Source organism: Halosimplex marinum (assembly GCF_051414075.1).
Lineage (GTDB): Archaea > Halobacteriota > Halobacteria > Halobacteriales > Haloarculaceae > Halosimplex > Halosimplex marinum.
In genome coordinates, this window is sequence record NZ_JBLKNY010000004.1 from 507,672 (window position 1) to 561,654 (window position 53,983).

At 69.8% G+C, this 53,983-nt stretch carries 58 protein-coding genes and 1 pseudogene (2 of these 59 only partly in view); 36 read left to right on the forward strand and 23 right to left on the reverse strand.

The features are described from left to right. The 6 genes from ACMGFI_RS10580 to ACMGFI_RS10605 form a co-directional block, all read left to right on the forward strand. Nucleotides 1-407, forward strand: the end of a protein-coding gene (locus ACMGFI_RS10580; protein ID WP_436909500.1) for a glycosyltransferase family 39 protein. 769 nt of this gene lie to the left of the window's left edge; the window shows 407 of its 1,176 coding nt (coding positions 770-1,176); its start codon lies off the left edge, out of view; its stop codon occupies nt 405-407. An 86-nt stretch (nt 408-493) separates the two neighbouring features. Further along, nucleotides 494-1,081: a dCTP deaminase gene (gene dcd / locus ACMGFI_RS10585; protein WP_436909502.1), complete on the forward strand. Its 588-nt coding sequence runs from the start codon at nt 494-496 to the stop codon at nt 1,079-1,081. Between the two features lie 30 nt (nt 1,082-1,111). Continuing rightward, complete coding sequence (locus ACMGFI_RS10590) at nt 1,112-2,008, forward strand: thiamine-phosphate synthase family protein (protein ID WP_436909504.1); 897 nt, start codon at nt 1,112-1,114, stop codon at nt 2,006-2,008. Further along, nucleotides 2,008-2,670 (forward strand): class I SAM-dependent methyltransferase, encoded by a 663-nt coding sequence (locus ACMGFI_RS10595; RefSeq protein ID WP_436909506.1) that lies wholly within the window; start codon nt 2,008-2,010, stop codon nt 2,668-2,670. Before ACMGFI_RS10590 ends, ACMGFI_RS10595 begins: the two co-directional genes overlap by 1 nt. An 87-nt stretch (nt 2,671-2,757) precedes the next feature. Beyond that, the gene (locus ACMGFI_RS10600) at nt 2,758-4,503 is read left to right on the forward strand and encodes a glycoside hydrolase 5 family protein (protein ID WP_436909508.1); all 1,746 of its coding nucleotides are present in this window, start codon (nt 2,758-2,760) and stop codon (nt 4,501-4,503) included. A 490-nt stretch (nt 4,504-4,993) separates the two neighbouring features. Further along, nucleotides 4,994-5,275, forward strand: coding sequence for a hypothetical protein (locus ACMGFI_RS10605; protein ID WP_436909510.1), 282 nt, complete (start codon nt 4,994-4,996; stop codon nt 5,273-5,275). Nucleotides 5,276-5,356: 81 nt separating this feature from the next. On the opposite strand, the gene ACMGFI_RS10610 is transcribed toward ACMGFI_RS10605, so the two are convergent. Both ACMGFI_RS10610 and ACMGFI_RS10615 read right to left on the reverse strand, forming a co-directional pair. After that, nucleotides 5,357-5,947: a hypothetical protein gene (locus ACMGFI_RS10610; RefSeq protein ID WP_436909511.1), complete on the reverse strand. Its 591-nt coding sequence runs from the start codon at nt 5,945-5,947 to the stop codon at nt 5,357-5,359. A gap of 156 nt (nt 5,948-6,103) precedes the next feature. Beyond that, entirely contained in the window at nt 6,104-6,745 is a 642-nt protein-coding gene (locus ACMGFI_RS10615; protein ID WP_436909512.1) for a helix-turn-helix transcriptional regulator, read from the reverse strand. Between the two features lie 147 nt (nt 6,746-6,892). Between ACMGFI_RS10615 and ACMGFI_RS10620 the strand changes: the two genes are divergently transcribed. Further along, on the forward strand, nt 6,893-7,582 hold the full coding sequence (locus tag ACMGFI_RS10620; RefSeq protein ID WP_436909514.1) for a hypothetical protein: 690 nt from the start codon (nt 6,893-6,895) through the stop codon (nt 7,580-7,582). Between the two features lie 70 nt (nt 7,583-7,652). On the opposite strand, the gene ACMGFI_RS10625 is transcribed toward ACMGFI_RS10620, so the two are convergent. Both ACMGFI_RS10625 and ACMGFI_RS10630 read right to left on the reverse strand, forming a co-directional pair. Beyond that, nucleotides 7,653-8,435: a DUF7001 family protein gene (locus ACMGFI_RS10625; RefSeq protein WP_436909516.1), complete on the reverse strand. Its 783-nt coding sequence runs from the start codon at nt 8,433-8,435 to the stop codon at nt 7,653-7,655. Between the two features lie 50 nt (nt 8,436-8,485). Further along, nucleotides 8,486-8,632 (reverse strand): hypothetical protein, encoded by a 147-nt coding sequence (locus tag ACMGFI_RS10630; RefSeq protein WP_167837336.1) that lies wholly within the window; start codon nt 8,630-8,632, stop codon nt 8,486-8,488. Between the two features lie 121 nt (nt 8,633-8,753). On the opposite strand from ACMGFI_RS10630, the gene ACMGFI_RS10635 reads away from it, so the two are divergent. Beyond that, nucleotides 8,754-9,467, forward strand: coding sequence for a class I SAM-dependent methyltransferase (locus ACMGFI_RS10635; protein ID WP_436909517.1), 714 nt, complete (start codon nt 8,754-8,756; stop codon nt 9,465-9,467). Nucleotides 9,468-9,490: 23 nt separating this feature from the next. Further along, a complete protein-coding gene (locus tag ACMGFI_RS10640) occupies nt 9,491-11,047 on the forward strand; it encodes a SagB/ThcOx family dehydrogenase (protein WP_436909518.1) in 1,557 nt (518 codons plus the stop codon). 3 nt (nt 11,048-11,050) lie between these two features. On the opposite strand, the gene ACMGFI_RS10645 is transcribed toward ACMGFI_RS10640, so the two are convergent. Continuing rightward, on the reverse strand, nt 11,051-11,227 hold the full coding sequence (locus ACMGFI_RS10645; protein ID WP_436909520.1) for a hypothetical protein: 177 nt from the start codon (nt 11,225-11,227) through the stop codon (nt 11,051-11,053). Between the two features lie 75 nt (nt 11,228-11,302). Here ACMGFI_RS10645 and ACMGFI_RS10650 point away from each other — a divergent pair, with 75 nt between their 5' ends. Continuing rightward, nucleotides 11,303-11,461 carry a hypothetical protein gene (locus ACMGFI_RS10650; RefSeq protein WP_436909521.1) on the forward strand — a complete coding sequence of 53 codons (159 nt, stop codon included), beginning with the start codon at nt 11,303-11,305 and terminating at the stop codon, nt 11,459-11,461. A 461-nt stretch (nt 11,462-11,922) separates the two neighbouring features. On the opposite strand, the gene ACMGFI_RS10655 is transcribed toward ACMGFI_RS10650, so the two are convergent. Continuing rightward, nucleotides 11,923-12,855, reverse strand: a complete 933-nt coding sequence (locus tag ACMGFI_RS10655) for a sulfide-dependent adenosine diphosphate thiazole synthase (RefSeq protein WP_436909522.1) — start codon at nt 12,853-12,855, stop codon at nt 11,923-11,925. 152 nt (nt 12,856-13,007) lie between these two features. Here ACMGFI_RS10655 and ACMGFI_RS10660 point away from each other — a divergent pair, with 152 nt between their 5' ends. The 7 genes from ACMGFI_RS10660 to hutH all read left to right on the forward strand — a co-directional run bounded on the left by ACMGFI_RS10660 (nt 13,008) and on the right by hutH (nt 22,582). Beyond that, the gene (locus ACMGFI_RS10660; protein ID WP_436909525.1) at nt 13,008-13,934 is read left to right on the forward strand and encodes a thiamine-phosphate synthase family protein; all 927 of its coding nucleotides are present in this window, start codon (nt 13,008-13,010) and stop codon (nt 13,932-13,934) included. A gap of 60 nt (nt 13,935-13,994) precedes the next feature. Continuing rightward, nucleotides 13,995-15,395 (forward strand): hypothetical protein, encoded by a 1,401-nt coding sequence (locus ACMGFI_RS10665; RefSeq protein ID WP_436909528.1) that lies wholly within the window; start codon nt 13,995-13,997, stop codon nt 15,393-15,395. A gap of 50 nt (nt 15,396-15,445) precedes the next feature. After that, on the forward strand, nt 15,446-16,705 hold the full coding sequence (locus ACMGFI_RS10670; protein WP_436909530.1) for a hypothetical protein: 1,260 nt from the start codon (nt 15,446-15,448) through the stop codon (nt 16,703-16,705). A 75-nt stretch (nt 16,706-16,780) separates the two neighbouring features. After that, entirely contained in the window at nt 16,781-18,571 is a 1,791-nt protein-coding gene (gene hutU, locus ACMGFI_RS10675; RefSeq protein WP_436909532.1) for a urocanate hydratase, read from the forward strand. After that, nucleotides 18,564-19,634, forward strand: coding sequence for a formimidoylglutamase (hutG, locus tag ACMGFI_RS10680; RefSeq protein ID WP_436909534.1), 1,071 nt, complete (start codon nt 18,564-18,566; stop codon nt 19,632-19,634). Before hutU ends, hutG begins: the two co-directional genes overlap by 8 nt. Then, nucleotides 19,627-20,979 (forward strand): imidazolonepropionase, encoded by a 1,353-nt coding sequence (hutI, locus tag ACMGFI_RS10685; protein WP_436909536.1) that lies wholly within the window; start codon nt 19,627-19,629, stop codon nt 20,977-20,979. The genes hutG and hutI overlap by 8 nt, the downstream gene beginning before the upstream one ends. Next, nucleotides 20,972-22,582, forward strand: a complete 1,611-nt coding sequence (hutH, locus tag ACMGFI_RS10690; protein WP_436909539.1) for a histidine ammonia-lyase — start codon at nt 20,972-20,974, stop codon at nt 22,580-22,582. The genes hutI and hutH overlap by 8 nt, the downstream gene beginning before the upstream one ends. 39 nt (nt 22,583-22,621) lie before the next feature. Here hutH and ACMGFI_RS10695 read toward each other — a convergent pair whose 3' ends face one another. The 5 genes from ACMGFI_RS10695 to ACMGFI_RS10715 form a co-directional block, all read right to left on the reverse strand. Continuing rightward, nucleotides 22,622-23,413 (reverse strand): 4-phosphopantoate--beta-alanine ligase, encoded by a 792-nt coding sequence (locus ACMGFI_RS10695; protein ID WP_436909542.1) that lies wholly within the window; start codon nt 23,411-23,413, stop codon nt 22,622-22,624. Between the two features lie 86 nt (nt 23,414-23,499). Beyond that, nucleotides 23,500-24,216 carry a helix-turn-helix domain-containing protein gene (locus tag ACMGFI_RS10700; RefSeq protein ID WP_436909545.1) on the reverse strand — a complete coding sequence of 239 codons (717 nt, stop codon included), beginning with the start codon at nt 24,214-24,216 and terminating at the stop codon, nt 23,500-23,502. A gap of 89 nt (nt 24,217-24,305) precedes the next feature. Continuing rightward, nucleotides 24,306-24,572: a UPF0058 family protein gene (locus tag ACMGFI_RS10705; RefSeq protein ID WP_436909548.1), complete on the reverse strand. Its 267-nt coding sequence runs from the start codon at nt 24,570-24,572 to the stop codon at nt 24,306-24,308. A gap of 190 nt (nt 24,573-24,762) precedes the next feature. Further along, a complete protein-coding gene (locus ACMGFI_RS10710) occupies nt 24,763-25,620 on the reverse strand; it encodes a pantoate kinase (RefSeq protein ID WP_436909550.1) in 858 nt (285 codons plus the stop codon). A gap of 64 nt (nt 25,621-25,684) precedes the next feature. Then, nucleotides 25,685-26,197, reverse strand: coding sequence for an SHOCT domain-containing protein (locus ACMGFI_RS10715; RefSeq protein WP_436909552.1), 513 nt, complete (start codon nt 26,195-26,197; stop codon nt 25,685-25,687). A gap of 157 nt (nt 26,198-26,354) precedes the next feature. Between ACMGFI_RS10715 and ACMGFI_RS10720 the strand changes: the two genes are divergently transcribed. Beyond that, nucleotides 26,355-26,657, forward strand: a complete 303-nt coding sequence (locus tag ACMGFI_RS10720) for a UPF0175 family protein (protein WP_436909554.1) — start codon at nt 26,355-26,357, stop codon at nt 26,655-26,657. Further along, nucleotides 26,654-27,169 carry a PIN domain-containing protein gene (locus ACMGFI_RS10725; RefSeq protein ID WP_436909556.1) on the forward strand — a complete coding sequence of 172 codons (516 nt, stop codon included), beginning with the start codon at nt 26,654-26,656 and terminating at the stop codon, nt 27,167-27,169. The genes ACMGFI_RS10720 and ACMGFI_RS10725 overlap by 4 nt, the downstream gene beginning before the upstream one ends. Before the next feature lie 518 nt (nt 27,170-27,687). Here ACMGFI_RS10725 and ACMGFI_RS10730 read toward each other — a convergent pair. Continuing rightward, nucleotides 27,688-28,029, reverse strand: a pseudogene (locus tag ACMGFI_RS10730) (restriction endonuclease); the annotation flags it as partial. A gap of 191 nt (nt 28,030-28,220) precedes the next feature. On the opposite strand from ACMGFI_RS10730, the gene ACMGFI_RS10735 reads away from it, so the two are divergent. From ACMGFI_RS10735 to ACMGFI_RS10755, 5 genes are all read left to right on the forward strand, one after another. Then, the gene (locus ACMGFI_RS10735; protein WP_436909559.1) at nt 28,221-29,786 is read left to right on the forward strand and encodes an AAA family ATPase; all 1,566 of its coding nucleotides are present in this window, start codon (nt 28,221-28,223) and stop codon (nt 29,784-29,786) included. Continuing rightward, nucleotides 29,779-31,134 (forward strand): hypothetical protein, encoded by a 1,356-nt coding sequence (locus ACMGFI_RS10740; RefSeq protein ID WP_436909561.1) that lies wholly within the window; start codon nt 29,779-29,781, stop codon nt 31,132-31,134. The genes ACMGFI_RS10735 and ACMGFI_RS10740 overlap by 8 nt, the downstream gene beginning before the upstream one ends. 101 nt (nt 31,135-31,235) lie before the next feature. Beyond that, complete coding sequence (locus ACMGFI_RS10745) at nt 31,236-31,958, forward strand: phosphoglycerol geranylgeranyltransferase (RefSeq protein WP_436909563.1); 723 nt, start codon at nt 31,236-31,238, stop codon at nt 31,956-31,958. Between the two features lie 151 nt (nt 31,959-32,109). Further along, nucleotides 32,110-32,502: a hypothetical protein gene (locus ACMGFI_RS10750; RefSeq protein WP_436909565.1), complete on the forward strand. Its 393-nt coding sequence runs from the start codon at nt 32,110-32,112 to the stop codon at nt 32,500-32,502. Nucleotides 32,503-32,557: 55 nt separating this feature from the next. Further along, nucleotides 32,558-32,707 carry a hypothetical protein gene (locus tag ACMGFI_RS10755; protein ID WP_436909567.1) on the forward strand — a complete coding sequence of 50 codons (150 nt, stop codon included), beginning with the start codon at nt 32,558-32,560 and terminating at the stop codon, nt 32,705-32,707. A 48-nt stretch (nt 32,708-32,755) separates the two neighbouring features. On the opposite strand, the gene ACMGFI_RS10760 is transcribed toward ACMGFI_RS10755, so the two are convergent. The 3 genes from ACMGFI_RS10760 to ACMGFI_RS10770 all read right to left on the reverse strand — a co-directional run bounded on the left by ACMGFI_RS10760 (nt 32,756) and on the right by ACMGFI_RS10770 (nt 36,028). After that, the gene (locus ACMGFI_RS10760) at nt 32,756-34,924 is read right to left on the reverse strand and encodes an amino acid permease (RefSeq protein ID WP_436909569.1); all 2,169 of its coding nucleotides are present in this window, start codon (nt 34,922-34,924) and stop codon (nt 32,756-32,758) included. Nucleotide 34,925: 1 nt separating this feature from the next. Continuing rightward, a complete protein-coding gene (locus tag ACMGFI_RS10765) occupies nt 34,926-35,342 on the reverse strand; it encodes an NAD-binding protein (RefSeq protein WP_436909572.1) in 417 nt (138 codons plus the stop codon). 218 nt (nt 35,343-35,560) lie between these two features. Beyond that, nucleotides 35,561-36,028: an Lrp/AsnC family transcriptional regulator gene (locus ACMGFI_RS10770; RefSeq protein ID WP_436909575.1), complete on the reverse strand. Its 468-nt coding sequence runs from the start codon at nt 36,026-36,028 to the stop codon at nt 35,561-35,563. Between the two features lie 119 nt (nt 36,029-36,147). Here ACMGFI_RS10770 and aspS point away from each other — a divergent pair, with 119 nt between their 5' ends. The 3 genes from aspS to ACMGFI_RS10785 all read left to right on the forward strand — a co-directional run bounded on the left by aspS (nt 36,148) and on the right by ACMGFI_RS10785 (nt 39,252). Then, a complete protein-coding gene (gene aspS / locus ACMGFI_RS10775) occupies nt 36,148-37,452 on the forward strand; it encodes an aspartate--tRNA(Asn) ligase (protein ID WP_436909577.1) in 1,305 nt (434 codons plus the stop codon). Nucleotides 37,453-37,648: 196 nt separating this feature from the next. Further along, nucleotides 37,649-38,272 carry a hypothetical protein gene (locus tag ACMGFI_RS10780; protein WP_436909579.1) on the forward strand — a complete coding sequence of 208 codons (624 nt, stop codon included), beginning with the start codon at nt 37,649-37,651 and terminating at the stop codon, nt 38,270-38,272. Between the two features lie 8 nt (nt 38,273-38,280). Continuing rightward, entirely contained in the window at nt 38,281-39,252 is a 972-nt protein-coding gene (locus tag ACMGFI_RS10785) for an NAD-dependent epimerase/dehydratase family protein (RefSeq protein WP_436909582.1), read from the forward strand. Nucleotides 39,253-39,329: 77 nt separating this feature from the next. On the opposite strand, the gene dgoD is transcribed toward ACMGFI_RS10785, so the two are convergent. Together dgoD and ACMGFI_RS10795 are read right to left on the reverse strand one after the other, a co-directional pair. Then, nucleotides 39,330-40,469: a galactonate dehydratase gene (gene dgoD, locus ACMGFI_RS10790; RefSeq protein ID WP_436909584.1), complete on the reverse strand. Its 1,140-nt coding sequence runs from the start codon at nt 40,467-40,469 to the stop codon at nt 39,330-39,332. 220 nt (nt 40,470-40,689) lie between these two features. After that, the gene (locus tag ACMGFI_RS10795) at nt 40,690-41,679 is read right to left on the reverse strand and encodes an endo-1,4-beta-xylanase (RefSeq protein ID WP_436909586.1); all 990 of its coding nucleotides are present in this window, start codon (nt 41,677-41,679) and stop codon (nt 40,690-40,692) included. Nucleotides 41,680-42,065: 386 nt separating this feature from the next. On the opposite strand from ACMGFI_RS10795, the gene trpC reads away from it, so the two are divergent. Genes trpC through ACMGFI_RS10815 form a run of 4 tightly spaced genes read left to right on the forward strand, consistent with a single transcriptional unit; the run spans nt 42,066 to nt 45,927 of the window. Continuing rightward, on the forward strand, nt 42,066-42,959 hold the full coding sequence (gene trpC, locus ACMGFI_RS10800) for an indole-3-glycerol phosphate synthase (RefSeq protein WP_436909588.1): 894 nt from the start codon (nt 42,066-42,068) through the stop codon (nt 42,957-42,959). Continuing rightward, nucleotides 42,956-44,212 carry a tryptophan synthase subunit beta gene (gene trpB / locus ACMGFI_RS10805; RefSeq protein WP_436909591.1) on the forward strand — a complete coding sequence of 419 codons (1,257 nt, stop codon included), beginning with the start codon at nt 42,956-42,958 and terminating at the stop codon, nt 44,210-44,212. The genes trpC and trpB overlap by 4 nt, the downstream gene beginning before the upstream one ends. Beyond that, nucleotides 44,212-45,060 (forward strand): tryptophan synthase subunit alpha, encoded by an 849-nt coding sequence (trpA, locus tag ACMGFI_RS10810; protein WP_436909593.1) that lies wholly within the window; start codon nt 44,212-44,214, stop codon nt 45,058-45,060. The genes trpB and trpA overlap by 1 nt, the downstream gene beginning before the upstream one ends. Before the next feature lie 60 nt (nt 45,061-45,120). Beyond that, entirely contained in the window at nt 45,121-45,927 is an 807-nt protein-coding gene (locus tag ACMGFI_RS10815) for a 2-amino-3,7-dideoxy-D-threo-hept-6-ulosonate synthase (protein ID WP_436909595.1), read from the forward strand. A 43-nt stretch (nt 45,928-45,970) separates the two neighbouring features. On the opposite strand, the gene ACMGFI_RS10820 is transcribed toward ACMGFI_RS10815, so the two are convergent. Next, the gene (locus ACMGFI_RS10820) at nt 45,971-46,528 is read right to left on the reverse strand and encodes an ArsR/SmtB family transcription factor (protein ID WP_436909596.1); all 558 of its coding nucleotides are present in this window, start codon (nt 46,526-46,528) and stop codon (nt 45,971-45,973) included. A 162-nt stretch (nt 46,529-46,690) separates the two neighbouring features. On the opposite strand from ACMGFI_RS10820, the gene ACMGFI_RS10825 reads away from it, so the two are divergent. Then, nucleotides 46,691-47,314 carry a hypothetical protein gene (locus ACMGFI_RS10825; protein ID WP_436909597.1) on the forward strand — a complete coding sequence of 208 codons (624 nt, stop codon included), beginning with the start codon at nt 46,691-46,693 and terminating at the stop codon, nt 47,312-47,314. Between the two features lie 6 nt (nt 47,315-47,320). Here ACMGFI_RS10825 and ACMGFI_RS10830 read toward each other — a convergent pair whose 3' ends face one another. Both ACMGFI_RS10830 and ACMGFI_RS10835 read right to left on the reverse strand, forming a co-directional pair. Beyond that, nucleotides 47,321-48,010, reverse strand: a complete 690-nt coding sequence (locus tag ACMGFI_RS10830; protein ID WP_436909598.1) for an HAD family hydrolase — start codon at nt 48,008-48,010, stop codon at nt 47,321-47,323. Between the two features lie 82 nt (nt 48,011-48,092). Next, complete coding sequence (locus ACMGFI_RS10835; RefSeq protein WP_436909599.1) at nt 48,093-48,278, reverse strand: DUF7836 family putative zinc-binding protein; 186 nt, start codon at nt 48,276-48,278, stop codon at nt 48,093-48,095. Between the two features lie 161 nt (nt 48,279-48,439). Here ACMGFI_RS10835 and ACMGFI_RS10840 point away from each other — a divergent pair, with 161 nt between their 5' ends. Continuing rightward, the gene (locus ACMGFI_RS10840) at nt 48,440-49,237 is read left to right on the forward strand and encodes an SDR family NAD(P)-dependent oxidoreductase (protein ID WP_436909600.1); all 798 of its coding nucleotides are present in this window, start codon (nt 48,440-48,442) and stop codon (nt 49,235-49,237) included. Between the two features lie 87 nt (nt 49,238-49,324). Here ACMGFI_RS10840 and ACMGFI_RS10845 read toward each other — a convergent pair whose 3' ends face one another. After that, on the reverse strand, nt 49,325-50,005 hold the full coding sequence (locus ACMGFI_RS10845; protein ID WP_436909601.1) for a DUF7546 family protein: 681 nt from the start codon (nt 50,003-50,005) through the stop codon (nt 49,325-49,327). Between the two features lie 3 nt (nt 50,006-50,008). Next, a complete protein-coding gene (locus ACMGFI_RS10850) occupies nt 50,009-51,454 on the reverse strand; it encodes a heme o synthase (protein WP_436909603.1) in 1,446 nt (481 codons plus the stop codon). Between the two features lie 213 nt (nt 51,455-51,667). Between ACMGFI_RS10850 and coxB the strand changes: the two genes are divergently transcribed. Both coxB and ACMGFI_RS10860 read left to right on the forward strand, forming a co-directional pair. Further along, on the forward strand, nt 51,668-52,441 hold the full coding sequence (gene coxB / locus ACMGFI_RS10855) for a cytochrome c oxidase subunit II (RefSeq protein ID WP_436909604.1): 774 nt from the start codon (nt 51,668-51,670) through the stop codon (nt 52,439-52,441). Nucleotides 52,442-52,622: 181 nt separating this feature from the next. Next, nucleotides 52,623-53,060 carry a MaoC family dehydratase gene (locus ACMGFI_RS10860; RefSeq protein ID WP_436909605.1) on the forward strand — a complete coding sequence of 146 codons (438 nt, stop codon included), beginning with the start codon at nt 52,623-52,625 and terminating at the stop codon, nt 53,058-53,060. Nucleotides 53,061-53,115: 55 nt separating this feature from the next. On the opposite strand, the gene ACMGFI_RS10865 is transcribed toward ACMGFI_RS10860, so the two are convergent. Then, nucleotides 53,116-53,391, reverse strand: a complete 276-nt coding sequence (locus tag ACMGFI_RS10865) for a hypothetical protein (protein WP_436909606.1) — start codon at nt 53,389-53,391, stop codon at nt 53,116-53,118. Between the two features lie 158 nt (nt 53,392-53,549). Here ACMGFI_RS10865 and ACMGFI_RS10870 point away from each other — a divergent pair, with 158 nt between their 5' ends. Continuing rightward, nucleotides 53,550-53,983, forward strand: partial view of a response regulator transcription factor gene (locus ACMGFI_RS10870; RefSeq protein WP_436909607.1) — the 5' portion only. 145 nt of this gene lie beyond the right edge of the window; the window shows 434 of its 579 coding nt (coding positions 1-434); its start codon is at nt 53,550-53,552; its stop codon lies off the right edge, out of view.

Genomic DNA, 53,983 nt, shown 5'->3' on the forward strand with positions numbered 1-53,983 from the left:
GGGTCGTCTACAGCTACGAGCCCGCCGCCGCGAGCGGCGTCGTCGACTTCTTCGTCGCCAACGCCGCGCACGTCGTCGCCATCGCGGTCCTGCGCGGGCTGTGGTTCTTCTCGCCGGTGATGCCCGGCTGGTCGTCGAGTCACGCGCTGAAGGGAAGTCTGACTCTGGTACCCCTGATGGTCCTCGCCGCGCTGGGGGTCCGGGCGGCGGTCCACCGCGAGGAGTGGGACCTGCTCGCGCTGTGGGGGACGCCGCTGGTCGCGGTCGTCGTCACCGCGATGGGCATCTGGGTGGCCGGCTGGCGCAACTTCCTCGGCCCCGCCGCCGTCGTCTACGCGCTGTTCGCCGGCTACTACGTCTCGCTGACCGACTGGCCGGAGCGGATCGGCGCGCTGAGTCCGGTGTGACGGCGTCTCCTGGTTGGCGACCCACGCGCCGACCGCCCACCGCCGACAACCGTGAGATTTTCACGCCAGCGGGGAGAGACACCTGTATGATACTGTCGGACGCCGATATTCTGCGGCGCCTGGAGGCGGGCGAGTTGGTCGTCGAGCCGCTCGACGACCCAGACATCCAGATCCAGCCCGCCAGCGTCGACCTGCGGCTCGGCCGGGAGTTCCTGGAGTTCCAGCACGCCAACATCCCCTGTATCCACCCCAACAGCGAACAGGAGACGGAGGACTACACCGACCGCGTCGAAGTCCCCGAGGACGGCGAGTACATCCTCCACCCCGGCGACTTCGTGCTCGGCACGACCCACGAGCGCGTCGAGATCCCCGACGACCTCATCGCCCACGTCGAAGGGCGGTCCTCGCTGGGCCGGCTCGCCATCGTCGTCCACGCGACCGCGGGCCTGTGCGACCCCGGGTACAAGGGCCAGATCACGCTCGAACTCTCGAATCTCGGGACTGCTCCGGTGGCGCTGACCCCCGGGATGCGCATCTCCCAGCTGACCTTCACGGAGCTGAAGACGCCTGCCGACCGGCCCTACGGCGAGGAACGGGGATCGAAGTACCAGGACCAGTCCGGGCCGCAGGCCTCGAAGATCCAGGGCGATAGGGAGTTCGGCGGGGATCAGTGAGATGCTGTCGAGAACGGCGGTGACCGGCCGATGAAATTCGTCGAGGAGGTCGTCGTCGACGAGTTCCTGCCGACGTTCAGGTCGATGCTGGCGGAGGCGCTGCGCGAGCGGGACCTGACCCAGAGCGAAGTCGCGGAGCTGCTGGGGATCAGTCAGAGCGCCGTCTCGAAGTACGTCCACGGCGAGGTCGAGCGCAACGAGCGCCTGCTGGCCGACCGGCGGATGCGCGAACTGGTCGAGCGCCTCGCCGAGGGGCTGGCCAGCGGCGAGATGAGCCCGGTCCAGGCGCTCGTCGAGGCGGAGGTGTTCGTCCGCCGGCTCGAACAGGGGGACATGCTCGCCCAGCTCCACGAGGAGGAGATGCCCGGCCTCGCCGAGTACGGTGACGACCGCTTCGCCATCCACGACCCCGACAGCACCGTCCGCGCGGCCGAGCAGGTGCTCGCGTCGCTCCGGCGGGGCGTCCGCATCCTGGAGAACACCGACGACTTCCCCGAACTGGTGCCGGCGGTCGGCTCCAACCTCGTCGAGTGCCTGCCCGACGCCGACGGCATCGAGGACGTGGCCGCGGTGCCGGGGCGGATCCTCGATCTGGAGGGGACGACGGCGATCCCCGCGGACCCGGAGTTCGGCGTCAGCGAGCACGTCGCGAGCGTACTGCTCGCGGCGCGGGCCGGCGGCAGCGACGCCCGCGCGGCCCTGAACGTCCGCTACGACCCCGAACTCGTCGAGGCGCTGGAGGCGGCGGGGTACACCGCCGTCGAGTTCGACGCCGACCGCGACCCGACCGAGGCCGTCGCCGACGCGCTGGCGGAGTCGCCGGAGGCGGACGTGCTCTACCAGACCGGTGGGTTCGGCGTCGAACCGATCGTCTACGTGCTGGCCGCGGAGGCGCCGGCCGCTGCCCGGGCCGTCAGGGAACTCTAATGGCCAACGACACCCGGGCGACCCAGGCGTTCTACGGCCGCTGGGCGAACGCCTACGACTGGCTGGCGACCGCGCCGGGCGTCGACTCCTGGCGCGACCGCGCGGCCGACCGGCTCGACCTCGACCCGGGGGATACGGTCGTCGAGATGGGGTGTGGTACCGGCGCGAACTTCGCCCAGTTGCGCGAGCGCGTCGGCCCCGAGGGACGGGTCGTGGGCGTCGACGTGACTCGGGGAATGTTGCGGCGGGCCGGCGAGCGGATCGACCGCGCCGGCTGGGAGAACGTCCATCTCGTGCAGGCCGACGCGCGCCGGCCGCCCGTCGACGGTCCCGTCGACGCCGTCCTCGCGATGTTCGTCGTCGGGATGTTCGCGGACCCGCGCCCGGCGGTCGAGCGGTGGATCGGGACGCTGGATTCGGGCGGGCGGATCGCACTGTTGAACGCCGGCCGCTCCGAGCGGCGGGTGGCGACGCCGCTCAACCTGGGCTTCCGCGCGTTCGTGCGGCTGGCCGCCCCCGGCGACGGCCGCGTCTCGCCGACGGAGAGCCTGGAACGCCGGGTCGCGACCGCGCGCGATGCCGTCTACTCGAACTGTGCGGACCACGGCTTCGAGGAGTTCGGCCTGGGCTACCTGGGACTGGCGTGGGGCGAACGGGCGTGAGGTGCGCGATTGCCGTTCCGGCGCGCGGCCGGAGCGTCCGGCGACCCATCGGTGTGCTTTTGTAACATAGCCCGTACCGATCGCGGTATGCCGGACCGGAGACAGGTTCTCAGGACGACACTCGCGGCCGCGACCGTCGGGCTCGCGGGCTGTCCGGGCGGCGGTGGCGACAGCGACGGTGGCGGTGACGGGGGCACGCCGACCGAGCGGACGTTCACGGATCCCTGCGACAGCGTCGGCGACCTGGCGCCGTCCTCGGACACCGACCTGCTGGGTATCGACGACACGAACACCGAGCACTTCGTCCACCCCGACGGCAGCACCGACGAGGTGCGGTTCGTCCGGACGGGCACGACCGACAACGCCGCTATCGCCTACGCCTTCGGCGGCGAACTCCGCGAGGCGTCGGCGCAGTTCCACTGGCACGAGGCCGAGGGCGGCGACGTGCGCCTGGAGGCGTCGACCGACGGCGGCGACTCGTGGTCGGCGGTCGACGCCGCCCGCGAGGAGTACGGCGAGGTCAGCGCCTCGTGGCACCACGCGACTCTCTCCGCGGAGTTCCCCGACGGCGCCGACCGCTGTCGGTTCGTCCTCACCGGCGGGAACAAGGCCTGGAGCGGCCAGCTCGGCCACGTCGAGATCACCTACCTCGACGACGGCTCGACGGTCGAACCGGGTCCGACCGCCACGGCGACCCCGCAGTCGACGCCCGTGCCGACGCTGACGCCCATCGAGGGGTCGGCCGAGGACGTGGTCTTCGAGGAGTTCGTCGAAACGGATGGAACGGAGTTCGTCGTCGACGGCGAGCCCGCCTACTACAGCGGCGGCAACCACCCGCAGGTGTCACGCCACGACGGCGGCCTGTCCGCCAAAGAGTTGCTCTCGACGTGGACGGATCTGGTTCCCGGTCTCAACGTCATGCGCGTCCCCGCCTTCGGCGAGGGCCAGGACAACTACCTCCAGCCCGCGCCCGGTTTGTTCAGCGAGGAGGCGTTCCGCCTGCTCGACCGGGTCGTCTACCAGTTCGGCCGGATGGGCGTCCGGCTGGTGATGCCCCTGTCGAACTACTGGGACTGGCGCGGCGGGATCCCCCAGTACGTCGAGTGGGTCGGCGCCTCCGACAAGTCGGCGTTCTACACGAGCGACGAGATCCGGTCGTACTTCCGCGGGTTCGTCGAGACACTGCTCGAACGCGAGAACACGGTGACCGGGGTCAAGTACAGGAACGACCCCACGATCATGCTGTGGGAACTCGGGAACGAACCGCGCGTCGGGTCGGCCGACTACGAGACCTACAAGGAGTGGGTGAAGTCGACCGCGGAGTTCATCAAGGGCATCGACGACAACCACCTCGTCTCCACGGGAATGGAGGGGTTCTACGGCCCCGACGGCCCCGTCGGCGCCGACCCGACGCGCTACGTCGAGACCCACCGGATCGACGCCATCGACGCCGCGACCTACCACCTCTACCCCAACGCCTGGGGCCTCTCGAAGGACGAATCGGTGGAGTGGATCCGCGACCACGCCACCCAGGCCCACGAGGAGATCGGCAAGCCCGTCTACTGCGGGGAGTTCGGCTGGGAGGTCGACCGGAGCGACGACACGCCCGACAGCGAGGAACTCGCCGAGCGCAACGCGATGTACGAGCGGTGGTACGAGGCGATGGTCGACACCCGGACCAACGGCGCGATGGTGTGGGACCTCCGCAACGAGTCCGAGTACGAGTGGACCAGCCCGTGGAACCGCCACGCCATCTACCCGCGCGACGAAGGGACCGTGGCGTTGCTGGAGAACTACACCCAGCAGATCCGTGACCTGGCGGACGAGAGTTGAGGATTCGGTCGCTCGGCCATTCTCGCCGCGACGATGGCGCGAATCATCCACCATGGCGCGCGCTGGAGCGCGCGTTCATGCGCGCGACCGTAGCCGCGCGAGGGATGAGCATCGCAGGCTGTAGGCCGAGAAGCGCAAGAGGTTGGGGAGGCGTGAGGCTCACGGCATTCTGACCAGCCGCCGTTTCTAGACCACCACGACGGACCCCTCCTGGTGGACTGAAAGGGCGGGGCGCGCTCGCGTTCATGTAGTCGTCTGAGCGACCCCTACCCGAAGCGGCCTTCGGCCGCGAGGGTATGTCGCTCAGCGACCGCGAGCGCGCCGAGGGCTTTCATCGCCTGCTGTCGAGTGCGGTCGATCCAACCCCTGGCGAGCGCGCCGAGGACTTTCAACACTCACTGTCGACTGCGGTCGAGTCGACTGCTAGCGCACAGGCCGAGGACGCTCCTGCGCCGCCGGACTTTTCAGAACGGCGCGGAGATCCTAGACGATGCCCTCCAACAAGACAACAGGTGCGGCCCCGATAGCGACCGGCGTGCTACTCGCCGGTTCGGCCGCGCGAGAAGTCGCACAGCACGGACTCGAACTCTGGACGACGCTGGCGCTCGTCGGCGGTCTCTCGGCGGTCGCCGTCGGGGTCGGCGTCCTGACCGGCCGCGGCGGGTTCGACGCCGACGGTTCCGACGACCGGCGCGACCGGACGACGACGGTCGCACTCGCCGGCCTCGCGCTGGCGAGCGTCGCCGTCGGCGCCGCGGTCGCGCTGGCGTAGCGCCGTTCGCCGGTTACCCGTCCGCCAGCGGTCGGCGGGCGGAAGTGACGACAGGCGGATCGCAGTGCGCAGTCCGCCCGGTCACCGTTCGGGGGTCGACGCGTTCGCCACCGTGTACTCGCTGTCGTTCAGCGATATCCGGACGAACGCGTCGCTGTCGGTCGTGAGCCGCGTCGCGTTCGTCTCGGTCGGCGCGGCGGTGCCGTTAGTGCCGACCCAGACCGTCCCGTTGCCGACCCGTTCGATCTCGATCTCGTCCCGTTCGAACTCGTCGGCGGTCACGACGGCGGGTTCGTCGACGGCGACGACCGAGCCGTTGGACACGTCCGCGACGACGCGGGTCGGCGCCGTCTCGTTGCGCGCGATCCAGACAGACACCGCGTCGCCGTCGTCGACCGGCGCCCACACCTCGAAGCGGACGCGCTCGCCGTCGACGGCGTCGCGGACGCTCTCGTTCGCCCACGCCGTCCGCCAGGCTTGCTCGACCGTCGGGGCGTCGAGTTCGTCGTCGGGGTCGACCGTCTCGACCGTGTAGTTCTCGGGCGGTTCGACTGGTGCCGGCGTCCCCGTCGCGGGGGCCGCCGGCGAGTCCGTCGCGGTCGCGGCCACCACACTGCCCGTCCCGAGGACGAGCACCGCGGCGGCCGCGAGTGCGAATAGTTTCCGTCGCATTGTCTCACTGGGGCGGTCGCCCCGGCGACACCTTCGGAGAAAGCCCTCAAAGTCGTTGATTGGAAAAGGCCCGGAAGCGGTTCGAAACGGCCGAAAACCGGCGTTTCGTGGGTGGGATGAGCGTGACGAATCGGTCAGGTGAGCGTGACGAGCGGGTCAGGTGAGCGTGACGAGATTGCCCATGCCGCGGCGCTTGCGCTCGAGGAGGTCGCGGTGTTCGAGCGCGTCGAGCGTCCGGCTGACCGTCGCCTTCGACAGGTCGGTCTCCTCGACGATCTCCCGCTGGGGGCGCTCGCCGCCGGCGTCGAGGACGAGCCTGAAGACGGTCTCCTCGTTGCCGGTCAGCCGCTCCGCGGCCGCCTCCCACTCCTCGCGACGGGACTCCGGATCGGCCGCGGCCGCCTGCCCGGCGCGTTCGGGTGCGGCGTCCGGCACGCGGGTCGCGCCGTCAGCGACGGGCTGTGCCGCGTCGGGGTCGGCGGACGGAACCGGGTCGGCGGCGCGGTCGTCCGTCCGGTCGGAGTCGGTACCGGACTGGTGCGGGTCGGTATCGGACCGACTTGAGTCGCCCACGAGCAGGTACGTGCCGGCCGCGCCGAGGAGCGCCGCCGAGACGCCGACCACCGCCACGTCGCCGTACGTGAAGTACTGCCCGATGCGGGTGGTCTGGGTGCCGTCGGCGCCCATCGAGACGACGACCGGGGACGGCGAGATCAGCTGGACGGCGAGCACGAGCGCCGCGGCGACGACGGCGACCGCGGCGAGGAGGTGTCGCGGGTGGAGGGCGCGGGGGTCCATGGCCGACGCTAGCCGGGGACACCCCCAAATGCGTATCGCTCTCATCCCGGCGTTCGGCGCTGAAACGTCCGTGAAACGCGTTTCCAACGCGTTCGGAACGCGTTTCATCGACGGGTTGATTGGCTCTTCCGACCGACCGATCACGGGATGGCGACCGACGACCGCACCCGGACGATCGGAGACCGCACCGGGACGACCGACTATCGGGCTCGGGCGGCTCTGCTCGTCGGGCTGGTGGCGCTCGGCGTCGGGCTCGGGGCGACCGGGACCGCGCTGTTCCCGGGCGACCCCGCCGGCGCCGGCGAGCCCGGCGCGGCGTTCGTGGTCTCGGAGCGGAACGTGAGCGTCGTCGACGCCGACCGCGACCCGACCGTGGTCGCGAACGTCTCCTCGGCGAGCCGGGTCGAGATCGAGCGGGTCGACAGCAGCCGGTTCAAGGTCAGCACCGACACGCCGCTGACCGACCGCGAGCGCCGACGCGCGAAGGCGATCGCCCGGTCGAACGAGACCGTGCGACGGGCCCTCGCCGTGATGGACGGGTACGAACTGGCGGTCGAACCGATACGGAAACTCACCGTCGGGTCCGCGGCCCGGGTGAACGCGACCGCGTGGTCGGTGAACGGGTCCGACGGGGTCCGGACCTTCCGGGTCGAGAACGTCACCGGCGGGTCGGACGGGTCGGTCGTCGTCGGGCGGTCGCGCGACTACGTCGACGGCGCGGCGAGCGTCGAGATCCGCCGCTCCCCGTCCGGCGAACTCGCCTACAGGGCCCGGGTGGACCTGGCGAACGGGACGGTGACCGGCGTCACCGACTGGGCGGCGGTCCGGGACGGCTGACCGGAGAGGCGACGCGCTCGGCCGGAAATAGGGTCCGGAGTCGGCCGGTCGCCGCGCGTTCCCGACGGAACTACGCCCGGTATCGCTCAGCGTGCGCGGGACAGAACTCCGGGTCCCGCAGTTGCGCCCGGACGACGCCGGGCTGGCGGTGGGGATTCGTCAGCCGACAGTCCGCGTCGTCGCAGAAGTCCTCGCCCGTCTCCAGGTAGTGGTAGCACTGGAGGACGTAGCCTCGCAGCGCCTCGGTCGTCCGGGGGTCGTCCGCGACGAGGAACTCCCCCTCGACCTCGTTCTCCAGCACCTCCCGCGGGGGCGCGTTACCCGACAGCAGGGCGTGTTTCTGCTGTTCCTCGTAGTACTGTTCGGGCTTGGCGGGCGCCTCGTAGAGGCCCGGCACCGACACCACGCCCGGCTGGCCGAGGACGTTCACGCGCTTGTGCCAGCGGCCGTCGTGGTCGCCCCAGGTCCCCACCACGCGGTCCACCAGCGGGACGTGCAGGTGGTCGAGCCCGCGCTCCTCGTCCGGAAGCAGGCCGTTCAGGATCTCCTGGACCGCCAGGCCGTCGTAGATGACGCCGCCGCCGCGCTCGGGATTCTCGATAGCCCGCCCCTCGTAGCGGACGATGCCGACCATCGTGTTGCCGGTCTCGCGCTCGTACGGCGAGAGCACCCGCGCCTCGGCGAACGACTCCGCGAGGTCCTGGTCGTCGTCACCGTCCTCGTCCCCGAAGACGGAGAGGAACCGGTCGCGCACCCCCACGTCGGCGTCGACGCGCTCGCGGAGCCACTCGGCGACTGCGTCCGCGTCGGCCGCCGTCGTCGGCGCGCGGTAGAGCGTGACCTCGTCGACCATGTGAGTCGGTGGTACCACCGCGTAAAACGCGTTGCGGCTCGGGACGAACGCTATATCTCGCTGCCGTCGAAGCGCTCGTGGCGCTGGTCGTCCAGCTCCGCGAGGTGTTCCCTGATGACGCTGCGCCTGTCCTTCCGGTTGCACGCCGGCGCCGGGCAGCCGACGTACTCCCGCTCTCTGGTCGCCGTCTCGGGCATGGTTCGTGCTACGAACTCACACACTATATTCGGACCGGTCACTCGGTTGCCGAGTACCTGCGGGTTCCTCGTCCGAAAATACTATACACTGATGTACAGATAAAGACATCAAGCAACAACAATGGGCAACGAGAAGTTCGAAGTCGAGGCCGACTTCCTGACGATCGGTCGGACGTTCGCGGAGTACCGGCGGATGTTCGACCTGCGCGCCGGGGACATCGCGGGGCGGGAGATACTGGACTGCGGCGGGGGCGCGGGGACGTTCACGGCGACGGCGGCGGAACTGGCCGAGCGGGCGGTCGCGGTCGACCCCCTGTTCGGCCCGCCGTCCGACGCCCTCGAACCGGAACTGCGCGACGCCATCGAGTACAACGTCGCCCAGCTCCGCGAGAAGCGGGATCTCTTCGTCTGGGACTTCTACGGTGACGTGGAGGCGCGCGGCCGGTACCTCCGCGCAGCGGCCGAGCGGTTCCTCGCCGACTACGCGACCCACCCCGAGCGCTACGTCGCGGGCGCGCTCCCGGCCCTCCCCGTCGAGGACGACGCGGTCGACCTCGCGCTGGTCTCGAACCTGCTTTTCACCTACGACGACCGGCTGGACCGGTCGTTCCACGAAGCCGCGGTCAGGGACCTCGCCCGGGTCGCACGCGAGGAGGTCCGCGTCTTTCCGCTACACTCGCTGGACCGCACCCGATCGGCGTTCGTCGAGCCCGCCGCCGAGTCGCTCCGGGCGGACGGCCACGCCGTCGAGTTCAGGGCGGTGCCCTACGAGTTCCAGCCCGGCGCGACCGAGATGCTGGTCGTCGAGCCGTCCCAACCCACCCCAAACGGTTAGCCTCGGCCGGTCGAACCCGGGGCATGGTCGACGCCCGCGAGTACCACGAGCGGACGAACCACTCGCCGGAGCGGCTCCGCGAGATGTCCTTCGAACTCGACGAGTCCAACCGTCCCCGCCCGTACAAAGTCTACGAGGACCTGCCCCGCCTGTCGCCCGAGGGCGAGCAGGACCCGCCCGAGACGCCCGCGCTGGCCGCCGTCGCGACCGACGGCGCGGACCCGCCCGCGGCGGCACCCGCGCCCGAGGCCGAAGACGGAAGCGGGGACGATCCAGACATCGCGACGCTCTGTCACTACGCCGCCGGGGTCACGAAGGAACTGGAGATCGGGGGCCGGGAGATGCGGTTCCGCGCCGCCGCCTGCACGGGGAAGCTCTACCACGTCGACCTGTACGCCGTGACCGGCGACTGCGGAGAGTTCTCCCCCGGCGTCTACCACTTCGACCCCGACAGCGGCGAGTTCGACGTGCTCCGGGAGGGCGACTACCGTGGCGTCCTGGCGGCGGCCAGCGGCGACCACGCCGGGGTCGCCGACGCGCCCGTGACCGTCGTCGCCGCGTCGGAGTGGTGGCGCAACGCCTGGAAGTATCGCGAGCGCACCTACCGCCACGCCTTCTGGGACTCGGGGACGATCCTCGCGAACCTGCTCGCGGTCGCCCACGGCGGCGGCCACCGCACGGAAGTGGTTGCGGGCTTCGCGGACGACCCCGTCGTCGAGTTGCTCGGCCTCGAACCCGACGACGAGGCGCCGCTGGCGCTCGTCCCCGTTGGCTCGGGGTCGGCGGTCCCCGAGAGCGCCGAGGCGCCCGAGGTGGGCCCTATCGACCCCGCGGAACGGCCGCTTTCGGACGACCCCGTGGACTACCCGCTGGTCGCGGACGCCTGGCGGCAGAGCCGGCTGGATGACGGCGACGCCGCCCAGGCCTGGCGCGAGGCCTTCGCCCACGAGGTCGCGGACACCTCGCTGGGCGAGCGCGCGGACGACGCGGAGTGGGTCGCTCTCGACCCGGTCGACGCGGAGACCGCCTCGGCGCGACCGGTCGGGGCGACCATCGAGCGCCGTGGGTCCTGCCGCGAGTACAGCCACGAGTCGATCAGTGCCCGGAAGTTCGCGACCGTGCTGGACCGGGCGCTCGGCGGGGTCCCGGCCGACGCCTTCGCCGGCGACCTCCGCGGGCTCGTGGACTGCTACTGTCTCGTCCACGCCGTCGAGGGAGTCGACCCCGGCGTCTACGAGTACCACCCCGGCGCCGACGAACTGGAGTGGGTTCGGGAGACGGACCGCGAGACGGCCGGTCACCTCGCGCTCGGGCAGTCGGTCGTGGGCGACGCCGCGGTGAACGTCTACCTGATGGCGGACGTGGACGCTGTGGTCGAGGAGTTCGGGAATCGCGGCTATCGGCTCGCACAACTGGAGGCCGGGATCGCGCTCGGTCGGCTCTACCTGGCGACCTACGCCCACCTCGGGTTGGGCGGTCGCGGGTTCACCTTCTTCGACACCGAGGTCGCGGAGTACCTCTCGCCCCACGCCGACGGGCAGACGCCGATGACGCTCTTTGCGTTCGGAAAGCCCGCGTGAGAATCAGGACTGCGGTTCCGGCGGTTCGCCGGTCGCGTGGTGTGGCCCGACCGGGCCGTGTTCGGGGCAGGTGCCTGCGATGGGCGTCGCGTTGAGACAGCACTGCCGACTGTCCGTGGCTGCGAGGTCTTTCTGGAGTTGTCGGCCGCAGAGTCGGCAGTACTCGGTGTCGCCGGTCACCGGTCGGTGTTCGCGCTTCACCGGCAAAGCGTCGGTGGCCGCAAGCACTATCGTGTCCGCTGTCTATCAACTGCCATGGCACTGCTCGCGCTGGTGTTCTACGGGCTCGTCGCCCTCGCTGTCGTCGCCATCGGGTCGTTCGTCGGCACGATGCTCGCTCTGCAGGTCTACCACGGGGACAGGTCGGTATCGCTCGACGGCCTCGTTCGGCGCGTGAACAACGACACGCGGTGACCACTATCGTCGTGTCTACTGTACTCGACGGCGAGCGCTGAAAGCCCTCGGCGCGCTCGCGGTCGCTGAGCGACATATCCGCGCTCTCGACACCGCCCGCGCGGATAGGGGTCGCTCAGGCGACTACACTGGACGCGAGCGCGCCTCGCCCTTTCAGTCCGCCAGGACTGCGACCGCACAGCACCACAGACAGCCACGAACCTCCCCAGCCGATTCGCTCCTGGCGTCGCTCATCCCTCGCGCGGCTACCGTCGCGCGCATGAAAGCGCGCTCCAGCGCGCGCCGACCGCACCGCGACTACCGAATGTAGTTAGCATCCGGCGCCTCCGGCGCCGGTTCACCGGACGCGAGGGAGCGAAGCGACCGAGTCGTCCGGATCTTTTTCCCCAAGTTTTTGCGGCGGAGGATCCCCGCAGCGCGCCTCCGGCGCGCGAGGAGCTCTCCGCCGGAAAAAGTGGCTTCTAGTCGTCGGCGGGGGCCGCGGCGTCGCGGGAGGTCAGGTCGACGGGGTCGGCGTCGACTTCGAGTTCGTCGAGCGCGACCTGGGCGGCGCGCTTGCCGGAGACGAGCATGGCGCCGAAGGTCGGGCCCATGCGCGGGAGGCCGTACGTGGTGGCGGTGGCCATGCCGGTGACGACGAGGCCGTCGTGGGCGAGGCCGGTGTGCTCGACGACGGCGTCCTCGCTCTCGCCGACCCACATCGAGTCGTGACCGGGCGAGTCGTGGCCGGGGGCGCCGTAGGTGTCGTCGTCGGTCTGGTCCATGCCGCTGGCCTCCTCCTCCAGTCCGGGCGCGTTCAGCACGCCGCGCTCGTCGAGCTTCTTGACGGCCATCGCGTCGTGGCCGGTGGCGTCGATGACGAGGTCGGCCTCGACGGCGATGGGGTCGACGCAGGTGATCTCGCGGGGGAGCGCGTGGACCGGCGTCCAGTTCATGACGATGCCGCCGACGCGGTGGTCCTCGCGGATGACGATGTCCGTGAACTCCGTCATGTTCTGCATCTTCGCGCCCGCGTCGCAGGCCGCCTTGATGAGGCCCGAACACGCTTCGGGCCCGTTGGCGACGTAGAGCCCCTCGCTGTCCTTGGACTGCTTGTGGTCCACGTCGAGTTCGTCGAGGACCTGCTGGGCCGGGTCGCGGACGGTGACCTTGTTCATCAGGAACCCGCCGAGCCAGAACCCGCCGCCGAGGTAGTTGTTCTTCTCGACGACCATCGTCTGGACGCCCCGCTCGGAGAGCTCCTTCGCCGCCATCAGCCCCGAGGGACCGCCGCCGACGATGATCACGTCGCTGTCTGAGAAGTCCATGAACTCCTCGGTCCACTCCTGGCCGATCGCTCGGGTGACTTCCGCCTCGCCGACGTCGCTGAACTGATCGAAGCCTTCCTGGCTCATATCACTTGGTGTTACCAGCCAGTGGTAAAACACCTTTCGTTATAATCTGCTTGTACAATCGACCGAACGCGAGCGCGATGGCGGGGTCGAACCGCGATGGCAACGGGACCGTTGTACAACGCGCTTATACGGCGGCCGGGGCAAGCGGGGGTATGGCACTGCGGTTGCCCAGCGAGATCGTGGTCGAGCGGTTCCTCCCGACCGCGCGGGCGATGCTGGCGACGGAACTGCACGACCGCGGGTTCACCCAGAAAGAGATAGCCGAGCGACTCGGACTCACGCAGGCGGCGGTGAGCAAGTACCTGCGGGGCGACGTGACCGTCGAGGAGCGGTTCGCCGACGACGAGCGGATGGTCGCCACCGTCGAGGCTATCGCCGAGGGGTTCGCCGACGGCTCGATGGACGGCTACGAGGCGCTGGCGGAACTGCTCGACCTCGTCCGCGCCTTCGAGGACCGGGGCCCCATCTGCGCCGTCCACGAGGAGGAGATGCCCGCGCTGGAGGGGCTGGGCTGTGACCTGTGCGTCCGCGGGACCGACGACGCGGTCCTCGCCGAGCGGGAGGCGCTGGCGGCCGTCCGCCGGGGGGCCCGCCGGGTCGCCAACGAACCGGCGATGGCCGAGCACGTCCCGAACGTGGGGACCAACGTCGGCACCGCGGTCCCCGACGCCGCCGACGCGACCGACGTGGCCGCCGTCCCCGGGCGCCTCCAGGCGGTCAACGGCCGGATCATGGTCCCCGCGGACCCCGAGTTCGGCGCCTCCCAGCGCGTCGCCGAGACGATCCGGGCGGCGATGGCCGTCGACCCCGACGTGCGTGGGGCGCTGAACCTCGCCACCTCCGACGCGTTGCTCGACGCCGCCCGCGAGCGCGGGATCGACCCCTTCGAGTTCGACGCGGACTACGACGACCGCGGCGAGCGCCTGCGTGCGGGCTTCCGCGAGCGCGGCGGCGTCCCCCGGGTCGCCTACCACGAGGGCGCGTTCGGGATCGAACCGGTCGCCTACGTCTTCGGCGAGACGGCGACCGAGGCGGCCGCCCTCGCCGTCGAGCTCGCCGAGTCGGCGCGAACGGAGTGACCACGGGAGCCGTTTCACCGACCGGTAGTATTTATTGAGTGACAGCCCCAGGTCGGGACGATGGGTCCTCGCCGCTCGACAGCGACCGTCCTCCTCGCAGCCTTGCTCGTCCTCGCCGGGTGCTCGACGCTCCTCGGCGGCGGGTCGACGCCCGCGTCGACCGACGACGGAGCGACGCCCCCGCCGACGACCGCCGACGGGTCGACCGGACCGACCGGGACTCCCTCGGCCGCCCCGGCTCCCACGGCGACCCCGAGCCCGGTAGCGACGCCGACACCCACCCCGACGGCGACGCCATCGCCAACACCCACACCGACGACGACAGCGACACCCACGCCGACCCCGACGGCGACGCCCTCACCGACGCCCGTTCCACCGGCGCGGAACCTCTCCGACGGCGTCGGCGAGAGCGACCCCGTCGTCGTCCGCGGCGGTGAGCTTCCGGTCAACGCGACCGCCGTGTACCAGCGGGTCGAGCGGGTGATGGACGCCGACGCGCCCGTACCGACGGTGCGGGTGAAAGACGACGGCCCGATCAACTTCTCGACGACGGGGCTCACCCCGGTCCGGGAAGCGCTGGGCTACCGCCGCGACGCCGGGTCGGTCGCGAGATGCGGACAGTTCTACCCCGCCTTCGCGACGGGCGACACCGTCACGATCGCGCCGGGGAACCTCTCGGCCGACGCCGTCGAGTTGATCCTCGCCCACGAGTACGTCCACATCCTTCAGGACGAGGTCGAGGGGTACGACCGTGTCAGTGACATCGAGAGATTCGCGGTCAGTCGCGCGCTCTCGGAGGGCAGCGCCGTCTACGTCGCCGACCGGTACGCCGACCGCTACGACAGGCGCTGGAACGGGGAGACGCCGCTGGCGATCCGCGAGTGCATCTACGACCGGGTCGGCGACGCCACCCGGGAACTCGCCGGCCGCTACTACTTCGGCGCGCGCCACTTCGAGCAGCGGGTCGACTCGCCGGCGAACCTCTCGGCCGTCTACCGCTCGCCGCCCCGGACGACCGAACAGGTGATCCACGGGCTCGGACCCGACGAGGAGCCCGTCGCGAACCTCTCGGTGTCGGTCCGCCAGCGCGGTCGGTGGATCGGCGACACGCGCGAGCGAGCGGGCGAACTGCGACTCCGGTCGTGGCTCCGGACCGGCGTCGACGCCGACCGCGCCGCCACCGCAGCGACCGGCTGGGGCGCCGACGAACGGCTCGCGTTCGACCGCGGCGAGCGGACCGGCGTCGCCTGGGTCCTCCGGATGGACTCCGAGAGTGACGCCGACGAACTCGCCGCGGCCCTCGACGACCTCGAAGCGACGCTGGAGTCGCGTAACGCGACGAGCGTCGAAACGGCGCGCGTCGGCGACGAGACGGTCGTCGCCTTCGCCGGTCCCGGGTCGTTCGTGGCGGACGCGGCGGCTACCGGCTCCGCGGGCGACGTGACCGTCACCGTTCCGTAGCGGAATTGTCTGACCGAACGTATTTTCGTTCTACACTTCTATCGGGCGGTATGGCGAACCGTCGAGTCCTCCCGACGCTGTCGCTCGCCGCGTTGCTCGTCCTCGCGGGGTGCGGAGCGCCGTTCGGCGCGAGTACTACACAGAGTCCGACGCCGGACTCGGCCCGCACCGAGTCGCCGGCGACACCGACCGGACAACCCGGTGGACAGGATGCGTCCCCGACCGCGAGCGACGGTGGATCGAGCGGGTCCGCGGGCGTCGGAGACAGCGAACGTGTCGCCGTCAGGAATGGGACGCTCCCGTTCAACGCGACGACGGTGTACCGACGGGTCGAGCGGCTGACGAACCGGAGCAGACCGGCTCCCGAGGTGGTGCTCGAAGACCGCGACCCGTTCGATTTCGAAACGATCGAACCGAGTCCGACGCAGGCGGCCCTCGGACTCGAAACGGGCGAGGGATCGATGGACGAATGCGGGCCAATCTATCCGGGTACGGGCGGTGACCCGGTGACCATCTCGAAGGGGAACGCCTCGGCCGAGAGCGTCGAACTGTTGCTCGTCCACGAACTCGCCCACAATTTCCGGCCGATGCCGCCGGCGTTCGCCGAGGCGGTCAGGAACGACGAGACGGCCGGCGCTATCGAGGAAGGGAACGTGGTGTACATCGTCGACCAGTACGCCGACCGCTACGACAAGCGCTGGAACGGCTACCGACCGATCGAGATGCGCGAGTGCATCTACGACCACGCCCCCGACACCTACCGGAAGCTGGCCGGGCAGATATACTACGGGGCCCGGTACACCGAGGCGCGTCTCGACTCGCCGGCGAACTTCTCGGCCATCCATCGGTCGCCGCCCCGAACCGAGGAACAGGTGGTCCACCGCCTCGCACCCGACGCGGAACCTGCCCGCGAACTCACCGTGGCAGTCGAAGCCGACGACCGCTGGGAGGTCGCGGAACGCCGCGACGGCGGTGAGATCGAACTCCGGGCGTGGCTCCACGCCGGCCTCTCGGACGAGCGCGTCGACACCGCCGCGACCGGCTGGGGCGCCGGCCGGATCGCCCGGTTCGACGCCGGAAACCGGACGGGCGTCGCCTGGGTGCTCCGCATGGACTCGGTGGCCGACGCCGACGAGCTCGCCACAGCGGTAGGCGACCTCGAAGCCGACCTGGAACGGCGCAACGCGACCAGCCTCCGCTCGACCCGCATCGGCGACGAGACGGTCGTCGCCTTCGCCGGGCCGGAGTCGTTCGCCGCGAACGCCACCGCCAGCGGGACCGCCGGCAACGTCACCGTCGCCGCGCCGTAGCCGAGTCGTTCCCTCCCGGACCGCCCCGACGCCCGCCGGCATCGCGCTTTTGTCCGTCTCGCTCCAAGCTACCGTATGCCACAGCAGGATCCCGACGACGCCGCGGTCGGCGAGCCGAGCGACCGATGGCGGGCCGACCCGGGGGCGTCGACGGGGACCGACACCGAGTGCGAGGGCTGGCGACAGGAGGCCGCCCTCCGGATGCTCGACAACAACTTAGACCCCGAGGTCGCCGAGCGACCGGTGGACCTGGTCGTCTACGGCGGGACCGGCCGCGCCGCCCGCTCGTGGGACGCCTACGACGCCATCGTCGCGGAACTGCGCGACCTGGGCGAGACCGAGACGCTGCTCGTCCAGTCCGGGAAACCCGTCGGACGGTTCGAGACGCACGAGCGCGCACCGCGAGTCCTCATCGCCAACTCGAACCTCGTCGGGAAGTGGGACACCTGGGAGCACTTCCACGAACTCGAAGCGAAGGGGCTGATCATGTACGGGCAGATGACCGCCGGGTCGTGGGCCTACATCGGCACCCAGGGCATCGTCCAGGGCACCTACGAGACGCTGGCCGAAGCGGGCCGCCAGCACTTCGGCGGTTCGCTGGAGGGCCGGATCGTCGTCACGGGCGGACTCGGCGGGATGGGCGGCGCACAGCCGCTGGCGGTGACGATGAACGGCGGGGTCTGCATCGCCGCCGAGGTCGACGAGGCCCGCATCGACCGCCGCATCGGAACGGGCTACTGCGAGGCGAAGACCGACGACCTCGACGAGGCCATCGAGCGCGCCGAGGCGGCCGCCGAAGCGGGCGAACGATACTCCGTGGGGGTGCACGCGAACGCCGCCGATACGCTCGAAGCGATGCTCGAACGGGGATTCGTCCCCGACATCGTCACCGACCAGACGGCCGCCCACGACGCGCTGGAGGGGTACTACCCGTCGGGCTACACGGTGGCGGAGGCCGACGAGTTGCGCGAGCGCGACCCCGAGCGCTACGAGCGCGAGAGCCTGGCGACGATGGAACGGCACGTCGACGCCATCCTCGAACTGCAAGAGCGGGGCGCGGTGGCCGTCGAGTACGGCAACAACATCCGCGGGCAGGTCGCCGACCATCGTGACGAACGGGCCAACAGCGACGGCGACCCGCCGTGGCCGCTCTCGGGCGCGACCGGCCGCGAGCGCGAGGCCTTCGACTTCCCCGGGTTCGTCCCCGCGTACGTCCGCCCCCTCTTCTGCGAGGGGAAGGGACCGTTCCGCTGGGTGGCGCTGTCGGGCGACCCCGCCGACATCCACCGGACCGACGAGGCCGTCAAGGAACTGTTCCCCGAGAAGGAGGCGCTACACCGCTGGATCGACCTCGCCCGGGAACAGGTGTCGTTCCAGGGGCTACCCGCGCGGGTCTGCTGGCTCGGCGCGGCCACGGATTCGGAAGGGCTCACCGAGCGCGCCCGTTTCGCCCTGCGGATCAACGACCTCGTCGCGGACGGCGAGATCCGGGCGCCCGTGGTCGTCACGCGGGACCACCTCGACGCCGGCAGCGTCGCCTCGCCGAACCGGGAGACGGAGGACATGCGGGACGGCTCGGACGCGGTCGCCGACTGGCCGATCCTCAACGCCCTGCTCAACTGCGCCGCGGGCGCGGACATCGTCTCCGTCCACGACGGCGGCGGCGTCGGCATCGGCAACGCCCTCCACACCAACAACCACGTCGTCCTCGACGGCTCCGACCTGGCAGCTGAGAAGGCCAGACGCGTGTTCACGACCGATCCCGGCACGGGCGTCGTCCGCCACGCCGACGCGGGCTACGAGTCGGCGCTCGGACAGGCCCGCGAATCGGGCGTCGCCGTCCCGATGGAGGACCGGGATGAGTGACGAGACCAGCGCCGACCTGCTGACCGAGCCTCCGGGGTGGACCGGTCCCTCCGCGGACCCCAACGACGAGCAGTTCGGCCACGTCGTCGAACCGGCGGAGCTCGACGCCCTCGACGAGTACGGCGCGGTGTTCGTCGGCGAACCGTACGACGGCGCGGTGATCGGCCGCCGCGGCGCGGCCGAGGGCCCGGCCGCGATCCGCGAGTCGCTCGCCGCGGCGAAGACCCACCACGTCGATGTCGGCCCGGTCTCGGTCGCCGGCGACCCCGCCGACGCGGACGGCGAGAACGTCCCGCACGAGCGGGTCCACGGCCCGACCGGCCCGGCCGTCGGACTCGGCGACCTGGGGGACGTGGTGTTGCCGGACAGCGACGCCGAACTGTCGGTCGCGGCCGTCCAGGAACGCGTCCGCGCGGTGACCGAGCGGCTCTACGGCCGGGGCGTCGTCCCGGTCTTCCTCGGGGGCGACAACTCGCTGACCTACCCGAACGCCGCGCCGCTCCTCGACGGGGGATCGCTGGGCGCCATCAGTTTCGACGCCCACCTCGACTGCCGACAGATCCGCGACGGGACCGGGCCCACCAGCGGCACGCCCTACCGACAGCTGTTCGCCGAGGGCCTCGACGAACTCGCCGTCGTCGGCGCCCGGAACTTCGAGACCGCCACCGCCTACCACGACTTCCTCCACGAGCAGGGCGGGCGCGTCTTCACGCCCGCCGACGTGGCCGACGACCCCATCGACGCGATGGACGACGCCATCGCATCGCTGGGCGACGTGGACGCCATCTACGTCAGCGTCGACCTCGATGTCCTCGACGCGGCGGCCGCGCCGGGCGTCAGCGCGCCGACGCCGGGGGGGCTCTCCACCCGGGAGCTGTACCGGCTACTCGAACACGTCGCGACCCACGGCCGCGTGGCGGGCTTCGAGGCCGTCGAGTGCGCGCCGCCCCTGGAGGAGGGCGGCCGCACCGCCGACGCCGCCGCCCGCGCCGTCGCGCACTTCCTCGCCAGCCTCGCCGCGCCGAAGGGTCGCCACTCCCGCAGGGGGGCCCTCGATGGCTGAGCTGACCGCCGTCGTCCACGGCGCCGCCGAACTCGCCACCGCGACGGGCACTCTCGACAGTGACGACCCCGCCGGGGTCCGCTCCGGCGCCGCGGTCGCGGTCGTCGACGGCGAGATCGCGGCCGTCGGTCCGACCGAGGAGGTCACCCGGGAGTACCCGCCCGAGAACGCCGCTCACGCGGTCGACGCCCATGGCCGGGCCGTCGTTCCGGGCTACGTCGACTCCCACACCCACGCCTGCTTCGCGGGGGACCGCTCCGACGAGTTCGAGGCGAAACTGCGAGGGACGAGCTACGGCGAACTGCTCGCGAGCGGCGGCGGCATCCACCGCACCGTCCGCGCGACGCGGGCCGCGGGCGACGAGGAACTGCTGGGGAACCTGCTCGACCACCTCGACGTGATGGTCGCCCACGGCACCACCACCGTCGAGGTGAAGTCGGGCTACGGCCTCGACACCGAGACCGAACTGCGGATGCTCGACGCTATCGACCGCGCCGACCGGCGCCACCCCGTCGACGTGGTCCCGACGTTCATGGGCGCCCACGCCGTCCCCAGGCCGGCGGACCGTCCGGACGACGAGTACGGCGAGGGCGACCCCGTCGACGCCGACGACTACGTCGACCGCGTGGTCTCCGACCAGCTCCCCGCAGTCGACGACCAGGGGATCGCGGAGTTCTGCGACGTGTTCTGCGACGAGGGCGCGTTCACCGTCGACCAGTCGCGGCGCGTCCTCGAAGCCGGAGCCGAGCGCGGGCTCACTCCGAAGGTCCACGCGGAGGAACTCGCCCATCGCGGCGGCGCGGAACTCGCCGCCGAGGTCGGCGCCGCCAGCGCCGACCACCTCCTGCACGCCACCGACGAGGACGTGGCGGCGCTCGTAGAGGGTGACGTGACGCCCGTGCTCCTGCCGGGGACCGCCTTCGGCCTCGGCGCCGACTACGCCGACGGCCGGGCGATGGTCGATGCGGGCGCGCCCGTCGCCGTCGCCACCGACTTCAACCCGAACTGCCACTCCCAGAGTATGGGCTTCGCGAGCGCGCTGGCCTGCGTCGAGATGGGGCTGACGCCCGCCGAGGCGCTCGTGGCGACCACCCGCAACGGTGCCCGCGCACTCGACCGCCCCGACCTGGGCGCCCTCCGGGAGGGCGCGCCCGCCGATCTGGTCGTTCTCGACGCGCCCTCGCACGTCCACGTCCCCTACAGCTACGGGGTCAACCGCGTCGCCACCGTCCTGAAGGACGGTCGGCCGGTCGTCGGCCCCGAGTGGACCGGCGAGCGCGACGCGTCCGGCGAACGGTGGGGCGACGGACACGGCGGCGACCCGGGAGGCGAGAGCGATGACTGAATCGCCGGTCGTCCTCGACGGCGAGTCGCTGACGCCGGAAGACGTGGCCGCGGTCGCCCGGGAGGGGGCCGAAGTCGCCGTCGCCGAGGACGCGCGAGAGGCCGTCCGCGCCGCCCGCGAGCGCGTCGAGGACGTGGTCGGGAGCGACGAGGCCGTCTACGGCGTCAACACGGGCTTCGGCGAACTCGTCGACGAGCGCATCCCCCGCGAGGAGGTCGCACAGCTGCAGACCAACCTCCTGCGGAGTCACAGCGCGGGCAGCGGCGAGGAACTTCCCACCGAAGCGGTCCGCGCCATGCTCGTCGCCCGGATCAACGCGCTCGTCAAGGGGTACTCCGGCGTCCGCGAAGTCGTCGTCGACCACCTCGCGGCGTTGCTGAACGAAGGTGTCCACCCCGTCGTCCCGCGGACGGGGAGCCTCGGCGCCAGCGGCGACCTCGCGCCGCTGGCCCACGCCACCCTCGTCCTCCTCGGCGAGGGCGAAGCCGAAATCGAGGGCGAGCGCCTCGACGGCGAGGCGGCGCTCGCCCGCGCGGGCCTGGAGCCGCTGACGCTGGGCGCCAAGGAGGGGCTGGCGCTCATCAACGGCACGCAACTGACGGTCGGGGTCGGCGCCCTGCTGATCGTCGACACCGAGCGACTCGTGCGGGCGGCCGACATCGGCGGCGCGCTCACGACCGAGGTCACGATGAGTTCGACGGTGCCGAGCCACCCGGCGATCCAGGCGGTCCGCCCGCACGACGGCCAGGCCGCCAGCGCCGCGAACCTCCGGCGGCTGACCGCCGACTCGGGGATCGTCGACTCCCACCGCAACTGCGACCGCGTGCAGGACGCCTACTCGACGCGCTGTCTCCCGCAGGTCCACGGCGCCGTCCGCGACGCCGTCGCCCACCTCCGCGAGGCGGTCGAGACGGAACTGAACAGCGCCACCGACAACCCGCTCGTCTTCCGGCGCGATTCGATCGCCGACCGGACCGACGACGGGGCCACGGCCGCCGCCGACCGCGCCAGCGGCACCGACCGCGCCGCGGTCCTCTCGGGCGGGAACTTCCACGGCGAACCGCTCGCGCTCCGCCTGGACTACCTCACGAGTGCACTGACCGAACTCGCCGCGATCAGCGAGCGCCGCGTCGACCGCATGCTCAACCCCAACACCCAGGAGCCGCACCTCCCGCCGTTCCTCACCACCGAGCCGGGCCTCCGATCGGGCTACATGATCGCCCAGTACACCGCCGCCGCGCTCGTCAACGAGTGTCGGGCGACAGGCCGCCCCTCGACGGACAACACGCCGGTCAGCGGCAACCAGGAGGACCACGTCAGCATGAGCGCCACCGCTGCCTGGGGCGCCCGCGAGACGGCCGACCGCGTCGCCCGCGTCCTCGGGGTCGAACTCCTGTGCGGTGCCCAGGCCGCCGAGTTCGTCGACGACGACCTCGCCCCCGGTCGCGGTAGCGGCGCGGCCTACGAGGCCGTCCGCGAGCGCGTCCCGCCGCTGGAGGAAGACCGCCCGCTCGCCGACGAGATGGCCGCCGTCGCCGACCTCGTGACCGGTGGAACCCTCGAAGACCGGGTGAACGCGGCGCTCGACGAGCCGCTGGACTGACTCGCCCGCACTGACCTCGCCACCCGGGCGTCGCCCCGCTCAGGCCTCGCCGTCCCCCTCCTCCTCGCCGTTGCCCTGCCCGTCGCTGTCCTCCCGGATCGCCCGCTCGGCGGCCGCCAGCGCCTCGGCGGCGTCGAACTCGGCGACGATAGATTCGAGGGTCTCGCGGTCGGCGTCGGACAGATCGCGGGCGTGTTCGGTGATCCCCGGGACCGCGCGGATCACGTTGTCGACGATCGGCACGTCGGCGGCCCGCGCCGAGCGCGACATCGGGTTGAGGTCGATCACGATTTCGACTTTCCCCATCTCGCCCAGCGCCTCGGCGCGGTCGCCGTCCTCCAGCGGGACGAGGACGGCGTCGGCGTCGCCGATGCCGTCGGCGTCGACCTTCGCCCGTTCGTGGTCCAGGCCGGGGATCCGTCCGTCGGCGGTCAGTCCCTTCACTTCGCTCGCGCCGTGTTCGCGGAGGTGGTCGGCGATCCGCTCCATCCGCTCGTCGGTCCGGTTGAACAGGTTCACCTCGATGTCGGCGCCCGTCGCCTCCGCGAGGTCCACGACCTCGCCGGGGACCAGCGCGGCGACGTTGCCGTTGACCGAGAGGACGGGGTGGTCGGCCAGCAGGAGGTGGGCGGCCGCGGCTCGCTCGGCGGCGTCGGCGGAAGGGATCGTCCGCTCGCCGAGCAGGTAGTCGAACGCCTCGCCGCGGCCCTGCGCGATGAGCCCCTGGCGGGAGGTGATCCCGGCGTCGACGCCCGCCTCGATGCGGTGGCGGGTGAGCAGCGACTCGTATCGGGGGTGGCTCTCCGGAATCTCGATGTCCGCGTCGGTCATGCCCGGAGACTCGCGGGCGAGCGCCGAAAAGCCGACGTTTCCGGGTGGGTCCGAACACGAGCGGTCGGCCGCGACCGGCCGGCCACTCACTCCACGTCGATCCGGTGGCCGGCGGCCGGGCCGCACTCCTCGAAGAGGGCGCCCAGGAGCTTGCGTTGGGCGGCCCGGAGGTGCTGGGAGAACGTCGACGGCGAGATGTCCAGCCCCGCGGCGACCTCGGCGCCGGTCGTCTCGCGCGGCCGCTCGAAGTAGCCGGCCCGGTAGGCGGTCACCAGCACCTCCAGCTGGCGGTCCGTGAGCTCTCTGGTGAGCACGTCCTGGACCTGGTGGCGCAGAAAGAGCGGCCCCTCGGAGGGGCGGTCGCGCTTCGCGACCAGTTCGACCGACGGGTGGTCCTCCAGCACGGTGTCGACGACGGCGCCCGCGTCGCGGGAGGGGAGGACCTCGGCGACGACGCGGCCGTCACCCTCTTCGGCCCACAGGTCGCGGATGAACGCCGCCTCGTCGACCAGCGTCGTCGCGACGCACTCGCCGGGCTCGTCGACCTGGCAGACCACGACCCCGTTGTCGGTGTGGCGGTCGACCAGCCGCTCCTCGACGGGTTCGGCCTCGGTGAGCCGCTCGACGGTCGCGGGCGAGGCGTCGCGCACCTCGAAGAACTCCAGGTACTCGCCGTCCGTGCGGGGTAGCAACTCCCGGAGGATCCACCGACAGGAGCCCCGCTCCGACCCGCTGACGAACGGGTACTCGGCGCTGTTCACCCGGAATTCGAGCTCCGTCGGCTGGTCGGTTGGCGGCGCCATGCTAGTATCTAGCACGCGCTCTCGGCGGGAAGTGCCTTGCGCCGCTCGCGACGAACGGGTACACCGGGGACGGAGCCCGGCGGCGTCGGTCACCTCGCATACTGGTTCGAACCCTCGGCGTCGAACCGGGGGCGTTCGGTCCCGTCGGTCGCCGACGCGGCCGCCGCGCTCAGCTCCGTCGAGAGCGCGAACACCGCCCGTTCGTGTGCGCCCTTCGAGCGGTGGACCGCCGTCGGTGTGACCGCCATACCGTCGTACTCGTCGAACCCGCCGGTCGCCACGTCGCGCTCGTCCTCGAACTCCCGGCGGACCAGCGCGAACAGCGCGTGCAGGTAGAGTGATTCGCATTTTCGCATGGGTGAGTCGTGAACGGCCCCGCGCCGTCGCAGTCGGGTCGGGGTTGGGGCGCGGGCCCGGATGGGTGGAGTGGGAAACGGTCGGACCGATACCGTGCGCATCGTCGGTCCGTCGGTCACGAGGGTCGGATGGGATGAAAAACGAATACCTGATTACTACGGTCCGCCGCCATCGGGGGGTAAGCGGGTCCTACTCGGGCGACGAGCGCTCGCGGGGCGGGGCCAGCAGCGTCGCCCCCGTCGGGTCGATCCGGCAGACCGTCGGGTCGTAGCCCGCGTCCGTCAGCCCGGTGTCCAGCGCCACGACCGTCCGCCCGAGCATCCCCATCGTCGCCTCGCCGTCCGCCTCGGCCACGTCGGTCACCACCTCGTACACCCGGTCGGGGAGCAGTTCCGCCTCGCGGGCGAACTGCCGGGAAGCCGCCATGAACCGCCCCAGCGTCGGTTCCTCGACGAGCCGCGAGAGCGCCCGCTCGCCCGCCGTCGAGATGGGGTCGGTGTCGCCGCCGATCACCTCGCTCGTCGACAGCTCGCCGAACGTCTGGAACTCGACCCGGGAGCGAGCGGGCACCGCGTCCATCCGGTTGTGCTGTGGGCTCCCCGGCTCCAGCCGGACCGGGACGCCGCCGTGGAGCTGCCCGACCACGTCGCCCAGCCCGGTGCCGGCCTGGACCTCCGCGCCGTGGGCGACCGTCGCGAGTTCGTACGTCGAGAGCCGCCGGTCGAGCAGGTCGTTCGTCGCCAGCGCCGCCCCGAGCGCCATCGCGCCGGAGACGCCGAACCCCGAGCCGACCGGCAGGTCCGTCACCCCGCGGACCGCGACGGTCGCCTCCAGCGCGTCGAGCGCGCGCTCGACCGCCTCGATCTCGACGGTCTCGTCGTTCAGCGTCACCTCGACCGCCTCGGCGGGCCGGACGGTCACGGTCACGCCCTCCGAGAGCGCCAGCCCCGCGCCGCGCGAGCCCGCCTCCGTCGGGTCGTCGGCCCCGTCGACGGTGAAAAAGCCCGTCACGTGCCCCGGGACGAACGCCCGTGCCACCGCTGTCATACTCGCCCGTCGGCGCGGCGCCGGTAATGCGTTTCGTCCTCGGAGCGTCGGCGGACGGCGCCGGTCAGGCCCTGTCGGGCTCGCGGTCGCGCTCGTGGCCGGGTTCGGGTTCGTCGGCCCGCTCGCGTCCGTCGACCCGGTCGCGTTCGCGGTCGTCCTCGGTCTCGCCGGCGAGGAACGTCTCGGCGTCGTCGATCGATTCGGTCTCCAGCAGGCGCTCGACGCGCCGTTCGAACTCCGCGTCGTCGATCTCGCCGGCGGCGTAGCGCGCCCGCAGTTCCGCCAGCGCGTCGTCGGTCTCATCGTCGCGCTCCCGGTCGCGGCGCCACTCGGGGCCTCCGCGTCCGCGCCCGTGCTCGCGCTCCCGGTCGCGCCTGGACTCGTAGTACTTCGCCAGCGCGACCGCCAGCGGCATCCCGCCGCCGAAGCCCACCGGGAACGCCACCCAGAAGTAGTCGACGCCCAGGAACATCAGCGAGAACGCCACCCCGAGCGTCAGGAAGGTGACGGCGCCGGTCGCCACGCCGACGAGCGGGCTCTCCTCCTCGTCGGCGTCGGGATTCGGTTCCGCGGCCATACCGGACCGACGGGTGCCCCGCATTTGTATTTTCCTCGACACGGTCGGGGCGAGGGGCGCGGGCGGCGCGGCGGACGACCGCGACCGGCGTCGACGCCGCCAGCGACGGCGGCGACCCACAGAGTTATTGTATACGATGGGAGACACCGTATCGAGTATGCCGTCAGTCAGCGCGCGCCTCCCCGGCGAGGAGAAGGAGGAACTGGACGCCGTCGCCGAACTGCTCGACGAGGACCGCTCCACGACGATCCGGAAGGCCCTGCGGGAGGGGCTGGCCGAACTGCGCGTCCGGCGCGCGGTCGAGCGCTACCAGTCCGGCGACGCCTCGGTCGCCGAGGCCGCCCGCATCGCCGGCGTCTCGCTCGGCGAGTGGCTGGAGATCGCCCACGAGCGCAACCTCACCACCCAGCTGGCCGCCGAGGACCTGAGCGACGACGCCTTCACCGCCCAGGAACTGTGACCCGCATCTACGTCGGCCCCACGACGCTGTACGCGCTCGGCCAGGTGGGCGAGCTGGACCTCCTGGAGAGCTTCGACGGCCGGCTCGTCGTCCCCGAGGTGGTCGAGGCCCAGGTGACGACCGAGCCCGCCCGGAGCGCGCTGGAGGGGTTTCTCGACGAGACCGACGTGTCGACGGCGGTCCCCGACGCCGCCTACGAGCAGGCCGTCGAGGTCGTCGGCATCGAGGAGGGCACCCACGAGGCGGCGATGCTCGCCGGCGTCGTCGCCCACGCCGACCCGAACGACCGCCACGCCGTCGCCGTCGTCTCCGAGGACCGCCGCGTCCGCCGGCTCGCCGAGGGCCTGGGCGGCGCGGTCACCAGCAGTTTCGGCGTCGTCGCCCGCGCCGCCGCCGAGGACAAGTACCTCTCCCGGTCGCAGGCCCGCCGGATCGTCCGCCGCATCGACGCCAACGGCATCCAGATGACCGGCGAGATGCGGTCGCAGGCCGTCGGCGCGGTCGGGGACTAGGACCAGCGTCCGCGCGCCCGTCTCTCGGCTCGCAATCGCTCGATGCAGGCAGTAGCTGTCGCGGCGAGCGGTCGCGGTGAGCGGTCGCGGCGAGCGGTCGCGGTGAGCGGTCGCGGCGAGCGGTCGCGGTGAGCGGTCGCGGCGAGCGGTCGCGGTGAGCGGTCGCGGTGCGGTCGGCGCGCGCTGGAGCGCGCTTTCATGCGCGCGACCGTAGCCGCGCGAGGGATGAGAAGCGCAGCTTGCGAGCATCGCAATCGGTTGGGGAGGTTCGTGGCTGTCTGCGGTGCTGTGCGGTCGCAGTCCTGGCGGACTGAAAGGGCGAGGCGCGCTCGCGTCCATTTTAGTCGCCTGAGCGACCCCTATCCGCGCGGGCGGTGCGGAGAGCGCGGATATGTCGCTCAGCGACCGCGAGCGGGCCGAGGGCTTTCATCGCTTGCTGTCGAGTGCGGTACCGACTCCAGCTAGCGAGCGGGCCGAGGGCGTTCAGCGCACACCGTCGCGCACAGTCGCAACCGACGCTACTCCCCTACGGCCTCCTCGACGATCTCGATCTCCTCGTCGGTCAGCCCGTACAGTTCGTAGACGATCTCGTCGATCAGCTCGTCGGTGCGTTCGATCTTCCGTTCCAGTTCCTCGGCCCGGGCCGTCGTCTCGCGGTAGCTCGCCAGCCCCGCCTCCACGTCGGCGACCCGCGGCAACGTCAGCGCGCGCAGGCGGTCGACCAGGGAATTCGTCTTCGTCGCCGTCTCCCGGAAGCCCGCGAACCCGCCCGCCTCCTCGACCGCGACGGGCACGAACGCCTCGATCAGGTCCGCCTCCGTCTCCGAGAGGTCCGTGATCCGGAGGGCTGGAGCCATATCGAGCTACACCTCGTGCTATCCGGGAGATTTCCGGTACCGAACTGCGAGATTTACCAAAGAGAGCTAATCCTTCAAGAAGTTCTAAGTACACTGCAACGAGACACTATCCTCATCTCACGATGTCGGATCAGTCTCGTATTTTCAGAGTTGCCTGCGCGAACGAGAAGGCGAAGAGCAATCTCCAGCGTACGGTGAAGGACGGAGTCGGTGAAGAGATATATCGGTCACATACGAGTGTCGATGGACTCGAAGGAAAGGTCTCAATCTGGGGCATTCCAAATCCGAGTTCCACTTGGGATGATCTCGATGCCGGCGATTACGTTCTGTTCTATACCGGTGCCGACGGCGAGGACGGTGTACGAAAGTACAGCTACGGCGGGCAGGTACTCGCGAAAGAGCACAATCCGGAACTCCGTAAAGAACTCTGGGAGGTCTACACCCGGGTTTGGGGAAGTGAGGGGAAGGAATCCGACGACCCATGGGACTACATCATCTACTTCTCCGAGACCTTCCCGCTCGACATTTCGAGTGAAGAACTTCACGGGTTCGACGGACTGACCAAGACGTACATCCAGCAGTCGTTCGTCTCCTACGGCGACGACGGCCACAGGGCTATCCGCGAGAAATTCGGTTCGGTGGACGAGTACATCGAAGCGCGACGAACGGATACGAATCCCGGTGAAGATACCGAATCTGATGCACTACCGGAGCCCGATATCAGAGACAAACTTGCGCTCTCTCCGGTGGATATCGAACTGCCTCCGGACCTCGTTTTCGAGGACACTGAGCGATTAGAGGGGCAGATCGAAGCGGCACTGAATTCCGGCAAACACATCGTGTTCACCGGACCACCGGGAACCGGCAAAAGCCGACTGGCGCGGTCGGTGTGTGAACAGGTTCAGGAATCTCCCGAAGTCGACGGATACACGTTCACGACAGCGACGGCCGAGTGGAGCACGTTCGATACCATCGGTGGATACGCCCCGACGGGTGATGGCAACCAGTTATCGTTCGATCCGAGACTCTTCCTTCGCTGTTTTCGGGATCAGAACGGCGATATTCAGAACAAGTGGTTGGTCATCGACGAACTGAACCGGGCGGACATCGACAAGGCGTTCGGACAACTCTTCTCCGTTCTTTCGAAGGATTCCGTCGAGTTGCCTTACGAGCGGGAGAACCGAGTACGGATCGAGTGGATCGACGAGGAGACTGCTGATGGGACGATCGAAGAAGTGGTCGGAGACGGGGATCGGTTCCCCGTCACCCCGTCGTGGCGACTGCTCGCGACGATGAACACGTACGACAAGACATCGCTGTACGAGATGAGTTACGCGTTCATGCGGCGGTTCGCCTTCGTCCGGATCAGCGCGCCGGATATCCCCCAGTCAGACGGAGAAATCGAGGATCTCATGCACCAGTACGCCGACGCCTGGGGACTGGATGTCGAAGACCGGGACCGGGAACGACTCATCGGCATCGGTCGGATCTGGCGAAAGATGAACCACGCGATCGACGACCGCGCTATCGGCCCAGCGCTCGTCAAAGACATGCTCGAATACACGCGGGAAAACGAGACGCTCGCGCTGGAAGACCGCCTTACCGAGGCGGTTGTCAGCTTCATTTTCCCTCAACTCGAAGGCGTTCCCAAACGGGAACAGATCGTCGAACAGATCGCCTCTGTCGAACAGATCGACGAACACGAACTCGACAACGCCGCCAGAGATATGCTCCAGGTGAGTTTCCTCAGCAATGGATAGGGACGAACTCCTGAACAATCTCACGCAGGATATCCTGGCGTACGCGATGCACGGGGCGTTTCCCGAGCAGAAGGTCGCCCGTTCGATCAAGCCCGACGAACTTGACCAGCGGTTCGAAGACTACGGATTGCTGTTGGACCTTCACTTTATCCTTCAGGAGGACGTGCTCGAATTCGTTCGGGCGCTTCCGAAACGACTCCGGAGCGTACGAACGGAGACGGAGACCGTATCGAGGACCCGGAGAGGCGGCGTAGACGGTCACATCGACTGGAACGCGACGGTGAAGAAGCGCTATACCGAGAGCCCTCGGGATACCTCACTGTTTGTCTGCACGAACCGGTCCGAGGATTACGATATTCCCGAGAACGTCGTGCTGAAACATCTGCTCTCGGTGATCCATACGACGGTTACAGAGGCCGAAGAGTACCTCCGTGGCGAGTACGAGTGGGTGACAGAGACGTGGAAAGGAAGCGAGGCGCTGATCGACGAGTTGAAACGGATCGTGGAACGGAACGTCCACGTCCGCCGGATTCGGGACCCAGAGGTTTACGAGCCGACCGAGCAGATGCTAACGACCGCAGAGGGCTCTCGGGACGTGATCTACCGGGAGGCAGCTGAACTGCTCCGGGACCGGGCATCACTCTTCGCCGGCGACGAGGACGCGCTTCACGATCTTCTCGACCAGACGGCCATCACACCCGACGACGACCACGCACTGTTCGAACTGTTCGTCCTGTTCCGGTTCGTCGCTACTATCGAAGACATTCGCGACAGTGACTTCCAGTTCAAGACGATCGCGACAGGCCGACAGGAGATCGCCAGACTGGAAGGCGAGAAAGATATCGTCCTCTACCACGACAACTCCGCGGCAGACAGGGACCTCTCCTTCGTCTCCGACGTTCCGGAGGCGGAAGACCGGTTGCTGTCACGGACCGAGAAGGTCCAGACGGTCGCGCGAAACGTCGCGAACAGTTACTTCAGTGACCGTAGCTTCCGGAATCACACCGGCCGACCCGACGTGATCGTGATGGAAGTCATCGACGAGGACGCAAACAGGAACGAGTACCTCATCGCCGAGGTGAAGAATAGCCGCCGGACCGACACGATCCGCGAAGGGATCAAGGAGACCGCGGAGTACCTGGCCTTCCTCCGGGTCAACGACGAGTTCGTCTTCGGTGAGCCTGAGTCGGAAGACTACTTCGGGACGGGCTGGAACGGACTGCTCGTCACGCAGGACCTCGACGAGGAGACCACGTCACTCGACGAGCAGTCGGACAACGAGATCAAGATCCTCCAGGCGTCGGAACTCGAATCCCGCCTCGGTGACGTTCTTGCAAACATCGTCTGAACAGAGGTGCGATCCGGATACTCGGCAAACATCGGCATAGTGTTCCCTCTCAGCTACTCCCATCCGAAGCGGTTTTACGGTCCCGCGAGGTGTGTGCGAGTATGCAGAGGCCGTGGGACGACTGGGACCACATCCTGAAGGTCGACCCGGACAAGGACCTGGTCGACGGCGAGACCTACGAGGACGTCGTCACCTGTGGCACGGACGCCATCGAGGTGGGCGGGACGACGGGCGTCACCGAGGAGAAGATGGCCGACGTGGTCGAGGCCTGCGCCGAGTACGACGTGCCGCTGTACGTCGAGCCGTCGAACCCCGCCAACGTCGTCCACCGCGGCGGCGTCGACGGCTACCTCGTGCCCGCGGTCCTCAACGCCGGCGACATCGCGTGGCTCTCCGGCGTCCACAAGGAGTGGGTCCGCATCGACGACGACATCGACTGGGCGCGCACCTTCACCGAGGGGTACATCGTCCTCAACCCCGACTCCGCCGCCGCCACGCTCACCCAGTCCGACTGCGACCTGTCCCCCGAGGACGTGGCCGCCTACGCCGAGGTCGGCGAGCGGATGCTCGGCCAGGAGATCGTCTACGCCGAGTACTCCGGCACGTTCGGCGACCCCGAGGTCGTCGCCGCCGCGGCCGACGCGCTGGACGAGGCCACCCTCTTCTACGGCGGCGGCATCCACGACTACGAGTCGGCCAACACGATGGCCGAACACGCCGACACCGTCATCGTCGGCGATCTGGTCCACGACGAGGGCGTCGACGCCGTCGCCGAGACCGTCGAGGGCGCGAAAGACGCCAAGGCGGCGACCGTCTCGGACTGACGACGCCCGCCCGCCGCGGCGGAGACCGCACACCTCGTCTCCGACGGTGAAAGACGTGTGACTGAGACGTGACCTCTCACGGCGACCCACATAGTCCTTGAGCGATAGTATCAACATAAGACACTTACAGCGAAGTGTGCATCACCGAGGTGTGACCGACGAAGGCGGCTTCCGCCCGCGACGGCGAACGCTCCTGAAAGCCGGGGCCGTTTCCCTCGCTGGAGCAACGGCGGGGTGCTCCGGTTCGGACGACGAGGCGGATCTAGACATCGAGGATGTCTCGGCCGAGATCACGGACACTCCGAGGCTGCACGTGACCATGGTAGTGACCAACGATGGAGACGGCGTCGGAAACCCATGGGGGAAGGTCAAGATCGAACGCGAGGGGGGTCTCGTCGGGAGAAAGAAGCAGAAGATGACCGTGATTCCACTCAGCGAAAGCGTCCTCGAAGGGACGTTCAACTTCCCCGATTACGACTCGGACGCGACCTACACCGTCTCGGGGACGATATCCGGCCACGACTGGGTCACTGCCGACGAGTGACCCCCTGCCCAAGCGTTTTCACTCGTCGTCGCCACGGTACTAGTGGTGTGCCACCATGTGTCACGAATACGCTACCCGCGTCTGGAATCGTGAGCCCGAAGACGAGGAACGCGAGCCCGAGTCGGCCGACGAGATGCCGGCGTTCGCCAACGAGGAGGGCAGCGAGGACGTCGAAGTGCTCACCGACGGCGGCGACGAGTCGTAAACCGGCCCGTTTTTTCGCGGACGCAGAACCGAAAAGCGGCGGGTCCGCTCAGAAGACGGTCCGTTCGAGCAGGCGCCCGAGGCGGCCGGGGCGCCGGGGCGCCGACGGGCGGACGGTGATGACGCCCGCGCCGGGGCGGGAGGCGTCGGCCGAGCGGACGGCCAGGTCGCCGTCGTCGGTGGTGATGACCAGCGAGCGCTCACCGGGGGCGGCCGAGCGGACGCCCTCGACGTCGGTGTCGTCGACGACGCGCGAGTCGACCGGGACCGAACAGAGGTCGGCCAGCGAGTCGTGGTAGTCACCGACGGCGTCGCCCCGCTCCGGCGGGTCCTCGGAGTCGACGACGTGGACGAGTTCGAGCCGGGCGTCGTGTTCGGCGGCCAGGGCGTCGCCGATGCGGACCTTCGTCGGGTCGAAGGGTCCGCGGTCGGTGACCAGCGTCACCGCGTCGAGGGCGTCGAGGTCGCCGGCGTCGACGGTGACGTGGTCGAACGAGCCGTGGTCGCGGCCGCCGAGCAGGCGGGAGATCCGGTCGTCGGTCCGCGGGCCGGTGACGACCAGGTCGAACTCGTGGTCGGCGGCGAAGTTCGCGAGCGCGCGCTCGGGGTCGTGGCTGACGACCTCGCCGTACTCGACGGGCACGTCGAACTCCGCGAGCAGGCGGTCGGTGCGCTCCTCGAAGGCGCGGTCCGCGTCCGACCGGACGCCCTCGGCGTAGTCCAGCGGCGTCTGGTCGGGCACGCGGTCGAACTGGACGACCGTGACCGTGCCGTCGTCGCTGCGGGCGAGGCCGGCGGCCACCTCCAGGAGCGTCCGCTCGCGGGACTCGCCGGCGCCCTCTTCGAGCGCGACGAGCACGTCGGTCTCGTCGGCGTCGTGGAACGCCGAGCCCGTCTCGGCGACGGCCTCGCGGTCGATGCGCCGGCGGACGGCGTCGGCGGCAACGCCCTGGCGCCGGACGCGGCTGTGGCCGTAGGCGAAGTACCAGCCGACGCCGCCGAGCGTGATGACGACCGCGCCGACCAGCGGGAGCCACCCCATCTGCGTGAGGAGGACGAGCCCGCCGACGACGCCGAACACCTGGATCCAGGGGTACAGCGGCGCGTGGTAGGTCGGTTCGTACTCGACGTCGCTCGTCCGAAACGCCACGACGGCGACGTTGACGAGGACGAACACGAGGATCTGGAACGCGCTCGCGAGTTTGGCGATCTCCATGATCGGGACGAACGCGATGAGCGCGAGCATGACGAGCCCGGTCAGCGAGATCGAGGTCGTCGGCGTGTTGAACCGCTCGCTGATGGTCGACAGCGACGGGGGCGCCAGCTTGTCGCGGCTCATCGCGAAGGGGTACCGCGACGAGGAGAGCAGGCCGGCGTTGGCCGTCGAGATCAGCGCGAGGATCGCCGCGGCGACGACCACGACGAGGCCCGCGGTGGGCATCGTCGCCGCCGCCACGTCCGCGACGGGAGTGTTCGAGCCGGCGATGCCCTCGGGGGCGACGCCGACGATGACGGCGACGATGAGCACGTACAGCAGGGTCGTGAACCCCAGCGAGTAGATCATCCCCTTCGGGATGACGCGACCGGGGTCCTCGACCTCCTCGGCGACGCTGGCGATCTTCGTGACCCCCGCGTAGGAGACGAACACGAAGCCGGTCGCGGCGAGGATCCCGCCGCTGCCGGCGTCGAAGAAGCCGTCGAAGGCGACGCGCTCGACGGCGCCGCCGCTCCCGACGACGAACCAGGCCATCGCCGCGAGCATCGCGGCGACGATGACGACCTGCAGGCGGCCGGTCTGCTTGGCGCCGAAGAGGTTCACGACGATGAGCACGGCCGCGAGCCCGAGCGCGACGGGCTTGACCGGCAGGTCGAACAGGAGGACGAGGTAGGGGACGCCGCCGACCAGGGCGAGCGCGCCCTTGAACGACAGCGCGAACCACGTCCCGATGCCGGCGACGGTACCGAGCATCGGGCCCATCCCGCGCTCGATATAGATGTAGGTGCCGCCGGCCTCGGGCATCGCCGTGGCCATCTCGGCCTTCGAGAGGGCCGCCGGCAGGACCAGCACGCCCGCCAGCAGGTACGCCAGGACGACGGCGGGGCCGGCCATCTCCAGCGCGAGCGCCGGCAGGATGAAGATGCCGCTGCCGACCATCGCGCCGATGCTGATCGCCAGCACCGACGGGAGGCCGAGGTCGCGTTCGAGTTCCTTGGGCACCTCAGGCCTCCTCCAGCGCCGTCTCGACCGCCGGTGCGAGCAGGCTCGTCTGACAGACCGTCTCGGCGCCCAGCTCGGCGAAGACCTCCTCGCGGTCGGGGTCGTTCACCCGGACGACGAGCCGTCCGACGCCGTCGCGGGCGCGGAGCGTCCGCGCGACGAGCAGGTTCGTCCGGTCGCGGGTCGCCGCCACGAACGCGGCGTCGACCGACAGGTCCAGCGCCGCGAGCCCGCTCCCGTCGTCGAACCGCACCTCGCGGGCGTCGATGGCGTCGTCCGCCCGGGCGACGAGGTCCCGCCGGTCGGTCGCGAAGACGACCGCGTGTCCGCGGTCGGCGAACCGCTCGGCGACGGCGCGGGCGTCCTGCGACGACCCGACCACCAGCACCGACTTCGGCGCGTCGGCCGCACTGCTCATCCGCCTGCGCGCCGCTCCGAGGACCACGAAATCACCCCCGTTCGCCGGCCCGGCGGTCTCGAATCTACCCGTCGCCGATCTGTGCCCCGGTTCGAACCGGGATCCGTCGATGCGTTCATAGCACTTCACTCTCGGAGCCGGAACGTCATAAACTAGGCGATTCTATTGACGAACCGTCAAATAAGAATGGTGAAACAAATAAAACGACAACGTGTCCGTCACTCCTCGGCGGCGAACCCGCTGTAGGCGTGGACGTACTCGTTGCGGATGATGTCCTCGTCCTCGACTTCGAGGCCGAGCTCGTCGAGTTCGCGGCCGATGCGGCTCAGGTCGTCGCCGTCGCTGCCGACCACCTCGACGTGGACGTTCTCGTTGCCGGTCATCACCTCGCGGACGGCGACGACGCCCTCGATCTCGACGGCCTCGCGGGCGAGGCGTTCGCGCTCGGGAATGGGGGCGTTGCAGGTGATCAGCGTGTGGAGCTGGTAGCCCGCGGCCTCGTAGTCGACCGCGGCGTGGTAGCCGGTGATGATGCCGGCCTCCTCCAGGTTGCGGATCCGGGTCCGGACGGTGCTGGCGGCCACGTCCATCCGGTCGGCGATGGTGCTGGTCGACATCTTGCGGGCGTCGCTCTGCAGCGCGTGGAGGATCGTCCGGTCGAGCTCGTCGAGGTCGCGGTCTGCCATGGCACGGCGTATTCGGGCCGCCGACGCAAAGTTTGCGGTCGGTCCGGCCGTTCGGCCGGCGTGTGAGTCGCTGACCCGGAAGGGCTGTTCTTAAGTCGGGCCCCCCAGAAGCAACGCCCATGGACGACCGCACCTACACCGCGGACGCCGAGCCGGGCGAGACCGTCACGGTCGCCGGCTGGGTCCACGAGATCCGCGACCTCGGTGGCATCGCCTTCCTCATCCTCCGGGACCAGTCCGGCAAGATCCAGGTCAAGTTCGAGAAAGACGAGATGGACGACGACCTCGTCGAGACCGGACTCGGGGTCCACCGCGAATCGGTCGTCGCCGTCACCGGCGACGTGGAGGAGGAACCCCGCGCGCCCACGGGCGTCGAGATCACGCCCGACTCGCTCGACGTGGTCGCCGAGGCCGACCCCGAACTCCCCCTGGACCCCTCCGGGAAGGTCGACGCCGACCTCTCGACGCGGCTCGACAACCGCACGCTCGACCTCCGCAAGGACGAGGTCAAGGCGATCTTCGAGATCCGCGCGGAGGTCCTCCGCTCGGTCCGCGAGGCGTTCCGCGAGCTGGACGCCACGGAGATCAACACGCCGAAGATCGTCGCCACCGGCACGGAGGGCGGGACGGAGCTGTTCCCGATCACCTACTTCGGCCGCGAGGCGTTCATGAACCAGAGCCCCCAGCTGTTCAAGCAGCTGATGGTCGGCTCCGGGCTGGAACGGGTCTTCGAGATCGGCCCGATCTTCCGCGCCGAGGAGCACAACACCCCCCGCCACCTCAACGAGGCGACCTCCATCGACTTCGAGTCGGCCTTCTACGACCACACCGAGGCGATGGACGCCTGCGAGACGGTCGTCACCGCCGCCTACGAGGGCGTCGCAGAGAACTGCGAGGCGGAACTGGAGACGCTCGACCTGGCCGACGAGTTCGAGGTGCCCGACGGGGAGTTCCCGCGGCTCACCTACGAGGAGGCCATCGAGCGGATCAACGCCACGGGCGATCTCGACGAACAGCTCGTCTGGGGCGACGACCTCCCCACCGAGGGCGAGCACGCGCTCGGCCAGGACGTGGGCGAGCACTACTTCATCACCGACTGGCCCTCGGAGATCAAGCCGTTCTACATCAAGGACCACGACGACGACGAGCAGCTGTCGACCGGCTTCGACATGATGCACCCGACGATGGAGCTGGTCTCGGGCGGCCAGCGCGAACACCGCTACGACCACCTCGTCGAGGGGTTCGAACAGCAGGGGCTCGACCCCGAGCAGTTCGACTACTACACCAAGATGTTCAAGTACGGGATGCCGCCCCACGCCGGCTGGGGCCTGGGCGGCGAGCGGCTCGTCATGACGATGCTCGGGCTCGGGAACATCCGCGAGGCAGTTCTCTTCCCGCGAGATCGCCAGCGACTCTCTCCGTAGCGTCGCTCGATCTCGCCGCGGTCCGAAGCCGCCAGCGACTCTCTCCGTAGCGTCGCTCGATCTCGCCGCGGTCCGAAGCCGCCAGCGACTCTCTCCGTAGCGTCGCTCGATCTCGCCGCGGTTCCGACGGGCAGCGCCCGTCGCCGTAGGCGCGTAGCCGCCAACGTTTTTCACCGCCACTCCCGAAGCGGGGGCCGTGGAGTGGACGGCTTACAGCTTCGAGTGCGCGGACGGGGCGGCCCGCGAGTCGCTGGTCGCGTGGTTCGACGACCACCACCCGGTCGACGTGCCGGCCGACGACGAGTGCGTCCACGGCGACCTGGTCGACGGCGACGGGACCGAGCGGGCGGCGGACCTCGCGTGGGTCGCCGAGTACTGCTACGTCCTCGTCAGCGAGCCGGTGCCCGGCCTGCTGGTCGAGAGCGCCGACCTGTGGGAGCGGGCGGCGGTCGGCACGTTCGACTCGGAGACCGAGACCTGCACGGAAGCGGTGCTCTACCGGTCGAACGGCGACGACGGTCCCGAGGCGGTGGCCCGCTACGAGGGCGAGGAGGGGCTTGCCGGCCAGGATATGCTCTACCGGTTCGCGATGGCCCACCGCTTTCGCTTCCGGGCGTTCGCCCACGCGCCGCCGGCGCCGATGCTCACCGAGCTCTTCGGCGCGTTCGACGCCGTCGCCGGCATGGGCTGGGGCAGCGACCTGCTCGCGGAGTTCGAGCGCGAGACGGGCGTCGAACCCACCGCCCGCGGCGTCGAGTTCCTCGAAGACGACCCCGTGCTGGGGGACGGGGAGTTCTACGAGGCCGCCGAGGAGGAGTGAGACGGCCCGTGTCGGCGGGTACCTCTGCGAAAAGACCATCGGCCGGGACCGGGCTGGAGCTGAAAAGGACTAAATCAAAGCTGAGGTTCGTCTATCGTATGTCCATCGAGGTAGTCGCTGTCACCGGAGGGAACGGCCGTATCGGCGAGCGCGTGCTGGTCGAGCTGAACGAGCACGGCTACCGAACGGTCAACCTGGAACGAGCGGAGCGACGGGAGGCGGTCGCCGATCAGTACGTCGCGATCGATCTCGAGGACGCCGGCCAGGTGTACGGGGCGCTCGCCCGGAGCGGTGCGGACGCAGTGATACACATGGGGACGGTCCCCTCGCCGCGCCACCAACCGGGGTACGTCACCTACCGGAACAACGTGATGAGCACATATCACGTTCTGGAAGCCGCCGCGGAACTCGGGCTCGAGGCCGTCTGCCTGCCATCCAGTATCAACGCCATGGGAGCGTCGTTTCAGGACGTTCCCATCGGAGTCGAGTATCTCCCGGTAGACGAGGAGCACCCCACGACTCCGCGGGATCCGTACGCGATTGCGAAACGCGTGATCGAGGTGACCGCGGACGGATTCGGTCGGGACGCGAACGCGCCCCCGATCGTCGGGTCGCTCCGTTACCCGTGGGTCGCCGACGGCGAGGAACTCGACTCCGCATTCGTCCGGAGCGACCGGACGCTCGAGGCCGGGGTTCCGGACGCCCCCGGCGGCATACAGGAACTCTTCGCGTACGTCCACGTCGACGACGCCGCAGCAGCCGCCCGTTGCGTCATCGAGGCGGACTTCGACGGTCACGAGACGTTCTGGGTCGTCGCCGACGACACGACCATGGAGACTTCGACCGACGAGCTCGTCAAGGAGTGTTACCCGGATGCGGCGCTCAGACGGGATTTTTCGGGGCACGAGAGTCTCGTCGAGAACACAAAGGCCAGGGACCGACTCGGTTGGGAACCGGACCACTCCTGGCGAATGGGCTGACGTCTCGTCGCCCGTACTCACCCGAGCAGGCTATACCGCAATCACTACCGTATGCGAGCCTGCCGGCACGACATTCGCTACCAGTCCGTGATACTGCCGTCCCTTCGCGTTACGATCGGTGCGTCCCACGCGTCTTCGGTGGTCATCTCGCGGACGTACCCCTCGTCGACGTCGATTCCCAATCCCGGTGTCTCCGGGACGTCAATGTACCCCTCGTCGTCGTGGTCGAAGACGCTCATATCGGCGAGGTAGTTCGGCACTCGGTCCTCGTGGACGATCTGTTCCTGGATGATCGCGTTCTGCGTGCAGGCGTCGACCTGAACACACGCGGCCAGCGCAACTGCACTGAGTGGCGAGTGGGGTGCGACGGCGACATCGTGCGCTTCTGCCATGGTAGCGATCTTGCGTAGCTCCGTGATGCCCCCCGCGTGTGAAACGTCCGGCTGAATGACGTCCACGGCCCCGGCTTCGAGGAGCGGCTTGAAATCGAACCGGCTGTACATCCGTTCACCGGTCGCGAGGGGAATATCCGTGTGGGCTGCGATTCCCGGGAGGACGTCGTTCTTCTCCGGGACGACCAGTTCCTCGTAGAACATCGGGTCGAACTCCTCCAGGGCAGTGGCGAGCCGCTTGGCCATTGGTTTGGACGGGCGTCCATGGAAGTCGAACATGAGGTCGATCTCGTCACCGACTGCGTCTCGAACGGCGCCCACGTGGGCCCGTGCCTCATCGAGCACGGCCGGGGTATCGAGATGTTCCCAGTCTCTGCTCCCGGGAGCCCCTTTCAGTGCCGTGAATCCCTCCTCGACTCGCTCGACCGCGTCCTCTGCCGCTTCCGTCGGCGTCTCGCCTCTGATGTGCGCATACAGTCGGATCTGGTCACGCGCTTTCCCACCGAGGAGCTCGTACACGGGGACCCCCAAAGATTTCCCCTTGAGATCCCAGAGCGCCTGATCGATCCCCGACAACGCGCTCATCAGGATCGGGCCCCCGCGATAGAAGCCGCTGCGGTACATCTTCTGCCACAGCCGTTCGATCTCGTACGCCTCTTCGCCCACGACGTAGGTGTCCAGCAGCTCCCGAACCGCCGCGGCGGCAGTCTGTGCTCGTCCTTCGAGGATAGGTTCGCCCCACCCGATGAGACCGTCCGACGTTTCGACTTTCAGTAGCAGTGACCGAGGCGGAACTTCGAAGAGTTCGTAGTCACGGATCTCCATATCCACCGTTCGATAGAATGCTTCATAATGTCTCGGGACCCCGATGGCTCTACTCGAGGTGCTTTCACGAGACGCGTGCCCGTTTCTCCCCTCCCCATCTAACCGTGTGTCCGCCGGATATGATGATCACATCCCTCGATTCCATATTACCACTGCCGAAGAAGAGACGAGCGGTAGCGTACAGCGCGCTGCTCGCTCAGTAGTGGGGCGTTCGTGCGCGTCAGCTCCGATCCTCCAGGAGGTCTCGGATCGCGTAGTACGCGGGCTTGGGGTTGAAGTTCTCGTCGAAGAGCAGTGGGTCGCTCGTCACGTCGTAGCGATTCTGGAGCCAGGTTCCCGCGTCGTGGACGCCCCACGTGATAAGCGTGTCACAGCCGTTGTCGAGGCACGCCTCGAGGACGTCTTTATAGTACTGTGCTTGGTGTTCGAGGCGGTCGTCGAACTCCTCGTCGGGGCCGTACGCCACGTCCATCTCGGTGACCTGGACGTCCAAGCCCAGGTCTTTGAAGCGACGGATGTTCGCGCCGACCGCTTCGGGATCCTCCCGGCTGTGCTGATACGACGGAAGGGAGTGCATCTGGATCCCGACGCCGTCGATCGGCACGCCACGGTCGAGCAGGCGCTGCAGAAGGTCGTATACAGCGTCGGCCTTGTCGTTGTCCGACGCGATCTCGTAATCGTTGTAATAGAGAGCGGCGTTCGGCGCGACGTCGTTCGCCCACTCGAAGGCCTTGTCGAGATACGCTTCGCCCATCGCCTCGTACCACATCGTCTCGCGCATCGACCCGTCATCGGCCACCGCTTCGTTCGCGACGTCCCAGACGTCTACCTTGTCGTGATAGCGGCCGGCCACCGTGTGAATATGATCCCGGACAAACGCTTCTAACTGGTCGTCGGTGTAGTCCCAAGCGAGGAACCACTCCGGGGTCTGCTTGTGCCAGAGCAAAGTGTGTCCCCGGACGGTCATGTCGTTCTTGACACCGAAGTTCACGATCGCGTCGGCGTCATCGAAATCGTAGACCTTGCGTTCGGGGCGTAACGGCCCCATCTTCAGCGCGTTCGCTGTCGTAATCGCGTTGAACTCCCGCTTGAGCGTCTGTGCGAGCGTCGGGTCGTCGGGATACTGTCTGAACGATCGAGCGGGAACGCCTGCCCCGATCGTCACGCCTTTTTCGTCGGCCAGTTCGCGGAGTGCCTTGTCACTGGACATTCGCAAATACGGGAGCGCGAGGCGAGAAAGTCATACCGATACCGGAACCATTCTGTTGAGTGAGCGGGAACAGATATCGCCGAATCCAGAGCGATTCACCGTGCGAGATACGCGCCCTGTATTCAGCACGGCAATGAAAAACAGCAACCGCATTCGACAGAACCACCAGCGATACGTTCGCACATTCACCTCACGCGTGTTTCGTCGCCAACGCTGAAACAAGCGATGAGCGTTTGCTGTATCCATCCTCTGTATTCCGCAGGCTGTTCCTGACAGGCGCTGGGTGGAATTGGCACTGGCGTGTCACCTCTACACTCTGTACTGAGCGGGACCGCCGTCCCCGTGACGCAAACCTTATGTACAACTCTGTTCGTTAGTGGACATCAATGAGTACTGATGACGGGATCGCACCGGAGGTGCGGTCGATACTCGACGCGGCCCGCGAGCGCGCGGCGGCGCGGGAGGACGCGGACGGCGAGCGGGTCGACGTGGACGCCCGGTCGCTGCCGGCGGCGTTCGACGGCGCCGAGGCCGACGGCCGGGTCCCGCTGGTCGCGGAGGTCAAGCCGACGAGCCCGACGACCGACGGCGAGCGGACCGACGACCCGGTCGAACTCGCGGAGTCGATGGTCGCGGGCGGCGCGGCGGCGCTGTCGGTGCTGACCGAGCCGGAGCACTTCGGCGGCTCGACCGACGCGCTCGAACGGATCCGCGCGGCGGTGGACGTGCCGGTCCTGCGGAAGGACTTCGTCGTCCGCGAGGCGCAACTCGACGCCGTCGAGGCCGACGTTGTCCTGCTGATCGTCCGCTTCCTCGACGAGGAGGGGACCGACGATCTGACGGACCTGCTTGCCGCGGCACGCGAGCGGGGCTTCCAGGTGCTCGTCGAGACCCACACCGTCGAGGAGGTCGAGCGGGCCGTCGCGGCGGGCGCGGAGATCATCGGCGTGAACAACCGCGACCTCGCGCGGCTGGAGGTCGACCTGGGGACGTTCGAGGCGGTCGCTCCCGAAGCGCGGCGGCTCGTCCGCCGCGGACAGTCGAGCGGTGTAACCGAGAGACAGGTACCGGAAAACGTCACCCTCATTGCGGAGAGCGGCATAGCGACGACGAACGACGCGGTTCGGATGCGCGAGGCGGGCGCCGACGCCCTGCTGGTGGGGTCGGCGATCGTGGACGCCGCGGGCGGCAGCGACGTGGAGGCCAACACCCGGCGCCTCGCGACGGCGGAATCGGACGCGACCGCGGAGAATCAGGCGGAGGCGGACACCCAATCATGAGCACAGACGAGACGTTCGGGGAGTACGGCGGACAGTTCGTGCCGGAGTCGCTGATGCCGGCCATCGAAGAGCTCACGGCGGCCTACGAGCGGTACGTCCTCGACAACGAGGACGGGTTCATGGACGAGTTCCGGCGGCGACTCGCCGACTTCGGCGGGCGGCCGCTGCCGCTCCAGCACGCCGAGTCGCTGTCGGACCGCTACGACACCGAGGTCTACCTCAAGCGCGAGGACCTGCTCCACGGCGGCGCGCACAAGCTCAACAACGCCCTCGGGCAGGTGCTGCTCGCGAAGTACATGGGCAAAGAGCGGATCATCGCGGAGACGGGCGCCGGCCAGCACGGGACGGCGACGGCGATGGCCGCCGCCCACCTCGACATGCCCTGCGAGGTCTACATGGGCGAGACGGACATCCGGCGCCAGCGCCCCAACGTCTTCAGGATGAAGATCAACGGCGCCGAGGTCAACCCCGTCACGACCGGCCGCGGGACGCTCAAGGAGGCCATCTCGGAGACGATGCGCGACTGGGCGACCACCGTCGAGACGACCCACTACGTCATCGGGAGCGTGGTCGGCCCTGCCCCGTTCCCGGCGATGGTCCGGGACTTCCAGGCGGTCATCTCCGAGGAGGCCCGCGAGCAGGTCCGGGAGAAGGCCGGCCGCCTGCCCGATTCGGTTCTCGCGTGCGCCGGCGGCGGGTCGAACACCATGGGCACCTTCCACCACTTCGTCGACGACGAGGAGGTGGGCCTCTACGCCGTCGAGGCCGGCGGGTCCTCGCTCGACGTGGACGAGGAGGAGGGCGTCGCGCCCAACTCGGCGTCGCTGTCGACCGGCGACGAGGGCGTCCTCCACGGCGCGCGCACGAAGCTCCTGCAGGACTCCCACGGTCAGATCATGGAGTCCCATTCCGTGTCGGCCGGGCTGGACTACGCCGGCGTCGGCCCCGAACTGGCCCACCTCGTCGACGAGGGCCGCGTCGACGCGGTCAACGTCGACGACGATAGCGCCCTCGAAGCCTTCCACCGACTCTCGCAGGACGAGGGCGTCATCCCGGCGCTGGAGACCGCCCACGCCTTCGGCTACCTCGAAGAGCACCACGACGAACTCGGCGACCTCGTGATCGTCAACGTCTCCGGCCGCGGCGACAAGGACCTCGAAACGGTGCTGGAGGAGACGGAGAAACGCGACCTCGACGTGGCGCCGGACATGTCGGTGCTACGCGACGCCGCCGGGAGCGGGGGTGACATCTGATGGGGCTGGAACGCGTCTTCGCCGACGAACCCGCGTTCGTCCCCTACGTCGCCGCGGGCGACCCGACCTACGAGGAGTCGCTGGAGTACGTCGAGGCCCTTGAACGGGGCGGCGCCGACGTGATCGAACTCGGGCTCCCCTTCTCCGAGCCCATCGCCGAGGGGTCGACCATTCAGGAGGCCGTCGTCCGCTCGCTGGAGGGCGGGATGACCCCCGATCGGTACTTCGAGTTCGTCGAGGACCTCGACGTGGACGTGCCGCTGGTCTGCATGACCTACTACAACCTGATCGCCCAGTACACCCACCCCGAGACCGGGGAGACGGGACCGCGAGCGTTCGCACAGCGGGCCGACGAGGTGGGCATCGAGGGGTTCGTCGTCGTCGACCTGCCCGCGGAGGAGGCCGGGCCGCTCCGCGAGGCCTGCGACGAGTTCGGCCAGGACCTCGTGTTCATCATCGCGCCCACGACGAAGGGCGAGCGCCTTGAGCGGATGCGCGAGCACGTCTCGGGCTACGTCTACGTGCAGGCCCGCCTGGGCGTTACGGGCGCCCGCGACGACGTGTCCGACCAGACCGAGGCGTCGCTGGCCCGGGTCGACGACTGGGCGGTTCCCAAGGCCGTCGGGTTCGGCATCAAGACCGGCGAGCACGCCGAGCGCATCGTCGCGGCGGGCGCCGACGGGGTCATCGTCGGCTCCGCCTTGGTCGACGTCATCGCCGACGGCGCCGACCCCGACGTGGACCAGCCGTTCCCCGAGACGGTCCAGCGGCTCGAAGCGAAGGCCCGCGAACTCAAGGAGGGCGCGCTGGCCGGCGCTGAGCGGGCCGCCGCCGAACGGTCCGACTGACTCGCAGTACCGTCCGCAACCGGAACGCACATAACCGTACTTGCCACACCCTCACACAACATGACCGCAGGGAAAGACGCGCGCCTCGCCCGCATCGGGACAGCGGGCCGGCACCTGATCGTCCCGATGGACCACGGGATCACACTGGGGGCCGTCACGGGCCTCGTCGACATCGAATCGACCGTCGACGCCGTCACGCGCGGCGGCGCCGACGCCGTGCTCACCCAGCGCGGCGTCGCAGACCGCGTCCACCCCAACACCAACGACGCGGGCTACATCGTCCACCTCAACGGCTCGACGAGCATCGGCCCCGACGAGGCCGACAAGCGACCCACGGGCACCGTCGAGGACGCCATCCGCGCCGGCGCCGACGCCGTCTCCTTCCACATCAACGTCGGCAGCGAGCACGAACCCGACCAGATCTCCGGGCTCGCCGAGGTCACCAGCGAGGCCGAGCGCTACGGCCTGCCCACGCTCGCGATGGCCTACGCCCGCGGCCACGACGTGCGCGACGACGACCCCGAGCTGTTCGCAGAGGACCTGGGCCACGCCGTCCGCCTCGCCGAGGAACTCGGCGCCGACGTGGTCAAGACCGCCTACAGCGGCTCCGCCGACACCTTCGACCGCGTCGTCGAGTCGACCGCCCTCCCGGTCGTCATCGCCGGCGGCTCGAAGGGCACCGACCGGGAGACCCTCTCGATGGTCCGCGGCGCCGTCGACGCCGGTGCCGACGGCGTCTCGATGGGCCGCTCCATCTTCCAGCACGACGACCCCGAGGCCATCACCCGCGCCGTCGCCGCCGTCCTCCACGACGACGCGAGCGCCGAGGAAGCCGCCGAACGGGCCGACCTCCCCGTCGAGGCCTGACGGACCGCACACCGCCTCGGCCGGTACCGATCGCGCCGTTCTCTCACAGTCGCTCGATCACGACCAGCACCGCGAGGACGAACAGGCCGCCCGCGAGGAAGGCGCCGACGGCGACCAGCGGGTCGGTCGCGGCGCCGGTCGGCCCCACGGTCGGCCCGCTCATGTTGGTCGTCGCGTTGCCGGTCGTGGGTTCCGGGCCCCCGCTACCGCCAACCGCGAGCGCGACGGCGACGGCACCGACCGCCAGCGCCCCGACGGCGCCGACTAACCGCTCCAGCAGTCGGCGCAGCGACGACTCGGGTTCCTCACCGGCGAACAGCACGAGCGACTCGTCGGCGGGCGCGTAGACGGTCATCTCCGACCCGCTCTCGGAGTACCAGGTGTCGACGCCCTCGACCAAGTCGGCCGCTTCGAGTTTCGTCAGGTGATACTGGACGTTCTGGACGCTGGTGTCGACCGCCTCGGCGAGGTCGGAGGCCGGACGGGGCTCCTCGTGGAGTGCGAGCAACAGCGAGCGGGCGGTTTCCGACCCCAGCGCGTCGAACACCTCGTCGGCGTCGGCCTCCGCCAGGTCCACCAGTTTCGGCTCCCGGTCGCCCATATCGGGTTCCGACCGTAGCGGGAAGATGCTCCTCACGGCTCGGCCCTCCTCGCGTTCACGATACGCGGGCCGACGGCGCCCGCCACCTTGAACGTGCCCACCGCGTAAATCGCCGTTTTAGTTCACCGCGCGTTGAGGTGCCCGTCGACCGTCGGGCCGGCTATGCGCGACGGAATCGGCACGGTCGCGGTCATCGGACTGCTCGCGGCGGCGACGCTCGCCGGCTGTCTCGGGGGCGTTCCGGGATCCGACGGTCCGAGCACCGAGAGTATCGGGACTGACTCGGGAGGCGGCGCGACCGCGGCGACCGCCGTCCGGACTGCGACGGCGTCCGTCGGGACCCCGCCGAACTGTTCGGGAGCCGAGACCGCCCCGCGGCTCGGGTCGAGCGACGTACTCCCCGCCAGCGCGGAGGGGTTCGAACTCGCCGCGAACGAGTCCGTCGTCGAGCGCGGCCAGCCGATAGCGTTCGAACTGGCCAACGTCGCGGACTCGGGGCGGTCGACCGGCACCCGCCACCGCTACGCGCTCCAGCGCCGGGCCGGCGGTGCCTGGCGGACGGTCACGCTGTTCCCCGCCGGCCGAGGCGGATTCAACGCGACCGCGGTCGTCCACGACCCCGGGACGGGTTTCGAGTGGTCGTTCCGCGCGAGCGCCGCGGGCTTCTCGGCGGGGAAGTTCGTCGTCTGCGAGCGCCTCTCCGCCGGCGAGTACCGCTTCGTCTACGACGGGCCGCCGGCGCTCGCGGTCCGGTTCGAACTGGTCGGCGGAGGCGACGGAACCTGAGCCGGCTCAGAGCACATCCGGTAGCTCGGTCATCCCGTCCAGCCGGTGGGTCGGCGCGGGGTCGGGTTCGGCGGGCGGCGCGGCGTCGTGGCGGACCAGCGGCACCCACGCCGATTCGAGGCCGGCGGCGTGCGCGCCGACCACGTCCGCGCCGTGGCTGTCTCCGACGTACAGCGTCCGCTCGGGCGGTGCGTCCAGATCCGCCAGCGCCCGCTCGAAGGGTTCGGTGTCGGGTTTCGGTTCGACGCCGTTCGCGGGGTCGCAGAAGACGGTCGCGTCGAAGGCGTCGGCGATGCCCAACTGTTCGAGCTTCGCGGTCTGGGTCGCCTCGCCGCCGTTGGTGACTAGGCCGAGCTCGTACCGCTCCCGGACGTGGTCGAGCGCCTCGCGGGCGCCCTCGCGGAACGAGACGGCCGTCTCGTCGACGACCTCGACGGTCGCCTCGGCCAGCTCCGGGACGTGGGCCGGATCGGCGCCCACGTCGGCGCAGACCGCCCGGTAGAGGTGCTCGTAGAACTCCCGGTCGGTGTGGGCTGTGGGGAGGTCCGTCGCGTCGACGGCGCGCACGTCGGCGGGCGAGAACAGGGGGTCGAGGCCCACGCGGTCGAAGACGGCGGCGTGGATCTCGGCGTCGGACTGCTCGGCGACGCAGAGCGTACTGTCGAGGTCGAAACAGACGGCGTCGAACGCGCTCATACCGCCGGTGGTCCGGGCGAGCGCGCCTAAGCGTTTCGGCCCCGTGAGAGCGATCCCCGCGGGAGTGCTGTCGCGGTCGCGTCTAGCTCCCGTGGAACTCCGACAGGATCTCGAAGTCGCGGGCGGTCTTGGTGAACTCCGAGAGGGGCCGCCGGGCCTCGCAGTCCTTGCAGCCGAACTCCGCGTCCGGTTCGGGGAGGTCGGCCGGGTTGGCTTCCCACTGTTCGCCGCACTCGGGACACTGGAGCTGGATCCAGGCCTCCTGCATACTCGTCCGTGGGAGCGCGTCCCGAAAGAGGCTTGTGGCGATTCTCGGGGGACGAACCGAACGGGCGCCGCCGGCGACCGCGAGGTGACGGGCACCCCGCCGGAGCCCGCAACCGTCGCCCCGCCGGTGGGATTTTGTCCCGTTCGGCCGATACCCCGACCATGGGAACCGCGACTTTCGACTTCAGCGACGACGTCGTTATCGTCACCGGCGGTAGCTCCGGCATCGGCCGCGCCACGGCCCTGGAGTTCGCCGACGCCGGTGCGACCGTCGTCGTCGCCGACGTGCGCCGCGAGCCGAAAGACCTCGACGCCGAGACGCCGACCGACGAACGCATCGAGGAGACGGGCGGCGACGCCGAGTTCGTCGAGACGGACGTGAGCGACCGGAGCGAGGTCGAGAGCGTCGTCGAGGCGGCCCGCGAGCTGGGCGGCGTCGACGTGATGGTCAACAACGCCGGGCTGTTCCGCGGCGGGTCGATCACCGACCTCGACGCCGCCGACCTCGACGCCATGTTCGGGGTCAACGTCCGCGGGGTCTTCCTCGGCACGCAGGTCGCCGCCCGCGACATGATCGACCGCGACGAGCCCGGCGCCGTCGTCAACACCGCCTCGATCAGCTCCTCGCTCGCCCAGCACGGCCAGGTGGGCTACGACGCCACCAAGGGCGCCGTCCGGATGCTCACCCGCGGCGCCGCCCTCGAACTGGCCGACTCGGGGATCCGCGTCAACGCCGTCGCGCCCGGCCAGATCGCGACGGAGTTCGCGGAGGGCTGGACCGAGGAGGCCAAACAGTCGGCGGCCGGCGGCGGCGAGGGCGGGTTCCTCAAGCCGATTCCGATGGGCCGGGCGGGCGTCCCGGACGACGTGGCGCCGGCGGTCTGCTATCTCGCCAGCGACGCCGCCGGCTACACGACGGGCGAACTGCTCCACGTCGACGGCGGCTGGCAGGTGGCGTAGCCGCGAGGCCGGCCGCTCTCGCGGGACCGGTTCACGACGCACCCGACGGCGACGACTGGGCGCTCGCCCGGAACGGACGCGAACTGCTCAGCCCCCGCCGAAGGGTCGATAGACCAGCAGTGCCACGGTCGCGACGAAGACGGCGGTGGAGAGGCCGTACGAGCCCGCCGAGACCGCCGCGGCGATGCCGGAGCCGCCGCCGGCGACGCCGGTGGCGATCGACGCGAGGACCGGCCAGCTACAGGAGACGCAGGACAGCAGCCCGAGGACGCCGGTCACGGCCGACCCGGCGGCGTCGAGAACCGTCGCGTACACGAGGTACGCGAGCGTGAGGTAGCCGACTACCTTGTAGGGGATGAGCACGACGGAGACGCCCATGCCGTTGTAGGTGACGGCGGGCGCCCACCCCGGCGGGAGACTCGTCAGCGCGACGTCGAGCCCGAGCGATCCGTGCCCGGGGCCGACGAGGCCGCCGGTGTAGGCGAGGACGCCGAAGTACGCCGCCGCGAGGACGGTGGCGAGCCGACGGTTGCGGGTCGACGAGGGCGCGATGTCCGTCCGCGCGACCGCCCAGACCGAGGCGTTGATCCAGACGAACGGGTAGACCCACAGGCGCAGCCCCCGCGCCGAGAGCAGGTCGGCCGACCCGAGCGCGGCGTAGGCCAGCAGGAGGAGTATCTCGGTGTTGACGAGCAGGGCGCCCCACAGCAGCGTCTCGCGGCGGGGACGGAAGCGGTCGGCCAGGGCGGTGGTGTCGACGGCGGCCATGGGTCAGACCGCCAGGGCGTCGACGACGATGGCGAGCAACAGCGCCCCCAGATAGGCGTTGGAGGCGTGGAACGCGCGGAACGCCGCCGACTCGGTGCGCTCGCGGTGCAGTCGGAGGACCGCCCAGAGGAAGACGCCGCCGAAGACGCAGGTCGTCGCCGCGTACACCCACCCGAGCGCGGTCAGCTCCGCGAGCGCGACGGCCGCGACCAGCGTCGCCGCCAGGTAGTAGAGGATGTGCTTGCGGGTGGCGGCCTCGCCGCGGACGACCGGCATCATCGGGAACCCGCCCTTCGCGTAGTCGTCCTTGTACGCCAGCGCGAGGTTGTAGAAGTGGGCGGGCGTCCACAGGAAGATGATCCCCGCCAGCGCGGCGCCGGGGAGGCCGACCTCGCCGGTGACGGCCGCCCAGCCGATCAGCGCCGGCAGCGCGCCCGCGAACCCGCCGATGACCGTGTTCTGGACGGTGTTGGGCTTGAGGACGAGCGTGTAGACGACGCTGTAGAAGAGGATGGCCGAGAGGCCGAGCGCGGCCGCGAGGGGGTTCAGCTGGGCGAACACGGCGAGGGAAGTCGCCGCGAGCGTCAGGCCGAACGCGACCGCCCGGCGGACCGGGATCTGGTGGGTCGCGACGGGGCGGTCGGAGGTGCGGTCCATCTTCTTGTCCTTCTCGCGTTCGAGGACGTGGTTGAACGTCCCGGAGGCGCCGATGGCGAGGACGCCCCCGCCGAGCGTCAGGACGATCGTCCGGACGGTCAGCTCGGGCGCGCCCGTCGCGGCCAGCGCCATCCCGGCGGCGGCGACGAGACAGAGCAGCCACATCAGCCGCGGTTTCGTGAGCCGGAAGTACGCTGCCGCGGTCGCCGTGAGACGCGTCCGGAGCGGCAGATCCGCGGGGGCGGTGGTCGGTTCCGCGGTCGCGTCTTCGGATGGCTCGCGGCCGTCGGCGGCGTCGGCGTCGACGCCGGGGTCGACGGCCCACCCCTCGTCGGGCGCGTCGGGGGTCTCGGGTTCGAGTTCCCACGCGAGCGCGGCGACCAGCGCGGCGAACAGGACCACGCCGACGACGAGGTGGGCGCCGTTCAGCGCGGCGGCCGGGCCGCCGGTCACGACGAGGGCGCCGATGGCGACCTGGACGGGGAACAGGACCAAGGCGAGCGCGAGCGCCGCGAGGACGCGCCCGCGGACCGCCGCGCGCTCGCGGACGGCGGCGACGGCGGTCGCGACCGCGAGGACGCCCACGAGCAGGGCCACGACCCGGTGGCCCCAGGCGACAACCAGTGCGGGGTCGGCGAGCGTGACCGGGCCGCGGCAGACCGGCCAGGAGGTACACGCGCGGGCGGCGTCGGCGACCGCCGCCGTGGCGCCGGCGGCGACGAGCAGGTAGACGCCCATCGCCGTCGCTGCGAGCAGGCTCGGGAACGACGGTCGGAACGTGCGACTGGACATGAGACTCCGCTGTTGTCCCGACTTTGGGGTGTCCGCACTTAGTGTTCGCGCTTCGCCGCCGGTCCACACGGCCCGTGCCGGCGCGAGCCCGACGGGCGCGTTCGAACGGCCCGTACACGTTCGGGAGAACCACCGTAGGGGAAGGGGCACCAGGGTACGGACGCCGAACCGGATTCAGCACGTTAATATGCGGACAATCCCAAGCCGAGATCAATGAAGGGTAAGCGCGTCGCACTCCTGACGCTGTTCGCGGCCGCCCTGGCGGCGGTGGCGGTCGAGCCGGCCGCCGCCCAGTCGGCCGACACGACGACCGAGCGGCTCATCTGGAACCTGAACAACCAGCTCATGTACATCGCCGTCCCGATCACCATCCTCGTGGAGGCGATCCTCTTCTACACGGTCTGGAAGTTCCGGAACAACGAGTCGCCGCTCCCGACCAAGGAGAACCGCCGGCTGGAGATCACCTGGACCGTCGCCACGGCCATCATCCTGCTGTTCGTCGGCGTCGCCTCCTACCAGGTGCTGGCCGACCCGTTCGTCACGGCCACGCCCGACACCGACGTGGACTCGCTCACCGAGGGCGGTGAGGAGGCGCTCGAAGTCCAGGTGACGGCCCAGAAGTACAACTGGCAGTTCGAGTACGCCGAGTCCGGCGTCACGAACGCCAACACGCTGGTCCTGCCGACCGACCGGCCGGTGCGGCTGAACATCACCTCGACCGACTGGCTGCACGCGTTCCACGTCCCCTCGATGGGGCTGAAACAGGACGCGTTCCCCGGCCAGTCGAACTACATCATCACCGAGGCGACCGACACGGGCGAACACCAGCTCTACTGCGCCGAGTACTGCGGCGTCGGCCACTCGCAGATGCTCGGCACCGTCGAGGTGCGCACCCAGGAGGAGTTCCAGAGCTGGCTCGCCGAGAACGGCGCGGGCGATTCCGGGAACGCCACCGCCGGCAACGGGACGGCCGCCGTCTCGCCCTGACGGACGCGCAGCCGACTCACCGCGGTCGACTCCGACTGACTCATCGCCGCCCACCCGCCACCGGTTCCCCGCGGTCGACCTCGACCGCTCGCGACGCCCTCCGTTCTTCGACCGACACCGTCCCTCCGACAGCGCCGCGTCCGGCTGGAGGGCTTTTCAGCCGGCCGCGCGTACGCCCGGCATGGAATACTTCGAGGACGTGAGCGTCGGTGACACCGACGAACACGGTAGCTACGAGGTGACAGCGGCGGAGATCACGGAGTTCGCCGAACAGTACGACCCCCAGCCGTTCCACACCGACCCCGAGGCGGCCGCCGACTCGCCGTTCGGCGGCCTGGTCGCCAGCGGCTGGCACACCGCCGCCGCGACGATGCGGCTGCTCGTCGACGGCCACCTCTCCGATGGTGCGACCCGGGGCGCGCTCGGCGTCGACGAACTCCGGTGGCGCCGCCCGGTCAGACCCGGCGACGAACTCGCGGTGACGACCGAGATCGTCGACAAGGACGACTGGGACGACGAATCCGGCCTCGTCTCGGTGCGGATCACGACCGAGGTCGACGGCGAGGAGGTCCTGTCGATGGTCGGGCTCGTCCTCTACGAGCGGCGGGAGACGCGGTGACTCGCGGCGGGCGACCCGGACAACCGCCGCCGGCCCGCGTCGGCGGGAGCGCCGCTCAGTTGCCGGCGACGAGGCCGGGTTCGGGCGCGCCCTCGCGCTCGGTGTAGGCGGCCAGGCGCCGCTCGCCGCGCTCGGTGATCCGGTAGACGGTCTCCGCGGTCACCGGCTCGACCAGCCCGCGCTCGACCAACTGGTCGACCCGCTGGCGGGCGTAATCCGTCGGCATCCCCAGACGGTTCGCGAGCAGCGGCACGTACGTCGGCCGCTCCTCGGAGAGGTGGTCGAGTATCGCTGCGTCCGCACTGCGGAACCAGTCTGGGTGCTGTGACATCGGTATCCCCGACGTACCATGATACTTGTTCACACATAACGTTGTCGGCCGCGGGGACGACCGACGGTCCGGGAGCGAGGGGGACGCGACCCGGGATCGACCCGTGATATTCGGGCCAACAGAGTGAAGCGGGGGGAGTCCCCAGCGGGGATAGAACGGTGTCATCGAGCGTCGACGGTCGGCCGACGGTCCTCGTGGTGGACGACGAGCCGGAGGTCGCGGACGTGCTCGCGCTGAAGGTCCGCGAGCGCTACGAGACGCGGGTCGCCTACGGCGGTCGGGAGGCGCTGGCGTCGATGGACGACGACGTGGACGCGGTCCTGCTCGACCGGCGGATGCCGGAGGTCCACGGCGACGAGGTGCTGGCCGAGATCCGCGAGCGGGGCCACGACTGCGTCGTCGTGATGACGACCGCCGTCGACCCCGACCTGAACATCCTGGAGATGGACTTCGACGACTACCTCGCCAAGCCCATCGAGACGGAGGCGCTGCTGACGACGCTCGACCAGCAGCTCGACAGCCGGCGGTCGGGCGACCCGAAACTGGAGGAGTTCTTCTCGGTCGTCTCGAAGCTCGAGGTGCTCGAATCGGA

What these genes read in the sequence shown, in the direction of transcription:
- dcd (WP_436909502.1), top strand. Translation starts at nt 494, where the DNA reads ATGATACTGTCGGACGCCGATATTCTGCGGCGCCTGGAGGCGGGCGAG.
- ACMGFI_RS10590 (WP_436909504.1), top strand. Translation starts at nt 1,112, where the DNA reads ATGAAATTCGTCGAGGAGGTCGTCGTCGACGAGTTCCTGCCGACGTTC.
- ACMGFI_RS10595 (WP_436909506.1), top strand. Translation starts at nt 2,008, where the DNA reads ATGGCCAACGACACCCGGGCGACCCAGGCGTTCTACGGCCGCTGGGCG.
- ACMGFI_RS10600 (WP_436909508.1), top strand. Translation starts at nt 2,758, where the DNA reads ATGCCGGACCGGAGACAGGTTCTCAGGACGACACTCGCGGCCGCGACC.
- ACMGFI_RS10605 (WP_436909510.1), top strand. Translation starts at nt 4,994, where the DNA reads ATGCCCTCCAACAAGACAACAGGTGCGGCCCCGATAGCGACCGGCGTG.
- ACMGFI_RS10610 (WP_436909511.1), bottom strand. Translation starts at nt 5,947, where the DNA reads ATGCGACGGAAACTATTCGCACTCGCGGCCGCCGCGGTGCTCGTCCTC.
- ACMGFI_RS10615 (WP_436909512.1), bottom strand. Translation starts at nt 6,745, where the DNA reads ATGGACCCCCGCGCCCTCCACCCGCGACACCTCCTCGCCGCGGTCGCC.
- ACMGFI_RS10620 (WP_436909514.1), top strand. Translation starts at nt 6,893, where the DNA reads ATGGCGACCGACGACCGCACCCGGACGATCGGAGACCGCACCGGGACG.
- ACMGFI_RS10625 (WP_436909516.1), bottom strand. Translation starts at nt 8,435, where the DNA reads ATGGTCGACGAGGTCACGCTCTACCGCGCGCCGACGACGGCGGCCGAC.
- ACMGFI_RS10630 (WP_167837336.1), bottom strand. Translation starts at nt 8,632, where the DNA reads ATGCCCGAGACGGCGACCAGAGAGCGGGAGTACGTCGGCTGCCCGGCG.
- ACMGFI_RS10635 (WP_436909517.1), top strand. Translation starts at nt 8,754, where the DNA reads ATGGGCAACGAGAAGTTCGAAGTCGAGGCCGACTTCCTGACGATCGGT.
- ACMGFI_RS10640 (WP_436909518.1), top strand. Translation starts at nt 9,491, where the DNA reads ATGGTCGACGCCCGCGAGTACCACGAGCGGACGAACCACTCGCCGGAG.
- ACMGFI_RS10650 (WP_436909521.1), top strand. Translation starts at nt 11,303, where the DNA reads ATGGCACTGCTCGCGCTGGTGTTCTACGGGCTCGTCGCCCTCGCTGTC.
- ACMGFI_RS10655 (WP_436909522.1), bottom strand. Translation starts at nt 12,855, where the DNA reads ATGAGCCAGGAAGGCTTCGATCAGTTCAGCGACGTCGGCGAGGCGGAA.
- ACMGFI_RS10660 (WP_436909525.1), top strand. Translation starts at nt 13,008, where the DNA reads ATGGCACTGCGGTTGCCCAGCGAGATCGTGGTCGAGCGGTTCCTCCCG.
- ACMGFI_RS10665 (WP_436909528.1), top strand. Translation starts at nt 13,995, where the DNA reads ATGGGTCCTCGCCGCTCGACAGCGACCGTCCTCCTCGCAGCCTTGCTC.
- ACMGFI_RS10670 (WP_436909530.1), top strand. Translation starts at nt 15,446, where the DNA reads ATGGCGAACCGTCGAGTCCTCCCGACGCTGTCGCTCGCCGCGTTGCTC.
- hutU (WP_436909532.1), top strand. Translation starts at nt 16,781, where the DNA reads ATGCCACAGCAGGATCCCGACGACGCCGCGGTCGGCGAGCCGAGCGAC.
- hutG (WP_436909534.1), top strand. Translation starts at nt 18,564, where the DNA reads ATGAGTGACGAGACCAGCGCCGACCTGCTGACCGAGCCTCCGGGGTGG.
- hutI (WP_436909536.1), top strand. Translation starts at nt 19,627, where the DNA reads ATGGCTGAGCTGACCGCCGTCGTCCACGGCGCCGCCGAACTCGCCACC.
- hutH (WP_436909539.1), top strand. Translation starts at nt 20,972, where the DNA reads ATGACTGAATCGCCGGTCGTCCTCGACGGCGAGTCGCTGACGCCGGAA.
- ACMGFI_RS10695 (WP_436909542.1), bottom strand. Translation starts at nt 23,413, where the DNA reads ATGACCGACGCGGACATCGAGATTCCGGAGAGCCACCCCCGATACGAG.
- ACMGFI_RS10700 (WP_436909545.1), bottom strand. Translation starts at nt 24,216, where the DNA reads ATGGCGCCGCCAACCGACCAGCCGACGGAGCTCGAATTCCGGGTGAAC.
- ACMGFI_RS10705 (WP_436909548.1), bottom strand. Translation starts at nt 24,572, where the DNA reads ATGCGAAAATGCGAATCACTCTACCTGCACGCGCTGTTCGCGCTGGTC.
- ACMGFI_RS10710 (WP_436909550.1), bottom strand. Translation starts at nt 25,620, where the DNA reads ATGACAGCGGTGGCACGGGCGTTCGTCCCGGGGCACGTGACGGGCTTT.
- ACMGFI_RS10715 (WP_436909552.1), bottom strand. Translation starts at nt 26,197, where the DNA reads ATGGCCGCGGAACCGAATCCCGACGCCGACGAGGAGGAGAGCCCGCTC.
- ACMGFI_RS10720 (WP_436909554.1), top strand. Translation starts at nt 26,355, where the DNA reads ATGCCGTCAGTCAGCGCGCGCCTCCCCGGCGAGGAGAAGGAGGAACTG.
- ACMGFI_RS10740 (WP_436909561.1), top strand. Translation starts at nt 29,779, where the DNA reads ATGGATAGGGACGAACTCCTGAACAATCTCACGCAGGATATCCTGGCG.
- ACMGFI_RS10745 (WP_436909563.1), top strand. Translation starts at nt 31,236, where the DNA reads ATGCAGAGGCCGTGGGACGACTGGGACCACATCCTGAAGGTCGACCCG.
- ACMGFI_RS10755 (WP_436909567.1), top strand. Translation starts at nt 32,558, where the DNA reads ATGTGTCACGAATACGCTACCCGCGTCTGGAATCGTGAGCCCGAAGAC.
- ACMGFI_RS10765 (WP_436909572.1), bottom strand. Translation starts at nt 35,342, where the DNA reads ATGAGCAGTGCGGCCGACGCGCCGAAGTCGGTGCTGGTGGTCGGGTCG.
- ACMGFI_RS10770 (WP_436909575.1), bottom strand. Translation starts at nt 36,028, where the DNA reads ATGGCAGACCGCGACCTCGACGAGCTCGACCGGACGATCCTCCACGCG.
- aspS (WP_436909577.1), top strand. Translation starts at nt 36,148, where the DNA reads ATGGACGACCGCACCTACACCGCGGACGCCGAGCCGGGCGAGACCGTC.
- dgoD (WP_436909584.1), bottom strand. Translation starts at nt 40,469, where the DNA reads ATGGAGATCCGTGACTACGAACTCTTCGAAGTTCCGCCTCGGTCACTG.
- ACMGFI_RS10795 (WP_436909586.1), bottom strand. Translation starts at nt 41,679, where the DNA reads ATGTCCAGTGACAAGGCACTCCGCGAACTGGCCGACGAAAAAGGCGTG.
- trpC (WP_436909588.1), top strand. Translation starts at nt 42,066, where the DNA reads ATGAGTACTGATGACGGGATCGCACCGGAGGTGCGGTCGATACTCGAC.
- trpB (WP_436909591.1), top strand. Translation starts at nt 42,956, where the DNA reads ATGAGCACAGACGAGACGTTCGGGGAGTACGGCGGACAGTTCGTGCCG.
- trpA (WP_436909593.1), top strand. Translation starts at nt 44,212, where the DNA reads ATGGGGCTGGAACGCGTCTTCGCCGACGAACCCGCGTTCGTCCCCTAC.
- ACMGFI_RS10815 (WP_436909595.1), top strand. Translation starts at nt 45,121, where the DNA reads ATGACCGCAGGGAAAGACGCGCGCCTCGCCCGCATCGGGACAGCGGGC.
- ACMGFI_RS10820 (WP_436909596.1), bottom strand. Translation starts at nt 46,528, where the DNA reads ATGGGCGACCGGGAGCCGAAACTGGTGGACCTGGCGGAGGCCGACGCC.
- ACMGFI_RS10825 (WP_436909597.1), top strand. Translation starts at nt 46,691, where the DNA reads ATGCGCGACGGAATCGGCACGGTCGCGGTCATCGGACTGCTCGCGGCG.
- ACMGFI_RS10830 (WP_436909598.1), bottom strand. Translation starts at nt 48,010, where the DNA reads ATGAGCGCGTTCGACGCCGTCTGTTTCGACCTCGACAGTACGCTCTGC.
- ACMGFI_RS10835 (WP_436909599.1), bottom strand. Translation starts at nt 48,278, where the DNA reads ATGCAGGAGGCCTGGATCCAGCTCCAGTGTCCCGAGTGCGGCGAACAG.
- ACMGFI_RS10840 (WP_436909600.1), top strand. Translation starts at nt 48,440, where the DNA reads ATGGGAACCGCGACTTTCGACTTCAGCGACGACGTCGTTATCGTCACC.
- ACMGFI_RS10845 (WP_436909601.1), bottom strand. Translation starts at nt 50,005, where the DNA reads ATGGCCGCCGTCGACACCACCGCCCTGGCCGACCGCTTCCGTCCCCGC.
- ACMGFI_RS10850 (WP_436909603.1), bottom strand. Translation starts at nt 51,454, where the DNA reads ATGTCCAGTCGCACGTTCCGACCGTCGTTCCCGAGCCTGCTCGCAGCG.
- coxB (WP_436909604.1), top strand. Translation starts at nt 51,668, where the DNA reads ATGAAGGGTAAGCGCGTCGCACTCCTGACGCTGTTCGCGGCCGCCCTG.
- ACMGFI_RS10860 (WP_436909605.1), top strand. Translation starts at nt 52,623, where the DNA reads ATGGAATACTTCGAGGACGTGAGCGTCGGTGACACCGACGAACACGGT.
- ACMGFI_RS10865 (WP_436909606.1), bottom strand. Translation starts at nt 53,391, where the DNA reads ATGTCACAGCACCCAGACTGGTTCCGCAGTGCGGACGCAGCGATACTC.